This is a genomic window from Polycladomyces zharkentensis, from assembly GCF_016938855.1.
Classification (GTDB): Bacteria; Bacillota; Bacilli; order Thermoactinomycetales; family JIR-001; genus Polycladomyces; species Polycladomyces zharkentensis.
This window is the reverse complement of record NZ_JAFHAP010000007.1, coordinates 19,053-76,723: the sequence shown is the minus strand read 5'-3', so window position 1 is coordinate 76,723 and position 57,671 is coordinate 19,053. Positions and strand designations below refer to the sequence as shown.

The following is a 57,671-nucleotide window of genomic DNA, read 5'->3' as shown; positions in this document are numbered from 1 at the left end:
GACTGCGGTGTTTTCCGATTCCCTCGACCGGGCTTGGCGAATCGCTCTTCCGGGAAACGTTGCATCCTGATCCATGTACCAGACACGCCCCAGAGCGGCTCAGGTGAGAGAGGGCTTCTCGCCCTCTCACTGTTTCCGCCAACCTCGCCTTCTTGCCCCCATCTCCACAAGCGAAAGGTCCGCTCCCGGGGATGGAGGTGATCCTGCCAACGCATCCCCGGCATCACTCAGTCAACCGTGACGGCTTCCTTCGACCCTGCGCCTTCTTCGGCGCCCTGACCTTTGATGTTCAATTTCAAGGAACGATAACGGGCCATACCGGTACCCGCCGGGATCAGCTTCCCGATGATCACGTTCTCCTTCAGACCGAGCAAACGGTCCACTTTGCCCTTGATGGCCGCGTCCGTCAACACGCGGGTCGTCTCCTGGAACGAAGCCGCCGACAGGAACGATTCGGTTTCCAGCGACGCTTTCGTGATTCCCAAGAGAACCGGCCGCGCAACAGCAGGTTCACCGCCGTTCAACAAGGCTTTTTTGTTGGCTTCTTCGTATTCGTGCAGATCCACGTACGAACCCGGCAAAAGGTCGGTGTCACCGGCATCGGTGATGCGCACCTTGCGCAACATCTGCCGGATCATCACTTCCACGTGCTTGTCGTTGATCTCCACGCCCTGCATCCGGTATACCTTTTGCACCTCGGACAGCAGGTATTCCTGCACGCCCCGCACACCGCGAATCCGGAGCAGATCTTTCGGATCAACGGAGCCTTCCGTCAGCACGTCGCCCGCCTGCACGGTATCGCCAACGGCCACGGAGACACGGGAACCGTACGGCACTTGATACACTTTGGTCTCCACGTCGCCTTTGATCTCGATTTCGCGGCGATCCTTCACCTCGCGGATGTCCACGACTTCCCCGTCGATTTCGGTAATGACGGCTTGCCCTTTCGGATTGCGCGCTTCAAACAGCTCTTGAATCCGCGGCAAACCTTGGGTGATGTCGTCGCCGGCCACACCGCCGGTGTGGAAAGTCCGCATCGTCAACTGGGTACCCGGTTCCCCGATCGACTGGGCCGCGATGATCCCGACCGCTTCGCCGATCTCCACCTGCGTGCCCAGTGCCAGGTTGCGACCGTAACAACGTTTGCAGACACCATGGTTGGTGCGGCAGGTGAGTACCGAGCGGATTTCCACTTCCTTGATACCGGCCTCGACGATCTTGTTGGCGATCACTTCGTCGATCATCTGGTTGCGCTCGACGATCACTTCGCCCGTTTCCGGATGACGGATCGTTTTGAACGCCAACCGGCCGACGATCCGGTCGTACAGCTCCTCGATCACTTCGTTGCCTTCCTGAATCGTGCGCACGGTCAGGCCTTTGTCCGTACCGCAGTCCTCTTCGCGAACGATGACGTCCTGCGCCACGTCGACCAAACGGCGGGTGAGGTATCCCGAGTCCGCGGTCCGAAGCGCCGTATCCGCCAATCCTTTCCGCGCTCCGTGGGTGGAGATGAAGTACTCCAACACGGTCAAGCCTTCGCGGAAGTTGGATTTGATGGGCAACTCGATGATCCGGCCCGACGGGTTGGCCATCAGCCCCCGCATCCCGGCGAGCTGGGTAATCTGGGAGACGTTCCCCCGCGCACCCGAGTTGGCCATCATGTAGATCGGGTTGAATTTACCAAGCTTCTTCATCAGGATCTTCGTAATGTCGTCCTTGGCTTGGCTCCAGATCGAAATGACCCGGTTATAGCGCTCTTCATCCGTAATCAAACCGCGGCGGTACTGCTTCAGCACGGCCTGTACCTTTTCTTCCGCTTCTTTCAGGATATCCTGCTTCTCTTCCGGCACCACCACGTCGGACACCGCCATCGTGATCCCGGCCTTGGTCGAATAGTTGAATCCGAGTTCCTTGATGTTGTCCAGGATGATCGCGGTTTGCGTCGTGCCGAACCGGCGGAAGCACTCGGCGATGAGCGTGCCGAGGTACCCTTTCTTCACCGCACCCGGGTCCGGGAGTTGCCGGATGAACTCCGGAATGTTGACGCCTTTTTCGAAGATGAAGTACCGATCCGGCGTCCCATTCAGGTTTTCTTTGGTCGGTTCGTTGATGTACGGGAACTCTTTCGGGAAAATCTCGTTGAAAATGATCTTCCCTACCGTCGTCACCAACAAGGCGTTTTGTTGTTTTTCCGTGAAGGACGTTTTGTTCAGGCTTCGCGCCGGAATCGCGATCCGCGAATGCAGGGTGACATACCCTTGTTGATAGGCATTGATCGCTTCACCCGGCGTGGCGAAGACGCGGCCTTCGCCCTTTTCGCCTTCTTTTTCGAGCGTAAGGTAATACGACCCCAACACCATATCCTGCGACGGCGTGACAACCGGTTTTCCGTCTTTGGGGTTCAGGATGTTCTGCGCCGCCAGCATCAGGATGCGCGCCTCCGCTTGCGCTTCCGCGGACAGAGGTACGTGTACGGCCATCTGGTCCCCGTCGAAGTCAGCGTTGTACGCCGTACAGACGAGCGGATGCAGTTTGATGGCGCGCCCTTCGACCAAGACCGGCTCAAACGCCTGAATTCCCAACCGGTGCAACGTCGGCGCCCGGTTCAACAGGACGGGATGCTCCTTGATCACTTCCTCCAGAACGTCCCACACTTCCGGATGAACGCGCTCCACTTTTCGTTTCGCGCTTTTGATGTTGTGAGCCAGCCCTTTGGCCACCAACTCTTTCATCACGAACGGTTTGAACAGCTCCAGCGCCATTTCCTTCGGCAGGCCGCACTGATACATTTTCAGATTGGGGCCCACCACGATCACGGAACGGCCGGAGTAGTCCACCCGTTTTCCGAGCAGGTTTTGACGGAACCGTCCTTGTTTCCCTTTCAGCATGTGCGAAAGGGATTTGAGCGGCCGGTTACCCGGGCCGGTCACCGGACGGCCGCGGCGTCCGTTGTCGATCAGCGCATCAACGGCCTCTTGGAGCATCCGTTTCTCGTTTTGCACGATGATGTCCGGCGCACCCAGATCCAACAGCCGTTTCAGCCGGTTGTTCCGGTTGATCACGCGGCGGTACAGGTCGTTCAGATCGGACGTGGCGAAACGTCCGCCGTCCAGCTGGACCATCGGCCGCAATTCCGGCGGAATGACCGGCAACACGTCGAGAATCATCCACTCCGGCCGGTTACCGGAGTTGCGGAACGCCTCCAGCACTTCCAGCCGCTTGATCGCCCGGTTGCGGCGTTGTCCTTGCGCCGTTTGAATTTCTTCCTTCAGTGCTTCGACCTCTTTGTCCAAATCGATCTCCTGCAGGAGGCGCTTGATCGCTTCCGCCCCCATCATCGCCGTGAAGGCGTTGCCGTACTTCTCGCGATACGCACGGTACTCCTTTTCGGAAAGCAATTGCTTTTTCTCCAGCGGTGTCGGTCCCGGATCCACCACCACGTAGGAGGCGAAATAAATCACTTCCTCCAATGCGCGGGGCGACATGTCCAGCACCAACCCCATGCGGCTGGGAATCCCCTTGAAGTACCAAATGTGGGAGACGGGTGCGGCGAGCTCGATATGTCCCATCCGCTCACGCCGCACTTTGGACCGCGTCACTTCCACACCGCATCGATCACAGACGACACCTTTGTACCGGACGCGTTTGTATTTACCGCAATGACACTCCCAGTCCTTGGTCGGACCGAAGATTTTCTCGCAGAACAACCCTTCCTTCTCGGGCTTCAGCGTCCGGTAGTTGATCGTTTCCGGCTTCTTTACCTCACCACGAGACCAGGAGCGAATTTTATCCGGAGAGGCCAGGCCGATTTTCATGAATTCAAAGTTGTTGACATCGAGCACAGGGCATTCCTCCCTCAGGATCATCCCATATCACGCCGGATTTTTCCGCTCAAACCCACGGGATTCGGCGCGCTCACGACGACGAAGACTTCTTCTCGTCTTCCCCGCTGTCCAGATCGAATCCCAGCCTGTCGTTCGCTGGCTCATCTTCCTCATCGATCTCCCGAATCTCGATTTCCTGCTCGTCTCCCGACAGGATCTTGACGTCCATGCCGAGACTTTGCAGTTCCTTGATCAACACCTTGAACGATTCAGGCACACCGGGCTCCGGTACGTTCTCTCCCTTGACGATCGATTCGTAGGTTTTGACGCGGCCAACCACGTCGTCCGATTTGACCGTCAGTATCTCCTGCAACGTGTAGGCGGCACCGTAAGCTTCGAGCGCCCACACCTCCATCTCTCCGAAACGCTGACCGCCGAACTGCGCCTTCCCGCCCAGCGGTTGTTGCGTGACCAGCGAGTACGGACCGGTCGAACGCGCGTGAATCTTGTCGTCCACCATGTGGGCCAGCTTGATCATGTACATCACGCCCACGGTGACACGGTTTTCAAACGGTTCACCCGTGCGCCCGTCATACAGGATGGTTTTCCCGTCCTCGGGCAAGCCCGCTTCTTTCAGCGTTTCGAACACATCCTGCTCCGTCGCGCCATCGAATACCGGTGTTGCCATGTGCAGGCCCATCGCTTTGGCCGCCATTCCCAGGTGCACTTCCAACACCTGACCGATGTTCATCCGCGACGGCACGCCGAGCGGGTTCAAAACGACCTCCACCGGGGTGCCGTCCGGCAAGAACGGCATATCTTCCTCCGGCAGAACGCGGGCGATAACCCCTTTGTTTCCGTGACGTCCCGCCATTTTGTCCCCTTCGGAAATCTTCCGCTTCTGCGCAATGTAGACGCGCACCAATTGGTTGACCCCCGGCGGCAACTCGTCGCCGTTTTCGCGGGTGAAGACCTTGACGTCAACAACGATCCCGTCCGTGCCGTGCGGCACGCGCAGGGACGTATCCCGCACCTCACGGGCCTTTTCCCCGAAGATGGCGTGGAGCAGCCGCTCTTCCGCCGTCAGTTCGGTCACACCTTTGGGGGTTACTTTTCCGACAAGGATATCCCCCGCTTTGATTTCCGCCCCGATGCGGATGATGCCGCGCTCATCCAAATTTTTGAGCGCATCTTCCCCGACGTTGGGAATGTCGCGGGTGATTTCTTCCGGCCCCAGTTTGGTGTCACGGGCTTCACACTCGTATTCCTCAATGTGAATGGAGGTGTAGACGTCCTCCTTCACCAGTTTCTCGCTGAGCAAAATGGCGTCTTCGTAGTTGTACCCTTCCCATGTCATAAAGGCGACCAACACGTTGCGGCCCAACGCCAGTTCCCCTTGTTCGGTGGAAGGGCCGTCGGCCAGCGTGTCGCCTTTTTGCACGCGGTCGCCCACCTTGACGATCGGGCGCTGGTTGATGCAGGTCCCTTGGTTGGAACGCTGGAACTTGATCAGCTTGTATTTGTCCAGGTCGCCTTTCACCAGCTTGCCGTCCACTTCCTCTTCATGACGGACCCAGATTTCGTCCGCGGTGACCCGTTCAACGACACCCGGACGCTTCGCCAGAACCATCACACCCGAGTCGCGGGCGGCTTTGTATTCCATTCCCGTACCGATGAACGGCGCTTCCGGCTTCAACAGCGGCACGGCTTGACGCTGCATGTTGGACCCCATCAGCGCACGGTTGGAGTCGTCGTTCTCCAGGAACGGAATGCACGCCGTCGCGACGGAGACCACCTGTTTGGGCGATACGTCCATGAAATCGACCCGCTCGCGGGGAACGGTCAAAATTTCATCCTTGTAACGGACGACGATCTGATCGTTGACGAACCGACCTTCTTCATCCAATTCCGCGTTGGCCTGTGCAATGTAGTAATTGTCCTCTTCGTCGGCCGTCAGATACACGATCTCGTCGGTGACCACGTGCGTATCCGGATCCACTTTGCGGTAGGGCGTTTCGATAAACCCGTATTCGTTCACCCGTGCGTAGGTAGACAACGAGTTGATCAGCCCGATGTTGGGACCCTCCGGCGTTTCGATCGGACACATCCGGCCATAGTGCGAGTGGTGAACGTCCCGCACTTCGAAACCGGCACGCTCCCGCGTCAAACCACCCGGTCCCAGCGCGGACAGACGCCGTTTGTGCGTCAGTTCAGCCAACGGGTTGGTCTGGTCCATGAATTGCGACAACTGGCTGCTGCCGAAGAATTCCTTGATCGATGCAATCACAGGACGGATGTTGATCAAGGCCTGCGGTGTAATGGCATTGGCATCCTGAATCGACATCCGCTCGCGTACCACCCGTTCCATCCGGGACAAACCGATTCGGAACTGGTTTTGCAGCAGTTCGCCAACGGAACGCAAACGCCGGTTCCCCAGGTGGTCGATATCGTCCGTACTGCCCACGCCGTGGAGCAGGTTGATAAAGTAGTTGATTGAGGCGACGATATCGGCCGGGGTGATATGTTTCACCGAAGAATCGACGTTTCCGTTGGAGATGACCTTGATCACCTTACCGTCTTCCACGGGAGAGAAGATCTTGACCGATTGCAGTCGGATCGTCCCGTCCTCCGGCACACCGCCGCGAACGTTGTGTTCCTCCCAACCGAGACCGTCTTCTTTCTCCAGAAGCGGCAAAATTTTGTTGAGAACACGACGGTCGATCACCTGTCCGGCTTCCGCGATGATTTCACCGGTTTCGGGATCGACGATCGGCTCCGCCAACCGTTGGTTGAGGAGGCGATTTTTGATGTGCAACTTCTTGTTCATCTTGTAGCGACCCACGCTCGCCAAATCATAGCGTTTGGGGTCAAAGAAGCGGGAATACAAGAGGCTTCTGGCATTGTCCGCAGTCGGAGGTTCACCCGGACGCAAGCGTTCGTAGATTTCGATCAGCGCTTTTTCCGTTGAACCGGTGTTGTCTTTGTCCAACGTATTGCGTACATATTCGTCATCGCCCAGGAGTTCCAAAATCTCGGCGTCGGTGCTGAAACCGAGGGCACGCAAAAGCACCGTCACAGGGATCTTCCGGGTACGGTCGATCCGAACGTAAAGGATGTCTTTGGCGTCGGTTTCGTACTCCAGCCAAGCACCACGATTTGGAATCACTGTGGCGGTGTATGCAGGTTTTCCGTTTTTATCCACTTTGGTGCTGTAGTAGACACTCGGCGAACGGACCAGCTGGCTGACGATCACCCGTTCGGCCCCGTTGATAATGAACGTTCCCGTTTCCGTCATGAGCGGGAAATCGCCCATGAACACTTCCTGCTCCTTCACTTCGCCCGTCTCCTTGTTGATGAGACGCACTTTCACGCGAAGCGGAGCAGCATAAGTAACATCCCGTTCCTTGCACTCTTCGACCGAATACTTGGGCTCACCCAGACTGTAGTCAATAAACTCCAAGACCAAGTTTCCGGTGAAATCTTCGATCGGCGAGATGTCCTGGAACATTTCGCGCAGTCCCTCTTCCAAGAACCACTGGTACGACCGTTGCTGAATCTCAATCAGGTTGGGCAGTTCCAGAACCTCGTTGATCCTCGCATAACTTCTGCGCTGTCGCCGACCATATTGGACAAGTTTACCTGCCAAGCAAGTTCCCCCCTCGTACCCAGTCGATTGACGCGCGAATCAAACTGCAAAAAAAGAAAATGGGCGAGGACACCTCATTTTTCCAGCTGCTAAGCGTCTATTTACCTATGTTAACCAATTACTAGCGCCATTAAACTGCTTGAAGGAAAAATTCCCTCGTACGCCTAAAAAAAGGTATACTACGCCCGACTAGTTTATTAGCATTTTATAACGATATCATAGACAGGATATTGTGTCAATACTCTCTTCCCTGTTCAGCTCGGAGAATCCAATATCCCTTTTTCTGTTTCGCCACATCCACCGATGCGAACAACCGGTTCAACTCGTCGCGCGCGGAAGCCGCCCCCTGTTTCTTGCGGATGACGACCCACAACGTTCCGCTCGGTTTCAGATGATCCCTCGCTTCCGCAAACAGTCGGTACACCACCTGTTTGCCCGCACGAATCGGCGGATTGATCAGCACGGCGTCAAAACGGCGTTCCCCCGCCGCCTCAAACCCGTCACTGACGAGAGCCGTAACGCGGTCGGCCACACCGTTGATCTCCGCATTTTTCCGTGCCAGCGTCACTGCACGCGCATTGACATCCATCAAAACGGCCCGACTGTCCGGCACGGTCGCGACCACCGCGATCCCAATCGGTCCGTATCCGCATCCGACGTCGGCAAACACGCCTGCGTCCGGCAACGCTGCCGTCTCGATCAACAGGCGGCTGCCAAAATCAACCCCCTTTTTTGAGAAGACACCGGCATCCGTCAGAAATCGAAATGCCCGTCCGCGCAGTTGGGCGTGTATCTCCCGCACATCGTGAGCGGTATCCGGTTGTGAACTGTAGTAATGTTCGGTCATGTGACGTTCCTCCCGATGAAAAAACAACCCGCCGGCCCAGTTGCCGGCGGGTCAACCGGCGGGTGGTTACTTGAGTTCCACCTTCGCACCGGCTTCTTCCAGTTGGGATTTGATGTTTTCGGCTTCTTCTTTGGAGACGCCTTCTTTGATCGGGTTCGGCGCACCATCGACCAACGCTTTGGCTTCTTTCAGGCCGAGGCCGGTAATGCTGCGCACCACTTTGATAACGTTGATTTTGGAAGCACCCGCATCCGCCAGAATGACGTCGAATTCGGTTTTTTCGGCAGCAGCATCCGCAGCGGCACCCGGAGCGGCAACAGCCACGGGAGCAGCAGCGGTCACGCCGAATTCTTCCTCGATCGCTTTCACCAATTCATTCAGTTCGAGCACGCTCATGCCTTTGATCGCTTCAATGATTTGCTCTTTGGTCATGCGAAACAACCTCCTTGTATCAGATCAAATGGAATTCGCAAGTGAAAATGGTCCCGGCACATCACGCCGGCAAACGAACTCGGTGCATCAGGCTTCCGCCGCTTCGCCCGCTTCCCCGTTTTTGTCGGCCACCGCTTTGACGGCCAGGGCAAAGTTCCGCATCGGCGCCTGCAACACGCTGAGCAACATGGACAGGAGTCCTTCCCGGGACGGCAGTTCCGCCAGCGCCTTCACTTCATCCAGGCTGACGATGCGGCCTTCCACCACGCCGCCCTTGATTTCCAGCGCTTCGTGGTCTTTGGCGAACTTGTGCAGGATCTTCGCCGGCGCCACCACATCTTCATAGCTGAATGCAATGGCGGTCGGCCCGGTCAGGGATTCGTTCAATTCAGTCAGACCCACTTCTTCGGTCGCGCGGCGGGTCAACGTGTTTTTCAACACCTTGAACTCGACGCCGGCTTCGCGCAACTGCTTCCGCAGCTCGGTCATTTCAGCGACGGTGAGACCGCGGTAATCCGTCAAAATCGTGCTTTTGCTGGTTTTCAGCTTTTCCACGATCTCCGCCACGACTTGTTTCTTCTTTTCGATCGCTTTGGACATCGTCACACCTCCTCGCAGGGATTGCAAACAAAAAAGCCTTCGCAGACACACGAAGGCCGGGAAAATCCTCTATACAATACGAATCGGAATCCCTACCTCGGCAGGATATTAAGCCGGCGGCACCTGCTGTCTACGGTAGAAGCGGGTGTTCAATTGTCAAGCAACCAAACAAACGCTTATAGCATAACCAATGGGTCCGACATTGTCAAGAACGGAACAAGTTCTCAGCGGCCCATAAACCGTGCCGGGTTGATCGAGATGCCCGGTCCCATGGTGGAAGAAACGGTCACACTCTTCATGTATTGCCCTTTTGCCGCAGCCGGTTTGGCTTTGATCAGTGCTTCAGCCAGCGCTTGCAGGTTTTCCGCCAGTTTTTCGACATCAAAGGAAACCTTGCCGATCGGTGCATGGACGTTACCGGCTTTGTCGGCCCGGTATTCGATTTTACCGGCTTTGATTTCCTGAACCGCTTTGGCCACGTCAAAGGTGACGGTTCCCGTTTTCGGGTTGGGCATCAAGCCTTTGGGACCCAGGATGCGGCCCAATTTCCCGACCTGACCCATCATATCCGGGGTGGCCACCACCACGTCGAATTCGAACCAGCCTTGGCTCACTTTGTTGATCAGGTCTTCATCGCCCACATAGTCGGCACCGGCCTGTTCCGCTTCTTTTGCTTTCTCACCTTTGGCGAAAACCAGCACCCGTTTGGTTTTTCCGGTACCGTGCGGCAGAACCACGGCTCCGCGTACTTGTTGGTCCGCGCGTTTGGTGTCGATCCCCAGACGGAACGCCGCTTCCACCGTCTCATCAAATTTGGCCGAAGCCAGCTCTTTTACCAGTTGGAGCGCTTCGGTCGGATCGTATTGCTTTTCCCGGTCCACTTTCTTGATCGCTTCGAGATACTTTTTCCCATGCTTAGCCACGGTTGCTTCCTCCTTTCGTGGTCATAACGGATAATCCTCCCACTTGCAGCCATCACCCGTGGCGGCGACAACTGCGACAGATCCTCTATCCGATCAGTCTACGATTTCGATTCCCATGCTGCGGGCGGTACCTTCCACCATGCGCATCGCCGCTTCCACCGAAGCCGCATTCAGATCGGGCATTTTCAGCTCGGCGATTTCACGCACTTTGTCCCGCGTCACTTTGGCCACTTTCTTTTTGTTCGGCTCACCGGAACCGGACTCGATGCCGGCCGCTTTTTTGAGCAACACGGCCGCCGGCGGGGTTTTGGTGATGAAGGTGAACGAACGGTCTTCGTACACCGTGATCTCAACAGGAATGATCAGCCCCGCTTGGTCCGCGGTACGAGCGTTGAACTCTTTGCAAAATCCCATGATATTGACCCCGGCTTGACCCAGCGCAGGACCGACCGGCGGCGCCGGATTGGCTTTACCAGCGGGGATTTGCAGCTTGACCACTTTGATGACTTTTTTGGCCACGCCAACCAACCTCCTTACAAAAATGTGGTTCTTTCGGGTCGCACCCTCCCACGGAAAAAAGGTTCGCCCATCCACGGACGACCCCCGAACCCCCGAAGGGGATCAAAACATATTCACTTTAACACAAACAGGCACCCGAGGGGAAGATGTGATCGCTTCAAATTTTCTCCACTTGGGCAAAGTCCAGCTCCACCGGAGTTTCACGCCCGAACATGTTGACGAGCACCTTCAGCTTGCCCCGGCTCGCATCCACCTCTTCGATGGTTCCGACAAAGTTCGCGAACGGACCTTCCTTCACTTTCACATTGTCATGGACGGCAAAGTCCAATTTGGGACGCGCTTCTTCCATCCCCATCTGACGCAGAATCGCATGCACTTCTTCCGGCATAAGGGGAGTGGGCTTGGAACCGGCTCCGGATGATCCGACGAACCCCGTGACTCCCGGCGTGTTGCGCACGACATACCAAGAGTCGTCCGTCATGATCATCTCCACAAGGACATATCCCGGAAAAACCTTGCGCTGGACGGTTTTCTTCTTGCCGTCCTTATGCTCGATCTCTTCTTCGGTCGGAACGAGGACACGGAAAATCTTGTCCTCCATATCCATCGAGCGCACGCGTTTCTCCAGGTTGGTTTTCACTTTGTTTTCGTAGCCGGAATAAGTGTGAACCACATACCAATTCTTCTCCATGATTCAGGGCCGAATCGCACCCTGTCCCCCCTTATGGCGTAATTTCGTCGACGCCGTCTCACCTTGTGAGCAATTTCAGCAGTTGACCAATCCCAAAGTCCACGGCCGCGAAAAAGAGGGTGAGAATCGTCACCGTCACGATGACGACCGTCGTGTAGCTGATCAGCTCTTGCCGGTTGGGCCAGCGCACTTTTTTCAGCTCGGCGATCCCGCTCCGGAAAAACTGGGCGGTGCCGGATATGCTCTTGGAAATCCCGGAGCCGAGGCGACCTAGCAAACCCATGAGCGTCCCCCCAAATGTTTAAGCGATCAATCGTTATTTTGTCTCACGATGCACCTTGTGAGCGTTGCAGCGGGGGCAGTGTTTCCGGAACTCAAGACGATCCGGGTGTTTCCGCTTGTTTTTGCTGGTGGTGTAGTTACGTTCCCCGCACTCGGTGCAAGCCAATGTGATGATGACCCGCATGTGACACACCTCCTTGCTTATGCCGACGGCCAAAGCGGCCATAATGTACCGGAATATAACATACCCTATCCACTTTAGCACAAGGCCTGGCGGGTGTCAAACGGGTCCTGCTTGTTTCTCTCATTATAGACAAAATAAGTGAAAGCCAAAACCGGCGCCGGCTGCACCACACCTTCCAGTTCCATCCGATCACTTGCACCCGAACCGAAAACAGGGGCGCGGACAAAGCACGCTTTTACGGGTATGGTTCGTGATGCAATCCCTGCGATTACCGGTATCCGCATGTCGGGATCAGGTCTTCGTTCTGCAGGGGAACGTTGTCGCCCGACGGGTGGCAACCTGTATCCCTGCCCGTGATTTGCTCTAACGGCCAAAGCACCCCGGAGGGCCCCTTTTTGTTCGGCGAAGGCTTCCCCTTCATGACGCGTGGCAACCCACATCCATCCACAACGGCTTCGCCAAGCCCGGATAAAAAAAGCCCCCGTGCATGTCGACGGGGTTTTACAATTTTTTTACACAGTCAAGAGGATTTTGGGGGTTCCTGTCGAATAACTACCACATGGAATCGCACTTCCCGCAAGGGGGGGCGGGAAGTGTCGGTCCAAACATTACAGGGTCACTTCGCGCACTTCCAGGTAACGTTCCAGTTTGCGTTTGACGCGTTGCAAGGCATTGTCGATTGACTTGACGTGTCGATTCAGGTCGACCGCGATTTCCTGATACGAGCGGCCGTCCAGGTAGAGCATCAGTACCTGCCGTTCCAATTCGCTCAGGATTTGTGACATTTTATCCTCTATGTCATCGTATTCTTCTTGATTGATGTACAACTCCTCCGGATCGGACACCCGGCCGCCGGTCAGGATATCCATGAGCGTTCTGTCCGAATCCTCGTCATAAATGGGCTTGTCCAACGACACATAAGAGTTCAGCGGAATGTGTTTCTGGCGCGTTGCCGTCTTGATGGCCGTGATAATCTGCCGCGTGATGCACAGCTCCGCAAACGCCTTGAACGAGGCGAGCTTGTCCCCGCGAAAGTCGCGAATCGCTTTGTAAAGGCCAATCATTCCTTCCTGTACGATGTCCTCATGATCGGCGCCGATCAAAAAGTACGAGCGCGCCTTGGCACGGACGAAATTTTTATACTTATGGATCAAATACTCCAGCGCCCCACTGTCCCCCATCCGCACACCGTCCACCAGCTGTTCATCGGTCATCGTTTCATAGTTCGCCGCGTCCCGTACACTGGTTTGAAGGTTTGCGCTCACTCTCATCCCTCCGACCACGTTTGCTGGAAAGCCCAGGGTAAACTTATTATATCTGACTTGCAACAAAAACGTCAAATTTTCCCCTATTTTTTCCTTCTCCAACCTTCTAATTTGCGCCATATTTCCGCCTTTAGCCCCTGACCCAGCGTGGGTCTTTTGGGTGGGTGCCGTTCGTGCATTTCCCTGGTCGCCTCCCTCTTGGCACTTGTCATCTCGCGCAGCAGTTCACGTGCGCTGATTCGATACGCCCCTTGTCCGAAGATCAGGCGTTGTTCCAGGTAGTCGGACGTGGCCACATAGATTCGCCGATCTTCCCCGCTCAATTTGCGCACCAGTTTTTCGATGCATTCATCCGCCGTCTCATGTTGTTTGGTGTAATGAATGGTGATTTTCTGCTCCAACAGCTTGGCACCGGCTCCCGGAACCCGATGCGCATCAAAAACCAGGACGACTTTTCTCCCCGACAGCGCCTGATATTCGGACAACGCACGTACAAGCTTGTCCCGCGCCTCTTCCAGGGACTCACCCCATTCCACGTCGGGCTGGGCGCCGATCACATTGTAACCGTCAACTATCAGCCACTCTTCCATGTTGTTCCCCCGCTATCGGCGCCGTGTGCGAAATACCTCGTACATCATCAAACCGGCGGCGACCGACGCATTGAGAGAGGCCACCCGTCCGGCCATCGGCAACTGCACCAGGTAATCGCATTTCTCTTTCATCAGCCGGCTGATCCCTTGTCCCTCATTCCCTATAACGAGCGCGACGGGAACAGTGTAGTCAATCTCGTCGAAAGAATGCGCCGCCGAGGCGTCCGCACCCACAATCCACAAACCTGCTTCCTTCAGCTCCTCCACCGTCCGGTTCAGATTGGTGACGCGGGCCACCGGCACATACTCGATCGCACCCGCAGAGGTCTTGGCCACCACCCTCGTAAGCCCGACCGCCCGCCGTTTGGGGATGATCACCCCATGGACGCCGGCCGCATCCGCCGTGCGCAAAATGGAGCCCAGATTGTGGGGATCTTCGATGCCGTCCAACAACACGAAAAACGGGGGTTCATTGCGGGATTGCGCCCGTTCGAACAACTCGTCCACCGATGCGTAACGATAAGCGGATACCAAGGCAAGCACCCCTTGATGATGGCCGCCGTCCGCCAATTGATCCAAACGGTTACGAGGCGCATGCTGAACGGGAATTCCCCGTTCCTTCGCCATGTGGATCAGGGATTGGACACCCTTGCCTGCTCCTTCGGCGATCAACACTTTTTCCATTTCCCTGCCCGCTTTCAGTGCTTCCTGGACGGATTGCCTCCCCATGATCCATTCTGTCTTCATCGTTCTCGCCTTCTTCCGTGTTTGAAAAGAATTGACCGAGGTGAACCGTTTTCCCTCGTTCAAGAGAAAACGGTCACCGGTTCTTGGTTCGTCGAATGACTATATGAATGGCCAAATCGGGAGCTGTGTCTCTCAGGCCTTCACTTGCCTGAGACGTTGCAGCTTGATGGAATTACCAGACATGATCCAGGGCGTGTCTGGTACATCCGTGAGAGAGAAATGCTTTCCCGGGTGAGCGAAGACTTCAGCCTGACCGAGCGAAGCCACGGAAAGCGCAGGAATGACGCCAACCGTTCCGGCGCTCTCCGTCAGCAGATCCACCAGGATGTAGTCGTAGTACAGTCGAGCCGCCTGCAGGACACGCTCCACATGCTCCTCGGCGATCTGCTCCGCTATCTCCGCATCAGCCGGGCGCCCGCTTCCTGCGCTCCAAGCCGGAGTGGCCATGCCCTGCTTTCTTGCAAGGCGCAGATGGAGCAAACCGAGGAAAGCATTTGGACAGTATTCACCAGTTGTGACTAGTCGGATGAACCATCCACATCCGAACGGGGAATCTGAAACATCCGCTCCATCATCTCGGTCAACCGACCAATCTGTCCGGTGAGATACCAATAACCGACCAACGCCTCCAGTCCGGTACTCGCACGGTACTGCGATACGGACGCCCGTCTGGGCACCCGTCCGCTTTTCACATTGCGGCCCCTGCGCCATACGGCCAACTCCTCTTCGGTCAGCATCGGTTCCCAATCGCGAAACGCCGCCGCTTGTGCCCCGGCCGAAACATACCGTACTGCCGCTTGCTGCAGTTCCTGGGGCTTGACGATGCCTTCAGTCAGCAAATGATAACGGACATACAATTCATAGACAGCATCGCCCACATAAGCGAGTACCAACGGATTGAGCTGTTCGGGGGAACGGGGGAGCGGACGCCGGGTCATCCCAACCCACGGGCCGCTCATTTTCTCCGCCACCGAACACCCTGTGGTGTGTCTTCCAACAAGATTCCCATCGCGGCCAGCTTGTCACGAATCGCGTCAGCCCGCGCGAAATCGCGACGTTTTCTCGCCTGTTGGCGTTCTTCGATCAGGGCTTCGATTTCCCGATCCAGGGTGTCTTCCCCCTCCAGCTCGATCAAGCCCAAAATCTCTCCCCCGAACGTGGTCATCCAATCCGTCAATGCTTCCAATGTTCCCCTCGTCACAACCGGTTGGGCCACCGTCTCGTTCACCAGTTTGACCGCTTCAAACAGCACGCTTAGCGCGTTGGCGGTGTTCATGTCATCGTCCATGGCCGCCTCAAATTGTGCGGACAAGGCTTTCAGCTGTTTCTCCACCTTCGGATCGGCGGACCCCTCCGTTGCCGCGGTCATCCGGTGCCGCAGGTTGAACCAGGCGTTGTCGATCCGTTCCAACCCGTTTTTCAGCTGATCCATCACTTCTTCGCTGAACTGAATCGGGTTGCGGTAATGTGCCGAGATCAGGAAATAGCGGATCACCCGCGCCGGATACCGTTTCCGCAAATCATGAACGGTGACGATGTTTCCGAGCGACTTGGACATTTTTTCGCCGCCCATGTTGACAAATTCATTGTGCAGCCAATATCGGGCAAACGGTTTTCCCGTCAGTGCCTCGCTCTGCGCGATCTCGTTTTCGTGATGGGGGAAACACAAGTCCTTGCCGCCGGCGTGGATATCGAGCGTCTCACCCAAATATTTGCGGGACATGACCGAGCACTCGATATGCCATCCGGGCCGTCCTTCCCCCCATGGGCTGTCCCATTTGATCTCACCCGGTTTGGCCTTTTTCCACAGGGCAAAATCAAGCGGGTGTTCCTTGCGCTCGTTCACCTCGATCCGGGCGCCCGCTTTCAGTTCGGCGATCGCCTGATGGGACAATTTTCCGTAGTCATCCTTCTTCAGCGCACGGTAGTACACATCCCCGTCCCGTTCATAGGCCCAGCCCTTGTCGATCAATTCGCGAATGGCCTCAATCATGTCCGGGATGTGTTCTGTCGCCCGCGGATGCACATCCGCCCGGCGAACACCCAACGCATCCATATCTTCGAAATAGGCCCGGATGTAGCGTTCGGCAACCTCCGGTACGGTCGTTCCTTCTTCATTGGCCGTGCGGATCAACTTATCGTCAACATCGGTGAAGTTTTGCACGTATTTCACTTCATAACCCTTGTATTGCAGGTACCGCCGCACCACGTCGAAAAAAACAAACACCCGGGCGTTGCCGATGTGAATGTAGTTGTAAACGGTCGGTCCGCAAACGTACATGTTCACTTTGCCGGGATGGACCGTCTCCAACGATTCTTTTTTTCTAGTCAGCGTGTTGTATAGTTGCACCGACATCGCGTTGATCTCCTCCTTCAGCTTCCCGCTCCTTTTTCAAGGCGTCCACTTCTTGTCGCAGACGGCGAATTTCCTCCTGCATCGAGCGAATCATGTCCGCGACCGGATCGGGCAAATTGACGTGATCCAAATCGTTCGGAACCCGCTTGCCGTTTTGGACGACGACACGTCCGGGGACGCCAACGACGGTGGAATGGGGCGGCACTTCCCGCAACACGACTGAGCCCGCTCCGATTTTGGAGCAGCGTCCGATCCGCATGGAACCCAATACTTTGGCTCCGGATGCGATCAATACGTGATCCTCGATGGTGGGATGCCGTTTCCCCTTTTCCTTGCCGGTCCCTCCCAATGTGACCCCTTGATAGATGGTGACGTAATCGCCGATTTCGCACGTTTCCCCGATCACGACGCCCATGCCGTGATCAATGAACAATCCTTTGCCGATTTTGGCGCCGGGATGGATTTCGATGCCTGTCAGAAACCGGTTGAACTGCGAAATGATTCTTGCCAACAAAAACCATTTCCGCTTATAGAGTGCATGCGCGATCCGATGCATCCAAATCGCATGCAAACCGGAGTAGGTCAACACAACCTCCAGCGTGCTGCGCGCAGCCGGATCCCTGTCAAACACGGCTTGGATATCCGCCCGAATGACTTCCCGCATCTCTTTCCAACGTTGAATCCAAGACATCTGTTCCACCCCCCAATAAAAAAGTCCCCGCAGCCTGCGCTGCAGAGACGGTTGATTTCCGCGGTTCCACTCTGCTTGGACGAATCCCGGCCGGGACCCATCCCCCTCTCGTCCGTTAACGGTGGAAAGCCGGTCGCGCCTACTTCCCTTCAATCGGGTTTCGGGCGACAGCTCACGGGGGCATTTCCCGCGCACCGTTCGCAGGACGCTTCCAGCCTCGGCGTCCCTCTCTGGAGCGAACCGGAATCGCGGTACTCTCCCGTTCATCGCTTTTGATCATTTTCCCGGATGGAACCCTTTTCACGACCTTAGGTTGAAGGTCGGCTGTTTTGTTTTAGTTTAACACAGAGTGGTTCCAACTGACGAGTGAAAGAAGCCTGTGAAACCAAGCGTATCTGACCTAGCGCGCATCACGTTTCCTGATCGTACAGCCTGCGTCCTGCGAGCAAACAGGGCATGGCCGTTTTGAACCGGGAGCGCGGCACGGATAAAATACGCTTCGTTCAGAGAAAATGCCCGTGATTGATGCCTGCGCTTTCCCGGTTCTGCACCCGGTCGGGTTGGATCTTCACTCATTATCATATCCAATTTTCCATGAAGTGTTGCAGACGGGTGCGAACCGTTTCAGGGCCGAGCAGCGACAAGGTTTCGCGCAAATCCGGGCCGTGCACTTCTCCCGTCACCGCGGCACGAATCGGCATGAACAACTGTTTCCCTTTATAGCCCGTCTCTTTTTGCACTTGTTTCAACATCGCCTTGATGTCATCCGGCGTGAGCGTGTCCACATCCCCCAACTGTTTCAGGAACGCTTCAACCACTTCCGGAACGTGTTCCTGGGTGAGCACTTCTTTGGCCTCATCGGAATACGTCACTTCGGAGCGGAAGAACATCTCCGACAACTCCACGATTTGCGCCACGTAGTCCAATTGCTCCTGATACAATCCGACCAACCGCGTCACCCACGTCCGTTTTTCCTCGTCGATCGGCAAGGTGATGCGACCGGCTTTTTCCAGGTGCGGCAGGGCCAGTTCCGTGATGCGTTCAACCGGCGCCTGTTTGATGTAATGGTTGTTCATCCACTTCAGTTTGCCGGTGTCAAACACGGCCGGCGCCTTGGAGACACGATCCAGGGAAAAGCGATCAATCAGCTCTTCCTTGCTGAAAATCTCTTCTTCCCCTTCCGGAGCCCAACCGAGCAAAACGATAAAGTTGATCAGCGCTTCCGGCAAATAGCCCAACTCGCGATACTGGTCGATAAACTGAATGATCGACTCGTCCCGCTTGCTCATCTTTTTGCCTTCCGGATTGAGAATCAGCGACACGTGAGCGAATTTCGGAGGTGTGAAGCCCAGCGCCTCATACAGCAAAATTTGCCGCGGCGTGTTGGACAAGTGCTCCTCCCCCCGGACCACATGAGTGATCTCCATCAACGCGTCATCCACGGTCACGGCGAAGTTGTAGGTGGGCCGTCCGTCAGGGCGCACCAGGATAAAATCTCCGATCCCGTCCGATTCAAATTGCACCCGGCCGCGCACTTCATCTTCCACGGTGATCGTGCGCCCTTCGGGTACGCGGAAACGAATGCTGGGCTTGCGCCCTTCCGCTTCCAGCTTGGCTCTCTCTTCCGGCGTGAGATGACGGCACCGTCCGGAGTATTTGGGTGCGACACCGCGGGCAAGCTGGGCTTCCCGCTCCCGCTCAAGCTCCTCCGGCGTGCAGTAACAGGGATAAGCGTGCCCTTCTTCCAAAAGCTTGTCCAGATAACGTTTGTAGATGTCCAACCGTTCCATCGATCGGTACGGGCCGTAAGGGCCTCCCACATCGACGCTCTCATCCCAGTCAATGCCGAGCCATTTCAATCCCGCCAACTGTTTTTGCTCAGCGTCGGCCACGTTCCGTTCCACATCGGTGTCCTCGATGCGAACGACAAAGGAACCACCGTGTTTTTTCGCGTACAAATAACTGAACAGTGCCGTTCGCGCCCCGCCGATGTGCAAATGGCCCGTCGGGCTGGGTGCGTAGCGCGTGCGTACCGTTTTTGCCATCTCGATCCACTCCCTCCTGCTCTCCTGTCCCGTTCAACCTTGTTGCGCAATCAGACAGACAACCGCCATCGCCGCGATGCCTTCCCCCCGACCGGTGAACCCGAGCCGTTCGGTAGTGGTCGCTTTGATGTTCACCCGATCCGCGTCCGCCTCCAACAGTGTCGCCACCCGTTCGCGCATGGCCGGGATATGTGGTGCCATTTTCGGCGCTTGAGCAATGATCGTGGCATCCACGTTACCGAGTGCATATCCTCTTTCCTTGGCCAGCTTCCACACGTCGCGGAGCAGCACCGCACTGTCCGCATCCTTGAAAGCCGGGTCCGTGTCCGGGAAATGCTTGCCGATATCTCCCTCGCCGAGCGCACCCAGCACCGCATCGGTGATGGCGTGCAACAGCACGTCGGCGTCGGAATGGCCCAACAATCCCAACGGATGCGGAATCCGCACGCCTCCGATGATCAACGGACGCCCTTCGACCAATTGATGCACATCAAAACCTTGTCCGATACGAATCATCTTTCCGTACCCCTCATTTTCCAGATCGCTTCCGCAATCGCCAGATCTTCGGGCGTGGTCAACTTGATGTTCTGGTAATCCCCCATCACCACCCGGACGTCGATCCCCAATTCCTCCACCAGCATCGCATCGTCCGTTCCTGTCATCCCCTGTTCCAACGCCCGCTGATGGGCTTGTACCAACAGAGCACGACGAAAAGCTTGTGGTGTCTGCACCGCCCACAACGATTGGCGATCGGGTGTCCGTTCCACGATGCCGGCGGTGTCCACCTGTTTGATCGTATCCTTGACCGGCACGGCCAAAATGGCCGCTCCGTGCAGGCGAACCACTTTCAAGAGCTCCGTGATGTGCCCGTGAGTGACAAATGGACGCGCGGCATCGTGTACCAGCACCCATTCGGATTGCAAATGCTCCAGTCCTGATCGTACGCTATCCTGCCGTTCTTGTCCACCGATTGCAATCGCACTGATTTTTTCCAAGCCGTACTGTGCGACCATCTCCTCGACGCGCGACACTTCTTCGGCACCGGCCACCACGACGATCTCATCCACTTCCGGATGGGTTTCAAAGACCATCAACGTATGAATGAGTACGGGCTTGTCCCCCAACGGGAGGAACTGTTTGCTCTCTTTGGTCCCCATCCGCTTTCCCCGTCCGGCGGCCGGGATGATGACGCCTACACTCAAACCGAAAATCCCCCTTCAGACACAGCATCGCCCGGCGGTTGTTTCACCGCGGGCGATGCGGTCATCCTCCATTGATCCACTTTTATTATAGCGCACGTTCCAACAATTTCGGCTTGGCAAAAATCATGCGACCGGCGGACGTTTGCAGGACACTGGTCACCAGGACGTCAATCCGTTCACCGATGTACTCACGGCCGCCTTCGATGACGATCATGGTGCCGTCATCGAGATAGGCGACACCTTGTCCATGCTCTTTTCCGTCCTTGATCACTTGGACGTTGATCTCTTCTCCCGGCAAGACAACCGGTTTGACCGCATTGGCCAGATCGTTGATGTTCAACACCTTGACACCCTGCAATTCGCACACTTTATTCAGGTTGAAGTCGTTGGTAACCACTTTCCCCGACAACACTTTGGCCAACTTGACCAGTTTGCTGTCCACTTCGGACACTTCGTCAAAATCGCCCTCGTAGATCAGCACTTCCATACGAAGTTCCTTTTGGATCTTGTTCAAAATGTCCAGACCGCGGCGGCCGCGGTTCCGTTTCAACACATCCGATGAATCCGCTATATGTTGCAGTTCTTCCAGCACAAAACTGGGGATGACCAACGTTCCTTCCAGAAAGCCGGTGCGGCAGATGTCAAAGATGCGACCATCGATGATCACACTGGTATCCAAGATTTTATGTTCAATATCCCGCGGTTCTTTTTTCTTTTGTTCCTTGCCTTGGCGACCCACCGTAAAAATGGATAAAAGTTCATCGCGCTTCTTGTAACCGACTCGAAATCCCAGATAACCCAACAACCCGGATACCAAAAACGGAAGGATGGACGAAATCCCAGGAATGGGCAGTTTGGACAACGGCGGTTCGATCAAAAATGCGACGATCAGTCCGAAGATGAGACCCAAGGCACCGAACAGGATATCTGCGGCCGGTATTTTCACCAACCGTTCCTCGCTCCATTTGATCCATTGCACGACATTGGTTGAAAGCCATATCGCCGACAGATACAGGAGGAGCGCCCCCAAAACGGCTCCGATGTAATGTGGTGCGGGTACGTCGCCGAAATTCAGGGGAGATTGGCGAAGCATCGCAAACAGCGCGGGACCCAACGTGTACCCCAACGTTGCGCCGGTCAATGCAAAGGCGAGATGCACAAATCGCTTCAACATGGGGCTTCACCTCCTTCTTATTACCCATTATAGACAATCCTTCGAAATGAAAACCCGGTTTCTGGGATTTTATTGTGAATCTTTCAGCCGGAGGCATTTTCGGTTGAACAAACCAATTCGTCAAGCAAAGAGAAAGCTTGTTCTTCATTCATTCCTTTGGCCAAAACCAATTCGCTGATCAAAATCTGGCGGGCGTTGTCCAACATCTTGCGTTCACCGGTGGATAATCCCTTTTCGCGATCCCTGAGCATCAAGCTTCTGACGACGTCTGCCACTTCGTAGATGTCCCCGCTTTTCATCTTGTCCATATTGGCGCGATATCGTCGATTCCAATTGGCCGTCAATCCCTTGTCCCGATTGCGCAAGCGGGCGATGACACGCTCAACGGTCTCCTCATCCACCACTTCACGCAATCCGATACTTTGCACATTGTTCATCGGGATCATCACTTTCATGTCCCCGATCGGCATGCGCATAACATAGTACTTCTTGCGTTCACCGAGAATCTCTTTCTCCTCGATCGATTCGATGATGCCTGCGCCATGCATCGGATATACCACCTTGTCGCCGATGTTGAACAATCAACCCACCTCCAAAGGGCAATATCTGTTTCCAAGATATCACATACCTGGGGAGATGTCAACAAATTTAAAAACATTATATTATCATACCTGACAAATTAGCGTCAATAGATTTTTTGACACAAACGCCCTGTTTGAATAAATTGACACCTCGTTTCCCTGACGGCTATAATGGGCATAGACATTTTCCAAACGTTACCTGACCCCATCTGACATATGTCCAAGCTCCACGAAAGAGGTGAAAACGATGGGCGACAGCCGCCTGACCTCGTTTCAAAAGCAGGTGTCGGACCTCTTGTTGCGCCACCGCAGTTTTCTCGATGTGACCTCCAAATTCCAGGATTCCACCTCACGCGTCAACCGCGCGCTGATGAAGGCCGTAACCGAATGCGGATGCATCGAAGTCCACGCCGCACGACAACCATTGGACTATGAGGCTTCGATTTCTGAATTGAAGGACAGATTCAAAACCCATTTATCCGGCTGCTTGTGCGACCATTGTCAAGATGTGGTCAAAGCGGAGATGGGAAAACACCTGTTTTATTTCACCGCCCTGTGCAATCTGCTGGAATTGCCCCTGGACGAGATCGTGCACCAGGAGTCGGACAAGCTGTCCACGCTTGGGGTGTTTAACCTGCGATAATCAGCAGGTTTAAGAGTATCGACTTTTTTCTATTATTCAAAAATATCAAGATCCGCGTGTATTATCATCAACGCGGTTTCCTCAAAAAAGGTTGCAAAATCCCATCACAACAGATAAAAAAAAGCCGCCAAGCAATCACTCGGCGACAAGACTCCGGACAACGTTCCGTGGAAAGAAAATCTGAGCCGTTCACGATTTGGGGGTCGACCGTCTTCCTGCTCGTTCGCGGGAAAATGGTCACCCTTATTCCGATTCTCTTCGAACTTTACGCTTTTGTTATTCTTCGACCGGTTCTTCCAAATCCTCTCTTCTCCGCTTCAGAATGGATTTTTTCATCAATCCGTAAAAAGCATACAGCGCAAGCGGTACAAACACGACTTTGGGAAACTGCTCCGGATATCGAATGGCGATAATCGCGACTAAAATCAGCAACAGCGGAGCCATCCAAAAGGAACTCCGCGGAATCCCGATTTTTTTGAAGTTGGGGTACTTGATCTGGCTGATCATCAAATACGACAACAGCAACATGCCCAATACCAACATCGGACGCTGAACCAGGTCACTGTACAGGGCCATCGTCGCCAACACGCCGCCCGCGGCCGTAATCGGCAGACCAATAAAATAGCCGGGGATCCCCGGTTGCACGTTGAATCGGGCTAACCGCAACGCACCGCAAATGGGGAACACCGCGGTGATGATCCATCCCCAGATATCGTATCCCTTCAAAACCGCTACATACATGATCAAAGCGGGGGCTACTCCGAAGGAGATGACATCGGACAGCGAATCAAGCTCTTTGCCGAACTCGCTCTGCGTGTTGAGCATGCGGGCCACCCGGCCGTCCAAACCGTCCAAAAACATACCGATAATGACCATGATCGCAGCATATTGCCACTCGCCCTGAACCGCGAGAATGATCGATATAATTCCTAAAAATAAGTTCCCGATAGTAAAAAAGCTGGGCAGTGCTCTGGCAAACATAGAAGGGAACCCCCCAAATCCTTTGAAATGCCGTTTCCGCGAACGAAAATAACACGTCATCTCCCTTCATAATTGGCAGGCTTTGTTGTGGTTTCATTCTAGGTTATTTAGATATGTCTGTCAATAAAGACCTGTTCCTGAATGCGCTTCAGCCCCTCCTTGATCGCCCGGGCCCGCACGTCTCCGATTCCCTCCACTTCGTCCAGCTCTTCGATCGTTGCCATCATCACGCGCGGCAACGAACCGAATTTATCGATCAGCTTTTGGATAATGGGGGCGGGAAGACGTGGAATTTTGTTCAGAATTCTGTAGCCTCGCGGAGAGACGGCCTCTTCCTGAATATTGATATTCGACGGATATCCCAAAATGCGTACAATGTTGCCGTGTTCCAACAATTCATCAGCAGACAGTTCCTTCAGTTCCTTCAACACATCTTCCGGTGAGATTTTATGCGGGTCATAACAGTAATCCTTGATCAGCCGATACGCTTCATCTTCAACATTGGCCACCAGCTCTTCCATCTGCATACTGATCAGACGGCCTTCCGTCCCCAGCTCGTTGATATAGGTCTGGATTTCACTCTTAATGCGCAATACCATCTCGATCCGCTGGATCACCATGGCCACTTCGTTTAACGTAACCAACTCTTCAAATTCCAATGCGCTCAGATTGGTCGTTGACTGGTCCAGTACGGATTTGTACTTCTCCAGCGTCTGGATGGCTTGATTGGCTTTGGTGAGAATGACACCGATATCCTTCAGCGCATAACGGAAGTTGCCCTGGTACAGCGTGATCACATTTCGCCGCTGGGAAATGGCGATGACCAGTTTATTCGTCTGCCGTGCTGTTCGTTGGGCCGTTCGGTGACGGATCCCCGTTTCCGTCGAAGGGATGGATGAACTGGGCACCAGTTGGGTGTTGGCATACAAAATGCGTTTCCCGTCGTCACTTAAAATGATGGCGCCATCCATTTTGGCCAGCTCATACAGGTGGGCGGCCGAAAACGGACTGTCAATGTGAAATCCACCGTCCACGATCTCCCGCACACTGTCATCATAGCCCACCACGATCAACGCCCCGGTCTTGGCCCCCAACACATTGTCCAATCCTTCACGGAATTGGGTTCCCGGAGCAACCATTCGTAACACACGGCTGACAAATTGATCCCTTTCGCTTTTTTCCCTCACTGATCCGACCCTCCCAACGCGACTTCCAATGCCTCTTCAACCGTCGAAACCCCGATCACTTCCAACCCGGCCGGCGGCGTCCAGCCTTTCCGGCTTTTCTCCGGAATGATGACTCGTCGAAAGCCCATTTGATGGGCTTCCGCCACCCGCTGTTCCATTCGGGAAACGCCCCGAACCTCACCGGTCAAACCCACTTCTCCGATGACGACGTCACGCGCTCCCGTCGGACGATCGCGAAAACTGGAAGCGATGCTGACAGCCACGGCCAGATCAGCGGCCGGTTCGTCCAAGCGCACGCCCCCCACCACATTGACGTATGCATCCTGATTTTGCAGAAACATGCCCAGACGCTTTTCCAACACAGCCAAAATCATGGCCACACGATGGTGGTCCACACCGGTTGCCATCCGTTTGGGGGTCGCAAAACTGGTAGGTGCCACCAACGCTTGCAATTCGACCAAAATCGGCCGTGTTCCTTCGACGCTCGCCGTTACGGCTGAACCGGCCACACCGGACGGGCGCTGGGACAAAAACATCTCAGAAGGATTGGATACTTCTGCCAATCCTTCTGACTTCATTTCAAATACGCCGATCTCGTTGGTAGAGCCAAACCGGTTTTTCACGGCCCGGAGCACGCGGTAGGTGTGATGCCGCTCGCCTTCAAAATACAACACCGCGTCCACCATATGCTCCAACAGCCGGGGACCTGCGATCGCGCCCGCTTTGGTGACGTGACCGACGATGATGACCGTGACTCCCCGTTCCTTGGCGAGTCGCATCAACTGTCCGGTACATTCCCGCACTTGCGCGACACTCCCGGGGGCCGATCCCAAGTCGGGATGGTATATCGTCTGGATGGAGTCGATTACCAGCACTTTCGGTTGTACTTGCTCTACCAGAGACTCCACGGCAGTCAGATCCGTTTCCGATGCCACCAGCAAACGCTCGTCCAACGCCCCGAGGCGGTCCGCACGCATTCGGGTCTGCTCCGCTGATTCTTCCCCTGAGACATAGAGCACCAAGACGCCGCGAACAGCCAACTGAAATGATGCTTGTAACAGCAACGTGGATTTGCCGATGCCCGGATCGCCCCCCACCAGGATGAGCGATCCCGGAACCACACCGCCGCCCAATACACGGTTCAGTTCGCGAATACCGGTGTCTGCACGGGTTTGCCTCACCTGTTCCACCCGTGTGATCGGAACAGCTTTCTGCTGTTTTTTACGGGATACACCGCCCCATCCTCCTGCTCGTGACCCGGTTGTTTCCCGTTCTTCCACCATGGTGTTCCATCCACCGCATCCGGGGCAGCGTCCCATCCATTTGGCCGATATATACCCGCATTCCTGACAGGCGAATTTGCTTTTCGTTTTTGCCACTTGGCGACCCCATCCATCGTCGATATTCATTCTCATTATAGCACGATCATTCGGGTTCGGCACGTTGGTCAGAAAACCGGAAGGCCCCTCGCTAGAGGGGCCGTGGCAACCGTCACTGCGTAGGCGACGGACTCAGTTCCGTTTTTTCCACCGTCAACTGACCGTCCTTCACATCGATTTTCACGGTATCACCCCGTTGAATTGTGCCGCGCAACAGCTCTTCGGAAAGCCGATCTTCGATGTGTTTTTGAATGGCGCGACGCAGCGGACGAGCACCGTATTGCGGGTCAAACCCGACTTTGGCCAAGTGTTTTTTGGCCTCGTCGGTCAGCACGAAGTCAATGTCCTGTTCTTTCAGGCGTTTACGCAGTTCCTCGGACATCAAAGTGACGATTTGTTGCAAATGCTCTTCTTTCAGAGAGTGGAACACAATGACATCGTCGATCCGGTTGAGGAACTCGGGACGGAAACTGCGTTTGAGTTCCTGCATCACATTTTCTTTCATGTTCTCGTAGCCGTCATTGTCACCCGTCGTGAACCCGAGCCGGGTGCTTTTGCGGATCGTGTCCGCTCCAACGTTGGAGGTCATGATGATCACGGTGTTGCGGAAGTCGACCAAACGTCCCTTGCCGTCGGTCAAACGACCGTCCTCCAACACTTGCAACAGGATATTGAACACTTCGGGATGCGCTTTTTCGATCTCGTCGAACAACACCACCGAATACGGTTTGCGCCGCACTTTTTCGGTCAATTGGCCGCCCTCTTCATATCCCACGTATCCCGGAGGTGCTCCGACCAACCGGCTGGTGGAGTGTTTCTCCATATACTCGGACATGTCGATGCGAATCATCGCATTTTCATCTCCGAACAGCGCTTCGGCCAGCGCCCGTGCCAATTCGGTTTTCCCCACACCGGTCGGACCGAGGAAGATGAAGGAGCCGATCGGACGCTTCGGATCTTTCAATCCCGCACGTGCCCGGCGAATTGCCCGGGAGACGGCTCTGACCGCTTCTTCCTGTCCGATGACGCGCTGATGGAGGATTTCTTCCATCTTCAACAGGCGCTCCGACTCTTCCTCGGCCAATTTGCGCACCGGAATACCCGTCCAATGCGAGACGATATCCGCGATGTCTTCGGCCGTCACCTCGGAATCGGTTTTGCCTTGATCGGCTTTCCACCGATTACGCGTCTCTTCCAATTCCTCACGCAGTTTTTGTTCCCGGTCGCGCAGGGATGCGGCTTTTTCAAACTCCTGGCTTTGCACGGCCGCATCTTTTTCCTTGCGCACTTCCTCCAATTTTTGCTCCAGCTCTTTCAACTCAGGCGGCACCGTATAGGAACGCAGACGGACACGGGAAGCCGCCTCGTCGATCAGGTCGATCGCTTTGTCCGGCAGGAACCGGTCAGTGATGTAACGATCGGACAGTTTCACCGCCGCTTCGATCGCTTCATCGGTGATCTTCACGCGGTGATGCGCTTCATAGCGGTCGCGCAGACCCTGCAGGATCAGAACAGCTTCCTCCGGTGTCGGCTCGTCAACCTGGATCGGTTGGAAGCGCCGTTCCAAAGCGGCATCTTTCTCGATGTATTTACGATACTCATCCAGCGTGGTGGCACCGATGCACTGCAGATCACCACGCGCCAGTGCCGGTTTCAGGATATTGGAGGCATCGATCGCTCCTTCCGCACCACCGGCGCCGATCAGCGTGTGCAGCTCGTCGATGAAAAGGATGATGTTGCCCGCCTGCCGGATCTCGTCCATGATTTTTTTCAGCCGATCCTCAAACTCCCCGCGGTATTTGGTGCCGGCAACCACGGTGCCCATGTCAAGCGTCATCACCCGCTTGCCCCGGAGGGTTTCCGGGATTTCACCGTCGACGATCTTTTGCGCCAGTCCTTCGGCGATCGCCGTTTTCCCGACACCGGGCTCCCCGATCAGAACCGGGTTGTTTTTGGTCCGCCGGGACAACACTTGGATCACCCGTTCAATTTCTTTGCTCCGCCCGATCACCGGGTCCAGGTTGCCCTCCCGGGCCGCTGCGGTCAAATCGCGGGCGAGGCTGTCCAACGTCGGTGTGTTGGCCCCGGCTCCCCCGCTTTGGTGGGAGGTAACGGCTTCATTGCTTCCCAACAGCTGCAGCACTTGCTGCCGTGCTTTATTCAGGCTGACGCCCAAATTGTTCAGCACACGTGCAGCCACTCCTTCACCCTCACGGATGAGGCCGAGCAGGATATGCTCCGTACCCACATAGGTATGACCCAGTTTGCGCGCTTCATCCATCGAGAGTTCAATCACCTTTTTCGCCCGGGGTGTATAGGCGATGTTGGTCGGTTGGCCCTGTCCCCTGCCAATGAGGGATTCCACTTCGTTTTGGATCTTTTCCAAGCCCAAACCCAGTCCGATCAGCGCCTTGGCGGCGATGCCTTCCCCTTCACGCACCAAACCGAGCAAAATATGCTCCGTACCGATATTGCTGTGACCCAAACGAACGGCTTCCTCCTGTGCCAGCGCCAACACCTTCTGTGCGCGTTCCGTGAATCGGCCAAACATCATCGTTCATCCACCTCACTTTAATTTTCGTCGTTGTGTTCGATAGCCAAACGTTCCCGGATCAATACCGCCCGACGAATATCCCGTTCGCCCGAGTCCAGACGCTGACCAGCGTATTGTTGCAAAAATCCGGGTTGGGTCATTACCATCAATTCATTCAGCACCGTAGCCGAAACGCCTTTGATCAACCCCAGGTCGATGCCCAACCGGACATCGGACAACCGGTGCATCGCCTCCTTGGAATCCATCACCCTGGCATGAGCGAGGATGCCGTAGGACCGGTGCACACGATCTTCCAGCTGGATCGGGGAAGATTCCAGCAACCTCCGGCGGGCCGACTGCTCCTGGTCGATAATCTGGCCGACCACGCTGACCAGATTATCGATGATCTCCTCTTCTTTCTGCCCCAATGTAACCTGGTTGGATACCTGGTAAAGGTTGCCCAGCGCCTCACTCCCCTCACCGTAGATTCCGCGTACGGCCAATCCGACTTGGGCAATCGCCTGAAACAGACGGTTCAGCTGCTGGGTCATGGCCAAGGCGGGCAAATGCAACATCACCGATGCCCGGATGGCCGTCCCCACATTGGTGGGACAGCTGGTCAAAAATCCGCAGTGTTCGTCAAATGCATACGACAGATGGTGTTCCAACGTATCATCGATATGATCGGCCAACTGCCAGGCTTGCTTCAGCTGAAATCCCGGGAACAGGCACTGAATGCGCAAATGATCCTCTTCGTTGATCATGATACTGACCGCTTCGTTTCCGCTTAAAATCACTGCACCGTGACGGGACTCTTCCGCCAGATGAGGGCTGATCAAATGCTTCTCCACCAACACGCGCTTCTGCAAGTCATTCAACGTGTCCATCCGGATCAATTCCGCGTCGCGAAAATACGGCTGTTCCTTCTCTTCCTGAAATGCTTCTTCAATCCGCCGTACCACTTCTTCTGACTGGGATGCGGTCGCCAGCATCGGGAAGGGAAGGCCGGCCAAATTTCGTGCGATGCGAACGCGAGAGCTGATCACGATGTCGGATTGGGGTCCTCCGCCTCGCATCCACTCGCTCATCGCGCTTTGGATAAAGCGTTGAAGCGACAACATTCTCCCTCCCTTTCAGCCTTCCAGTTTCCTCTGCAGGGCGCGGATCCGGTCACGCAGACGAGCCGCTTCCTCGAATGCTTCCCGGGCAACGCACTGCTTGAGCTGCTCCTTGAGCTGTTCGATTTCCCGCCGAATCTTTAACCGTCCCCCCGTTCGTTCCGGCACTTTGCCGCGGTGGCTGGTACTGCCGTGAACCCGGCGAAACAGCGGAATCAGTCGCTCCCCGAATGCTTGGTAACAATCACTGCATCCCAACCGTCCGATCTTGCTGAATTGCGTGTAGGTCAGTCCACACGTGGGACAACGGAGCGAACCGGACTGCACCGACTGCTTCGCCTGTCCGCCTTCCCCATAAGGAGCATCGAAATTGAGCAGTCCGGACAACAGTTGATGAATGGAAAATCCGTTTTCCATCATGGGGATCTGTTCCCCTTTTTCCTGGGCACAAACTTCACAGAGATGAAATTCCGTTTTCTCGCCGTTGACAATTTTGGTGTAATGAAGTGTCGCCGGCCGTTTTCCGCACTCTTGACATAGCATCGGCGTCACTCTCCTTTGTCCGCCATTAGAATCGCGACCCACGCCCGCATCATATCCGCCCGTACCTGGTCCCGAATATTGACGGGTAATGTCAGCACTTCGCGGGACACCGATTTGCGCAGCAACTTGGCTTCCCGCTCCGTGATGATGCCGTCATCCCGCAGACGGTCGATCACATCTTCCGCAGCCGCCTGATGGATCGAATGACCGATCTGTTTGAGCAACACATCGAAATAGGTGCGTTTGGAAGCGTGTTTCACTTTGCGAATGCGGATAAATCCACCCCCGCCCCGTTTGCTCTCCACCACGTACCCTTTTTCCAGGGTAAAACGGGTACTGATCACATAGTTGATTTGCGAAGGCACACATTGAAACAGATGAGCCAGTTCGCTTCTTTTTATCTCAATCGTCCCCGTCGGGCTTTCATTGAGAATTTTCTTCAGATGATGTTCGATGATGTCCGTGATGCATCTCATCGGACAACCTCCTGCTGACTTTGACTAACTTTGACCTTCTGACTTTATTATAATTCATTCCCATTTTTTCGCCAAGAGGGGAACAGCCGTCCTTCTCATTTTTTCTTGATCGCCGGCATTTCATACAATCTCTCATTTACTGGATTACCCGGAAACAACAGCCTTCACACCTTCCACTTGCCTCATTTTTTCAATCAAATCGCTTTCCGGGAATTTTTCCGGCATCCGAATCGTAAACACGATATCGATCATGTTCTCCTCCGGGTCCTCCTCCTCAATGGAGACCTTGCGGATGCTGGCACCGAACTGCGACAGGATTGTCGCCAAATCCCCCAATGTACCCGGCCGGTCCTTCACTCGGATGCGCAACGTTTTCAGACGTCGGGAGACAAACAGGAGATGTTCCACCCGGTTCAACAGTTCCAAACTGATCAGCGCCAGTGCGGTAGTCAATATGGCAGGGTAATAAAATCCCGCACCCGACGCCAGCCCGATGCCGGAGACCACCCACAACGAAGCGGCAGTGGTGAGTCCCGTCACCGAAAATCCGTGACGCAAAATCGTACCCGCTCCCAGAAACCCGATTCCGCTGACGACCTGGGCCGCCAACCGTGCCGGATCGGTCCTGACGTTGGGCTCATGTACAAACTCCGAAAAGCCGTAGATGGACAACAACATGATCAGCGCTGATCCCAAACTCACCAAAATATGGGTGCGAAAACCGGCGGGATGGTTGTTGTGTTCCCGCTCCCACCCGATCAAACCACCCAAAACAACCGCCAAAAACAACCGCAATGTCGCTTCTCCGATGGAAATCGACCATACATTCTCCATCCGTTTCCCCTCCTCATCCTCCTTAAATTCCGTCATTGTTTTTCCAAGGCGTTTTGGGTGAACGAATATCACCCACATCGCTCCCCGGCTCGGTGTGTCATGGCCGCTCCGACCCGGAGTGCAGACGCGGGCAAAGTGGGCTTCACTCGGAAGGAGTTGCCCGCGATTTCATTCCAGCGCGTTCCTGGTCCTCATCAGGCCGGGCAAGGGTTTTCGATCACCTGGCAAGTCTGCTCGCTCATGAATTTGGCAGACACCCTGACGTGATACACTCACCGGCAAACGAGCTTCCCCGTTTTTACTCTTTTTCAGATGAGTACTTTACCACGTCCAACAAAGTGGGGAACGAGTCGATCACCACATGCGCCCCTTCCAGCTCCTTTTCTCCGCTGAAACTGGGAAAACCGGCGTATCGACATCCGATGACCGTCAGACCGTTGTACAGACCGGCTTCCACATCCGAACTGCGGTCACCCACCATGTAACCGCCCGTCACCCCGTGTTCCTCCATCAGTATGCGAACCAACACCTTTTTTTCACGGGTCTGGTATTCACCCGCGGTATAGATGCCGGAAAACAGCGGAAGCAGCTCAAATGCCGTCAATACACCTTTCACATAGGGTAAAATGCCGTTACTGGCGATAAACAGACGCCATCCATCCCGCGCAAGCCTGTGCAGCGTCTCGTCCACACCGGGGTACAACGCTCCCATTCCCTGCCGCAAACAGTGCAACTCTTCCTCCAACATCCAGCGATCGGCCATTTGTTTGGTCTCTTCGTCAGCTCCGGGGAGCAATCGGTTCCAGATCTCTGTATGAGTGAGACCGAATACGGATTGAATCTCTTTATCGGTCGGTAAAGGCCCTTCATACCGACCCGACTGCAGCAATCGCTCAAATGCCCGGCGAAAAGCCGGTACCGCCACTTTCTCCGTTTGAAACAACGTTCCGTCCAAATCAAAAATCATGGCATGATGCGACATCGTTCCACGTCTCCCCTTTATCCATGTATATTTTGATCAACTTGACGATACCATACCGGGCGAGCGGAAAATAGGCAAGTCTATCATACGAGGAAAAAAGAACGTGGGATGGTTGACATTTCCTGGGACGATCGATAAAATAAAATCGTTGGTCAGTCATCGTTTTTCGTTACTGAGGAGGAAAGGGAAGTCGCCGACATGAGAAGCTTCCGATTCACTGTTCCACCCTCTTTCCAATCAACGGCAAGTGGGACAATCGTATCATATATTCCCACCGGCGACCTCGACGGATGATCTGAGATTTCCTCCTTTGACCCATGGTATCTTGCACCCCCGCCACAGGGCGAGCGGCCTGTGGCTTTTTTTACGTTTGCATGCACATCGCCACAGGCCTGCCAGCTTGTGGCATTTTCTTTGGGAAAGGAGTGAACGTGCTCATGACTCAAACCGTTTCAACCCCGGAACATCCTGTCCTCCGTCAAGCCGATGAAGATGTCGCCATCCATTGTCAGCATGTCAGCAAACGGTTTGTGGAAACAGTGGAAGGCAGCCGACGCTGGTCCAACTGGTTTCGCGGGGAACGACGGATGATCAAAGCGGTGAATGACGTATCGTTCACGGTTCGGCGAGGAGAAATCTTCGGTTTATTGGGACCGAACGGATCAGGTAAATCGACACTGATCCGATTGCTGTCAACACTCCTGTTTCCCGACAGTGGTACATTGACCGTTTTCGGCAAGGATGTCGTACATCATCAGCACGAAGTGCGCCGGTGGATCAACCGGGTCTCGGTGGAGGCATCCTTTTTCAAAAAGCTGTCGGCGATGGAAAACCTGCGGTATGCCGCCCGGTTGTACGGATTGCCCGTAAAGGAAGGAGAAAAACGGGCGATGCAGATTCTTCGACGGCTGGGAATTCGGGAAAACAAGGCACACACGCCGTTGGAGAATCTCTCCCGGGGGATGCAGCAAAAAGTGGCAATCGCCCGGGCGCTGATGACCTCCCCGGTGCTGGTTCTGCTGGATGAACCCACGACGGGGCTGGACCCCAAATCGAAACGGGATGTGCAGGCATACATCAAGGAAGTGATGCAAACGCATGATGCAACCATGATTTTGACCACACATGATATGGAAGAAGCGGAATCATTGTGCGACCGGATCGCCATCATCGACCAAGGACGCATCATCGCCTTGGACACGCCCGACGGTTTAAAACGACTCGTCGGAACCGACTCGATGGAAACCGTCTTTTTTGAACTGACGGGAAAAGATTGGGAGGAGGCGTTGGCCGATGAAGACATGGATGCGTGAGTGGAACGCCGCTTATGCGTTTGTCGAGCGCAGCTTCCGTCTGATCCGGCGCTATCTGGCTTGGGAAGTCGTGTTTCTCTTCTATAATATCATCAATACCCTGACGATTGGATTGATCGGACTGACCATGCAGGGTGCGCCCAACCAAGAGGAAATGGTGCTGTATCTGGTGATCGGCGCGCTTTTCTGGGGATTCATGTCCGTACTGTTCGAAGAGGTGGCCAACTCCATCACGTGGGAACGATGGGAAGGAACCATCGAATACACGTTTATGGCACCGATCCGCCGCATCACGCACTTGGCGGGGATGTGCCTGTTCGCACTGCTGTACGGAACCATCCGATCCGTGATCGTCTTGGCCATTGTGGCTCTCTTTTTTGACCTGCCTTTGGCACAGGCGGATTTCCCTGCCGCACTGGTCGTACTGGCGGTTGCCAGCCCCGCTTTTATGGGTTTGGGCCTGATTGCGGCAGTCCTTCCCCTGTTGTCCCCCGAACGCGGAACACAGGCAACGCATATCATCCAGGGTATCATCCTGCTCGTCTCCGGTGTGTACTATCCCATCGACGTATTGCCCAAATGGCTTCACCCCCTGTCCGTCCTCTCCCCCGCAACCTATGCGCTGGATGCGGCACGGGACGCCATCCTGCACGGAACCGGTGTCATCGCACTGTTGCCGAAATTGGGTATTCTGTTGTTGATCGGCATCGTACTGGTTCCGATGGGATTGTGGATCTTCCTGCAGGCGGAACGTTATGCGATGCGCACGGGCAAGCTGAAGCGAAATGGGTGACCTGCCCCACACTGCGAAGCACCGGAGGCACTCCCTTTGGCAGTCGTGGGCTTCCCGCTTGATCCGGCGTGGCAGCCCACATCCATCCACGATCGCTTCGTCCAAGCCTACTAGTTTTTGAAACCAAGCTCACGCTTCAACTCTTCCAGGCTAGTCCAATCTTTGTCTTCTCGGTTCCGTTTCAGCTGCTCCAGCTCTTCAGGTGTCAAGTGCTCGTCGTCCTTGGGGAGTATGTCCCATAACTTGTCCCATAGCTGATTTTTAATTTCCTCATCAGAGTAGCCCATTTCCCTTAGCTTTTTAATTGCTTGTTTCATGTCGTTGGCCATGGGTATCCTCCTAAAAACCGCCGGGGAGTAATCCCCGACGGTACAATCAGTTAGTAACAAGGTTGTTTTCCAAATCAAAAACGGGTTCAGTCCCTTGCTTTTCTACGGGTTTGAAGTATGCCTTGACCCCCAGGGCTTTCATCACTCGCTCCAACTTGGAAACCGAGATGCCATGGTACTCATTCCGCTCATCCATTGATACCTGAGCGGGAGATACACCAAGCTTTTTGGCCAGATCTCTCTGAGTCATCCCCCTATAGATTCGAAATGCAATCAGCATCTTACCTAAATCGTGCTCGATTCCGCTAAAATCCCCTCTTTTGATTCGTTCATACAGCTCAACTTCCCATTTCTTCTGTTCGTGGATCGCCATACCTGCTGCCATCAGGTTCTTGATTTCGTTATCGGAAAAGCCTTTTTCCTTTAGTTTGTTGATCTGATCTTGAATGGCCGCTTTTTCGGTTTCGACCATTTGTTTTGTTCTTTTGTACTCCTGTTCCGTTTTGATCACAGAAGTCACCCCTTTATCAATTTGACAATGCCTTTGCCGGTTCCCGCTCTAGTTTGCCGGAAAAACTGGGGAAATGGCGGGTGAGGAAAGTTCAGGTGGATCTCCTCACAATGCGGGTACAATTCAATCCGGTACTTATGCCACATAAGCGGTTTTGGTGGCCCACCATGGTAGCGAACCCTTTTTGTGATATCACATAAATCATCCTCAGCTGCTTCTTTTAAAGCCTTGAATTTAGAGCCATCCGCTATAGAACGAGCATCGCATACGTAATAACCGTCTATATCTCCTGGGCGGGGTTTGTTTGTTACAAAAGATCCGTTTATATAGGATCTCTTCGATTCCCACGCGCATGGGAAGTAAACACAAACTCGATGTCTTTGTGCCGGTGATCGTTCAATTGTTCTTGGAGATATTCAAAGAGCGGTTTTCGAGCCTGATTCAACAGATCTCTGTTACGAGTGTTTTGAGGCAAAAATAAAAGGCGTAGAATGAACCACGCCAATGAAAGATGAAGGAGCATGTGCTGGAAGGGAACTTTCCCGAGTAGAGGAACTCGGGGTTTACTTATATACAATATGACACAATGGCATGAAGAGATTGGGCCGACTATGAAAATCCACATTAACAGCGTTTCACCTGTCCCCTCGGGGTTCGCTTGGTATATTTCTCTTTCGCGGAACGGATCAACCAAGAGACCGTGGAAAGTCCCCCCGTGGGAAATTCCCTTTGTGTACGCATGGGGTGTGGCCAACCGAAGTCCTTACGTACCCATACCGGATATCAACATATGCGTTACTCCCATTAACAATACCAACACCAGCATCAGACCGAAATACATCACGCCATATACGAAACGCGTCCGGCCAGAGACTTGATAATATTCCGCACTCTTGCGCAACGACGGATCTTCCTCAACGGACGGAACATATTCGGCTTCCAGCCGCAGACGGATGAGGGGTTGACCGGTATCATCCGTAACGCGGTCGGCTCCGGTCATCCGCACCTCCTCAAACCGCCCCTTCATCCCTTCAAATTGAAAGATTTCTCCCACACCCGGATAATTGACAGAACACACGTGTTCCCGATCCGCCACCCGACAATACTGCACATGGGGCAAGACCCGCTGATGAGACTCAGCCGGTATCCAGACATGCGCCTCCTCCCAGCGACTTTCCGGCACAAACGCCTCCACGGCGATCTTCCTGGGCTTATTGCGCCTGTCGGAGAGAAAGGACGACCACAATTCCCATGCAAACAGCAACCAGATCACCAACAACAACGGGCTGAACGTCACGATCACCAAGACGAGGCCGGCAACGAGTCCCACCACCCACAACCAACGGGAGATGGCACTGACGATCCGCCCGCCGTCCAAGGGATGAATCGGCAACAGGTTGAACAAATTGAGCAAAAATCCCACCTGCGCAATCGAGTAGAGCGGTTCGTATCCGGTCGCCACACCGATCGCCAAACACAACACCGCGCCGATGGTACCCACGAATGGACCGCCGTAGGCAATATAAGCCTCAGTCACGGCATCGGCGGGCATTTTCCGCATCATGATCAACGCTCCCACAAACGGGATGAATGAGGGTGCAGACACGGGCAATCCTTTCCTGCGCGCCGCCCACACATGCCCCATCTCGTGGACGAGCATCATTGCCACCAATCCGAGAGCAAACGTCCACGGATAAAACAGGGCATACGCGCCGATGGACAAAAGCATGGTCCAGACGGTTCCGCCCGCTTTTCCCAGTTTGAGAATCGGGAGCAGAAACTTGAGCTTCCCACCCAAACCGATCAAAAGCGCGATCAATCCGCCCCACCATGTTTTTTTCATGCCGCTGTTCCTGGTATCACGGTGTGCCAAGCGCTTACTCCTCCTTATCCGTCACTGCAATCGCCTCTCCCATTCCATGTTATCACAAGTTTCGACTTTTCACGCATAACAATCCGGGCCGAGCGTGCTTGACCGAAAGCCGACAATTTCCGGGTCGAACAAGTCCAACCCCCTTTTTTTAAAGTATCCCGCCTTGTCGACTCGGTCTGTCTTTCATGTTATATTTATTGACATAGGAAAAATATCTGCATTTTGCGAAAAGGAGGGGATCACCTCCCATGTTCCGTTTTTTGAAAGAAGTTGGGCGCGGGCCCAGAGGGAAACGCGATTTGACCTATAAAGAAGCATGGGATGCGGCCCGGTGTATTTTGTCGGGAGAGGCGACACCGGCCCAGATCGGCGCTTTTTTGATCGCCCTGCGTCTGAAGACGGAATCCCCTGATGAGATCGTCGCTTTTGTTCATGCGCTGAAAGAAAAAAGCCGACATCATGCCTTGCCGGAATCGCTGGATTGTGCCGGACCTTATGACGGCAGGAGCAAATCGTTTTTCGCCACACTCCCCGCCGCATTTATCGCGGCCGCCTGTGGTTTGTCGATCACATTGCACGCCAGCGCCTCCCTGCCACCGAAATATGGCATCAGTCTGTTGGATGTGATGAATGGGATGAATATCCCCTGTGAACAGCTTACTCCTGAGCATTGGATCGAAGCTGCCGATCGGGTTGGGGTCCTGTTCGTTCATACGGAACAATGGTGTCCGCCACTCGCTCGTATTCGCCCTTATCGGGAGGAGGTGGGCTTGCGGACGTTGTTCAACAATGCGGAGAAATTGCTTCGTCTTTCTGATTCGCCCTATTTGGCCCTCGGTGTTTTTCACCGGAGCGCTCTGACCAAAATGGTGCAGGTGCTCACCCGGTTGCCGCTGAAGCGGGGATTGATCGTGCAGGGGATGGAAGGTTCGGAAGATCTCCCGGTGAATCGCGATACCCGTTCACTTTTGATCGATCGGGGAAACGTGGAGGAAACGGTCCTCTCTCCCGGTGATTATGACATGTCCGCAGAGTTGCCGGATGAAACGTGGACAGCACAAAGACAGGCCGAAATCACCAAGGATGTGTTGAAAGGGGACGCCGATCCTGCATGGATTCACATGGCGGTATGGAACGCGGGCATTCGGTTGTGGCTGGCCGAAAAGTGCGATTCCCTGGGGGATGGTGTAGCCGCGGCTCGTGCGGCACTGGAAAGCGGAAGGGCAGCGCAGTCTTTCAGACAATGGATCGACATGCTCTGTGGTGTTGATGTTGCTTAAAAAAAATCTGGCAACGGTGCCAGATCTCAAATACTCATATCTAGAAACCTGCTGACAATGTGGTCGCAGTGCCAGTCTTGCGCGGATCGATGACCACGATTGTCGCTCCGTTGGCTTTGGCCTTCCGGAAATATGGCATCATTGTCGGCTGACACTCGGCAATATTGGCTCCGGCGATCAAAATGCACCGGGCGAGGGGCAAATCGGACAGCGGATTGGTCAATCCCCGGTCAATGCCGAAAGCCCGCTGAGAGGCCGCAGCTGCCGAAGACATGCGTATCGACCGTTGTAGTCGATATACCGGTACCCAAGGCGAGCCGTGCCATTTTTCCCAATAGATACGTCTCTTCATTGGTCATGGAGCCGCCGCCGAACACCCCGACGGCATCCCGTCCCCACTGTCGTTGCAAACCGCCGATGTTCCTGGCGAACCACCGAAGCGCCGTCCGCCACGTCACCGGCACCCATCTCCCGCCGCTTTTGAGCAGGGGCGTGGTCAACCGCTGGTTGTGCCACACATGGGCGGGGGCATGTATACCTTTGACACACAACTTTCCGCCGGTGACCGGGTCCTCCTTGTTGGGACTGACCGTACGGTTCACAACGGCAAAACGCCCACGATCCTCATGAAGCCACTTGGTGCACTGCATACTGCAATAGGGACACTGTGTAAGATCGGAACGCGTCGTTGACTGACTCCGGTTTTGATTGCGAAAATGATCGAGAAACCCCTTCATATCCCATCCCGCCTCACGCCGCAATGTTGCCGACCGACGATTCACCAGCCCACTCACGACGCCAACGCCGGCTGACCACCCACATCGAGATGAATGCCAATGCCACCACGCCCGCAATCGCCCACAAACCGGCAGCGTAGGTCCCGGTCATGTCCTTGAGCGCACCCAAACCAAACGGAAGATAAAATCCGCCGATGCCACCGGCCGCACCCACCATTCCGGTGATCACGCCGATCTCCTTGGCAAACCGCTGGGGCACCAACTGGAATACGGCACCATTGCCCATGCCCAGCCCCATCATCATCATGATCAAGAGTCCCATCATCCAGCCAAACGGCGGCAATTGAGCAGCATAGGCCACCAGACAGGTAATGACGGAAAAGAGAATCAGCAGCATACGAATTCCGCCGATGCGATCTGCCAGCCAACCGCCGATCGGACGGACAAAGCTGCCCGCAAACACGCAAGCCGTCACAAAACCGGACGCCTGTATCTGGTTCAGCCCGTACAGATCATGAATCAGGATCGGCAAGAAACTGGAAAAACCGACGAAACCGCCAAACGTGACGCTGTAAAAAAAGCAAAACAGCCACGCATCTTTTTCTTTCCATACAGCAAAATACGAATGGAGCGGTTGGGCCGGCGGTTGATCAGGCGCGTCCTTTGCAAAAAGAGCAAAAATGATCATGACCAGTCCGATCGGGATCATCGCCAATCCGAACACGGCATGCCAACTGCCAAACGTTTCCGCCAACCGGGGAGCAAACCACACGGCAAACACGGTACCGCTGTTGCCAGCCCCGGCAATGCCCATCGCCAACCCCCGGTATTCCGGCGGATACCAACGACTGGCCAACGGAATGGCTGCAGCAAAACTGGCACCGGCAATCCCCAGCAGGAAGCCGGCGGCAAACACCTGCGGCAAATTGGTACCCGTCAACCACAGTAAACAAAGCGGCACCATCGTGACGGCCATTCCGATCAGACCGGTGCGCTTGGCACCGATCCGGTCGGTCAAAAGACCCATGACAATCCGAAAAATGGAGCCGCCCAGGATCGGCACCGCCACCATCAGTCCTTTTTGTGTGGCATTCAAATTGAGATCCTGCGCCACCAACACACCCAAAGCCCCCAACAGTACCCACACCATGAAACTGACATCAAAATACAAAAACGCGGACAACAAACTGGGCAAATGTCCAGCTCTGAAAAATGAGCGCACTGTTTGTCCCCCCACCCCGTTGTCAGGTTACTTTCCATTTGCCCGAACCGGCTCGTATGGTACGGGTTGCGGAACCGGCAAAAACGGGTTGTCGCTTCAACGACAACACTTCATGGGCGACTTGCTGCATGGTCTTTCTCTCGTTCATCGCCGTCTGCCGCAAATAATGGTAGGCTTGCTCCTCCGTCCATCTCCGCTCGTCCATCAGCTTCCCCTTGGCCCGATCAATCACGGCCCGTTGGGCCAGACGGCGTTCCAACTGTTGGATGCGCTTTTGCCAAGCGGCTCGTTCCTTCGCTTGGTACACGCCTTGCCGAATCGCCCAAACAGCATGGCGAACGTCCATCGTCGTCGCGATCACAGCGGACGGACGGCGGTCTTCATCCCATTCATCCGCCCGTGGCAGTCCCCCTCGATCCAACATCAACACCCACGGGCATTTTTCCGAAACCGCCGTCACCCGACGTTTCCATCCTTCCGACGGATAAACCAACATGACCGCATCGGGAACACCGGTTTCCAACGCCTTTTCATCCACGGCGGTGATGGAAAGCCCCGCCCGGCGCAGACTGTCCACATAAGCACCTGCCGACATCGTAAACGGCTGCTCATGCAACACCCAGATATTCAACGGGAGGGCACACTCCTTTATGTCAGTTTTTTTACACAAAATTCGGTATGGCTTTATTGTAACGAATTACTCCCCGATTCCGCAAGTCCTATATGTAAGTTTTTTTAACATACAACTCCAATAAAACAAGCCTTCGTTCAGTTTCCATTATATTATGTCATATTTTCTGACGTAAATGCACAAAAAAAACCTCGTTGATGATTCAACGAGGTTTTTGTCTGGTGGAGCTGAGCGGGATCGAACCGCTGACCTCCTGCGTGCAAGGCAGGCGCTCTCCCAGCTGAGCTACAGCCCCATATAACAGATCAATTGACGACAGGGATTATTGTACACGGGTCCATGGAAAAAGTCAAGCATCATTTTTCAGGTGGCCGTTTTCCCGTAAACGACTTTTGAGCGTTTGCGTTACAGAAGCGAGAGGAAAAACGGCGCACCTGACATTCGCGGGTGTTGGACTGCTTTGCCGGCATGCTCACCGTTGGACCGTTGGTCCTATGGCTGGATCGGTTGCACATCTTCCAACTGGATCGGGTCCATTTCCAACGGCGGCGTTTTCACGTAGACGGCCGCAAACGACCCGGCGGCGAATGCCAAAGCAAACGCGGCGACGACCAACACGATGAAAACGCCGCGGATGAACCAACGCTTTTTCATGACGATTTTTTCCCTCCCGCAGGTTTTGATGCCGGTTTGGACTGCGGCATCTTTTGGGCTTTCTCCATCGCCCGCTTGACCAACTTGTTGGTGGGATCGATTTTGGCGGCCTTTTGAAGCCATTTGATTGCATCAACCGGTTGGTTCATCGCCATGAGCACGACGCCTTTTTGATAGTGGTACCAAGCCTGCCGTGGATCAATACGGATCGCCGATTCCGCGCTTTTGAGCGCGCGTTTGAAATTGCCGGCATAATATTGGGCAATCGATTCATAGTAGTAAGCCTGGGCGAATCGTTTTTTTAGCTCTTGGGCACGGTCGAACTGCTCGGCCGCTTTTTTGGCCAGTTCTTTCATTTCTTTTTGTTTTTCCTCCGCCGCCATCGTTTGATCCCGCGCGACCCGCTCCCGTTTTTGCAAATACAACGTCCCCAATGTGATCCGGTAACGCTCGTTCCGTTTGTTCAGACGGATCGCGTCGCGCACTTCCTCGATCGCCGGATCGATCTGTCCCATTTTCCCGAGAAACACTGCACGATCGTGATGATACAGACTGACGTCCTTGTTTTGGTAAATGGCATATTGCAACTGGGTGACTGCTTTGGCATAATCCCCCATCGCTCCGTATATCCGCCCCTGATGGTACAAAAAGCGATCGTTGGCGGTATTCATTTTGACCGCTTGATCGATTGCGCTTTTCGCCTGCGGCAAATCTCCCGCCCGATAAGCATGGACGGCCCAAGCATCGTACACGGTCGCATCGCGGAAACGCGCAGCGGCCAGGGACAGAAGCCGTTTCCCGCTGGTATAATCTTCCACAACTCCGTACAGGTTGGCCAGATGCAGGTAATATTCCTTGACATCGGGAGCCGCGGCAATGGCTTGTTTGGCCAGCCCGATCGCTTGATCATACTGCTTGCGGTCATACGCTGCCGTAGATTGATGGTAATACAGCGTCGCCTGCTTCGGATCGGGATCGATCTCCCTGCCCAACGCCTTGGCCAATGCCTGATCGTCGGGACTGTCCGACGATGAACCGAAAAGGGCAAACGCAGTGTAGCCAAGTACCGTCACGACGATCAGCGCGGCTGCCGACATCAGTGCCATACGGAACGGTCCCCGCTTCCACAATGGCATCCGCGGTGGTTCCGTATCGCTGCCGACTGCCGCCTCTTCCCGGAAAGAAGAGGACGGCTCTGTTGATAGAGGCGTCTGTGCCGGTGTCGACCAACGGCCGGTTGCCCCAGCAGTTTCCGATGAATGGGGATCAGGCGAGTTTGTCACCGTGGTCGGCTGAGGCGCCTGAGATCCGGCGACGAACTCCTCATCCTGCCGGGACAAGGCATCCCATGCTTCCATCAGGTTGGGGCGAGCCGACGGATCAGCGGACAACGCCCGCGTTACAAGATCCACCCACACCCCCGGGATGCCGGGTGTCGATTGGGTCCAACCGTTTACCGGTTCACCCTCCGTATACGGCCGTCCGGTCAACACATGAAACGACAAACACGCCCAGTCGCGCATCGCCTCACGCTCCGTCCAGCCGCCGAATCTTGGCAGGAGGTCGGCCGGACCGCCATATAACAATCTCGGTTCTCTTTGCGGCGTGATGATGATGTTCAGCGGATGAATCACTGCCATTTGCCCCGATTCCGCCATCCGACGCATCTGCATCAGCAGTTTTTTCAGCAAATCGGCGGCATCTGCAAACGGCATGCGTCCTTGCGCCAACCGATGGGCGAGCAGATCTCCTTCCACCCGCCGATATACTTGATACAATACCCCGTCTTCGATGAACACTTCCTGTACCGGGAAAAAGACGGTATCATCCCGGTCCAACAGACGCTCCACCTTGGCAAGCGGCGGAAGCAAACGGGCATTCAACCCATGAACAAACCGTGTGGATCGCCCCGGTGACGCAGGTGCTGATACGTAATACAAGACACCCTCCACAAAAGGAAACGCATGGATCACTTCATAACAACCGCGAATGGTTTCCCCTTGCCGTTTCATATCCATCATCGCTTCTTGCCCCTTCAACCGACTTTGGACATCACATCATCCATCACCATGACGTGTGATGCGGCATATTGTCCGCTTCACTCAAAAGGAAATGGTACGCGGACCCGAATTCCGCGCATTCCTGATCCATGATCAGTCGAGCTTGGCAACTACAACAGCATGCGTTCCCATCCAAATAAACCTTCCGGTTCCCCTTCGATCATGGCCGTCACCTTATGAAAAAAACGGGCCATCTCCTCGATCGTGGGGCGTTGTTCCGGATTGAAGGACAGGGTGCGCATGATCCAATCTTCCAGCTCTTCCGGCACATCTTCCCGAAACTGACGAATGGGAGCAGGGTTCAGCGAAAATGCTGTCGGACTGTTGCCTGTAAACATCGTGTATGCCAAGGCGCCGACCGTAAACGCATCATACGGATCTTCACGCCGCCGGCCATCCGCGGACGGTTGCGGATGAAGTCCTCCTTTGGGCAACAAGCCCGCAGGGCCGCCGTATATGAAACGAACCGCTCCGCCCGGGGCCAAAAGTACGTTTTGCGGATGGACCATCGTAAACTGATCGTGGTCATACAGGCGCAACAAATGACCTGTGATCCGCCTCAAAATCCACATGGCCTGTTCCAACGGCAACGGCAACGCATGGTACAAATAGTGAGCGAGCAGCGTCCCCTCCAACTTGCGATATACCTGATACAGGACACCGTCTTCGATGAACACTTCCTGCACCGGAAAAAACGCATCTTCATCCCGCATCAGCAACTTTTCCAGGTCACGTCCGCTTTCTCCGTGAAAAGCACGGGCATCCAGCGCGTGAACAAACCGCGTTCGAACCGGTTCCCCTCCGGATTCCGCCTCATTCCGGTTGCGATATGCCGTGTAATAAAGAACCCCCTGTACAAAGGGGAATGCATGGATCACTTCATACGACTCCCGTATCCACTCACCTTTCTCTTTCATCCGCATTTTGTTTCGATCACCTTTCCTGCCGGGGTCGTGTGAATGAAAGAAAAACGACTCAACGCATGCTCAAAATATATGAAGTCCAATCATCATTGGTTCTTGACCAACGCAGACATTCGCCTTTCTTATTCTATCATGAACGGGTTTTTCTGGATAGACGAAACCCTTCCTTTTCCCCGCACCTTTCTTCACATTTTTCGGTTTTTCCTTTGTTTTTTCCATACATCTCTTGCATAAATGGCTGTCAGAAAGCCCATGGCGACCATAGGAGTACGCTTGTGGCATTTGAATTGCGGGACGAAAGACAGCTTTGCCGCTATCCCCTTCACGGGGATTGTCAGGGTAAGTAAAAACGGAAGCCACCCCCTGTTGTCCGGAGGTGGCATGAATGTTCAATGTCCACAGGCACGATTTCCCGGTTCGCTCCACTGTCCCTGCAAAAACAATAACCAAAGCCGGAGCACAGGACGCGGGCAATTCGCTTGAACGAAGCATACTCGCCCTTGTTCTTCGTTTTCAGTTCCCCTACTCGGGGGCTCAGGTCGTCACTCACCAGGGAAAACATCGCCCCGGACATGCTCCAGGTCCATCACAACGTCATCCCATCATCGACCGCCGCTTGGCTCCGTTTCCTCCTTTTTTCAGGAAAAAGGCCAATGCGAGAATGGCGATGGTAATCCACATGGTCACCCAAAACACGTCATCCATCGCCTGTACCATGGCGCGGGCCTGAATCTGCCCCATCAACAGACCCATGGCAGATGCCTTGGCCTGGAACAGCGGCTGGCCCATCGAGACAAACATATTTTGGAGTTGCCGCAACGTCTCATTCGCTTGCGGCGAAAACAGCGAAAACTGTTCAGCTCCCACCGCCGCATGATACGCCTGGCGATGTGACAACAGCAGCGTTGCCCACGCGATCCCGAACGAAGCACTGACCTGGCGGAACGTATTGTTGATGGCTGTGGCCTGCCCCACTTTTTCGTCGGGCACCGCGTTCATCCCGGCCGTGGTCACGGGCATCATCAACAGGGAGACGCCGATGCCCCGAAGCACCATCCACCAGACAAGTGTCGAATGGGGCGTGTTCACATCAAGAAAATGGTTCAGATAGAGCGAATACGCCGTCAGACACAAACCGATCACTGCCAGCCAGCGCGCCCCGATCCGATCGAAAAGAAAGCCGGCGATCGGCATCATCAGCCCCGTCACCAACGCTTGGGGCAACAGCAGCAACCCGGTGTCGACCGGGGATAATCCCGAGATATTCTGCAAAAACAGGGGGATCATGAACAACGGCACAAACAGGACGATACTGCTGATGCTGACAATCGCCAGTGATACCGTAAAAGCACCGTTGCGGATCAATTTCAAATCCAGCATCGGATGATCGATGTTCCACTCAATCAGGACGAACACAACCAGCGACACGATGGCCACCGCCAAAAATCCGAGCACTTCCGGGTCGGTCCATCCTCTGTCCGGTACAATTCCCAATGCGTACAGCAAAGTGGAAAATCCCAGCGTCGAGGTGAGAAATCCCCACAAGTCGAACTTTTGCCGGGCACCGTGAGCCAACTCCTTCATCAGCAACATCGCCAGAAAAAGGTCGACGATGCCGATCGGTACGTTGATGTAGAAGATCAGCCGCCAATTGAGGTATTCCGTCAAATATCCGCTCAGTGTCGGCCCCACCGCGGGCGCGAACATGATGGCGATTCCGAAAAAGCCCATCGCCGTCCCGCGCCGTTCCGGCGGGAACATCCGGAAAATCATCGCCATCGACACCGGCATCAATGCTCCGCCGCCAAGCCCTTGAATGATGCGAAACAGGATCATCGACGGGTTGCTCCAAGCCAACCCGCAAAGAAACGACCCAACGGTAAACAGGATCAGCGCAAGCAAAAAGACGCGCTTGTATCCGAACCGATCGCTGACAAATCCGGTGACGGGCACGAGCGTCCCCACCACCAGCGTATATGCGGTGATCACCCACTGAATGTCCGACGTATCCACGCCGAATTCCGCCATCATGCTGGGCAATGCCACGTTGACGACGCTCATGTCCAATACGGCCATGAAAACGGCGATGATCAGCACCGCTGTTACTAATAGTCGGTTTTCCTCACCTCCGTTTTCACGATGTTCTGTCGGCGGGTTCGGGATGTGGTCAGCCATGGCAAACCCTCCTTTCTGTCAGGGATGGTACCGGGATCATTTCTCAATTTTGACGTCCGCGTTCAGCCCCGGGACCAATCGGGCACCAGCGTATCCATCCAACGAGATTTTGACCGGGATGCGTTGCACCACTTCCGTATAATTGCTCCCGGCGTTGATGTTGGGCATCATCGAGAAAGTGGACTCGGTTCCCAGTCCGATCTGTTCCACCTTGCCTGTAAACTTTTGATCCGGGAAGGCATCGATCGAGATTTTCACCGCATTTCCCTGTTGGACATCCTGAATTTTGGTCTCATCCACCTCAGCGACCACGTACAGATGATTCAGATCCGTGGTCATCGCAAGCGGCGTGCCCGGTGACACCAAATCACCCGTCTCGGATTTGGATTGGATCACGGTTCCGGCCTGGGGTGCAGTGACATCCACGGTTTTCGGCGCTTCGCCCGGTTGTGCCGGCGATGCCTGAATCCGGGCCACCACATCCCCCTTGTTCACATATTGACCCTCTTTCACTTTCCACTCCGTGATCTTGCCGGCAACAGGTGCGTGAATCATCGTCAGGTTCCCTTGCACTTTGGCGTCATCCACCAGGACGTAATTTTGCACTTCATTCATGTAGTACAACGCAGCGGCGCCCCCGCCGAGAACAACGACGGAAAACACAATCATAATGGCGATCATCTTTTTCATCCGAAAATCCCTCCTTGCTCACAATTGGTTGACCATTTTTTCGAGGAGGCGGAAGAACTCCCGTTCTTCCTCCCGGGTCAATGCGCTCAACATCTTCTCCCATACCTGGTGCCGCTTCTTCACCAACCGCAGGATGAGCGATCGCCCCTCCCCGGTCAACTCCACCCACACGACTCGCCGATCTTTCTCATCCCGCGAACGCAGGATGAGCCCCTCTTTCTCCAAACGGTTCAACGCGAGGGTGGTCGCACCCGAGGAGAGATTCACTTCCTGGGCCAGATCATTCACCTTGCACTTCTTCATCCGCAACAAACTGTTTAACAGCAGAAATTTCTGCGGCGTGATCTCATCCTCCAATGCGGCATCGAAGGAACGGGCCATACGCAGCAGCATTTTGCTCAACCGCTCCATACACGGTCTTTCTTTTGAATCCATTCGCCCGCATCTCCTCGTTCATATCTTTCTGTCAAAACATCTTTATTATAAAGAGATTAACGAGATCAAACAATCCCTTTTCTGTCTCCGCTTTTTCCCATTCATCCACCTTTTCGTGAACCCTTGTTTCCCACATAGTGAAGTCACCCACCGGAGAAAGCGTTCCCTCTACGGTCAACTTGCGTCGTTTCTGCCACGTTCGACGTTCCTTTCAACATAAAAAAGGCTTGGCAACCACGCGCCACAACCTGACGACGCACCATTGCCGAGCCGTTTGCTCCCATCATGGACGCTTCGGTGTTTCTTTGATGATGCCCCATCTCTGACTCATTTCTTCCCGACATTCTGAAATGCCTGATAACCGCCGGAGAGCATCCATTTCTCTTCTTCCATCCGGTACTTCTTCATCTTTGTCACCGGAGCTGTTTTTGCAATACCTTGTCCTGCTCTTTGTTTTGTTTCTCCAAAATGGCATCCTGCAATTCATTTTGATGTTTCAGAACCCGGTCCTGCAATTGGCTGCTCGTTTCCAAAATATATTCACCCAACATCACATCACGGTGCAAGATCATATCCCCCACATCCGGGATAAACCCCCGTTTGCCGTCCAGATAATTTTTTGCGTCCCACAATCGATTGATCTCCTGATCCTTCAAGTTATAAAATTCATTCGAAATCTTGCTCAACTCGTCATATTTCCGGCTCCCTTCCTTCCCCACCTTGTCGTAGTTTTCGTTGCCCCACCGGCTCCATTCGTCGTACAGCCGGTTATACTCCGCGTCAAACGCCTCTTCCAACTCCGTTTGGTTGTCCACCGTGGCGAATGTGCCGCCGCCCGCGTCCGATACCGCCTTCAACGCGCGTTGCCCCGCATCATCCACATCAAACCCGATGATGTTGACCACGGCCTGGATGTTGGATGCGTGCAATGACCGCGCCGCCGCCACGGGATCACCGCCGCAGGTTTCCACGCCGTCGCTCACCACGTAGACGATGTTGGTCGCCCCTTCACCGCCGCGGCTCGCAAAATCCCGCTGGGCATCCTGTATCGCTTTGGCGAGCGGAGTCCAACCGCCCGGTTTCAGCCCGTTCAGTGCCTGCTGCATACGCTTCTCATCATACCGGCCGGAGGAATAGAGCACCTCGCTGCTTTGGCAGGAAAGTGCCTTGTCCTTGGGCTGGTTGGTTCCTTTGTGTCCGTAGACGCGAAGCGAGACGTTTGCCCCTTCCGGGAATTTGGCGGCAAACTCCTTTACTGCCTTTTTGGCCAAATCCAATTTGACGCCGCCCGGCACCTTCCCCGCCATGCTTCCGCTGTCGTCCAAAAGGATGACCACATTCATCCGTTTTCCCTCAGGCAGGGCCGCCAGTTTCGCCTCTTTGGGCATGGGCGTCGTTTTCGTCTCGATGTAAGCTTTGAAATGATCGTATTTTTTCACATAAGGACGGTAATCATTGGCCAGGAGGACGATGAGTTTGTCATAGATCTCCTCCGGTGTCGCGTTGGCAGGGATTTTGTCCAGCTCTTTTTCCACCTTGGCCCGGTCATAACGGTCGTCACCGTATTTCCCCGGACCCACCAGCGCCATGGCGCGGGCATCCCCTCTTTTCAACAACTCGGACGGCTTCACCGACAGATCCATCATCGGCTGCGCTTTCGGCTTCGGCGTTTGTGCCTGTTTCGGCGCCGGTTTGTCCGCCCACAGCGGAAGCGAACATCCGCCGGCCAATGCCAGCACCACGATCCAGGACAACCATTTTCCCAACCGCACGTTTTCCACACTCCCTTTGTCAAGCTGCTGATCCGGGTGATTGAACCGGGCGTGTCCGGCGAATCCGTTCGTACGCTTCAATCAGAGGAAATGGCCCGCGAATGAATGTCCGCGCTTTCCGGTTCCCAGACACGCCCTCTATCCCAAACCACAACTTCCAAGGTTCGACAACATTGATTGTATACATTCCCTATTTACAAGAAAACCCACGCTTTTGGCTGAAAAACTACCTTTCCCGACAGGTTAGACCAAAAGAATTAGACAAAATCCTACAAAAATAGTTCCCGAACCATGTCGAAAGGGGTTGACGAACGGCGGAAAATATTGATAAAAATAGAACGATTGATACAGTTACCGAGGTGATGGCATCCAGTGAAACGTTTGTGGCTCGTCCTTATGATTTTTGTCATGGCGATCTTCTCCACCGGTTGCTCCACCGTTATCTCTATGGCACAACAGGCGATTGAGGCCCAACAACAAGCCAAGCAACAGCCGGCAGCCAAAAAGGAACAGGACAAGCCCAAAAAAGAGCAGGAACAACAGCAGAATGACGACGACCTGTCCGACATCGCCCAGGCGCCCAACAACCAAGACGAGGATTCCTCTCTCGACTCCGGTGATTCTTCTGATCAGGGGGAGCCGGAAGATAAAAACATCCATGTGGACGGGCGTACTTGGACACCGGTCGATGTTCACGCACAAAATGACGGCAACGTGCGGGTCCTGTACGTGCCGGAAGGGCAATCGGCGGACGACTGGACGGAAGCGATCACCATCGACATTCACAAAGGTCTCCAAAACGAGGCGACCGTCAACGATTACGCCACCGAAATGCGCAATTCGGTCAACGAACAAGTCCGCAACGGCGGCAAGGTCACTTGGCGTACGTTGTCCGAAACACAGGACGATCTGATGTACGAATTCATCATTGAAAACGACGGCTACCAGGACAATCAGCATGAAATCAGCCGTGTAGTGGCCACGGATGAGGAAATCATAGCCCTCCACTATACCAACAAACTGAGCGTGCCGTTGTCGGAGGACGAACGGCAAAAATGGATCCAGATCCTGCAGGAAGAAGATCCGAACGGAGACTCGTCCGGCGATTCCACGGACGGTTCAACCACGGATGATTCGTCCGATTCCGATAGTGGCGACACGTTGTAAGTCGTATGAAAAAACCCGTTGCCCAAGGAGGGTAACGGGTTTTTTGCCAGTGACACCGGTCCGCCGCTTGGAACCAGGGAAGCGAGACACGTGCTAAAATGACCGGACACAATTACCTCGGATCATCCCAGATGGATGAAACGATTTTTGCAATCCTTCTTTCACGACAGTGACCGGATGGTCTTCTTCCATAACTCATTGATCACATCGGTCACATGGATTCCTTTGATCCGTTCATTGATGAATTCGTTGTAATCACCAACCTCATCAAACCCATCGTCAGCTTGATAGACATGTTTTACATTGCGGACCCCCTTGACCAACAGGGATTTCCCCTTTTCCCGGTCACCTTGATTCACATAGAACAAGCCCAAGGATATATGATTCAATACATGTCCCGGATAGACCACAATCGATCTTTTCAATGCATTTTCGTATTCGTGCCACATTTCCTTCGACTCATAATACCAAGCCTTGGCATATTCCAACATCGATTGTTCCTCTGGATCATTTGTTTGGATAGAATGGAGTTCTTGAAACACATCCTCGTCTACTTCCCGATAGATGATATCCTGGATGCGGGCCAATATGAATAACGCCTCCAAACAACCCGGACCGATCCGGATTGCCCTCTTTAAACAATGGATGCTTTTATCATAATCGGCAATTGGGGGTTCAAAAACCGTGATCGCCAACCGCATCCATGCTTCGATGCATTCCGGATCAACCTCAAGATACCGTTCCAAAACCTTTTCTGTCTCCTCTTTTCCGCCATCTCCCTTGTAACATTTCCTGATTTGTTCCATCACATCAGGATTCACTGATCATCCTCCTGTTTTTCGGGTTATCCATTTCGCAAGGTTGACCAATTGACCTGGACAGGGGGTTTGATCATGATATTTACCACCGGGTACGACCCATCCGTTACAAACTTACTTTCCGGGATCGATTTTTTCATTCTCTACAACCTGTAATTGAGTACCTCACTTGTAACCCACCCTCAATAGCAATTACTGGCTCAACATATTTCGGTTTGCAGGAATCTTTCCATTGCATGTACCGCGACAAGCAACCTGATCTCTTTTGGACTCTGACACCTCATCACGGCCCATCACCATCTTGCGGTTCAGATTTGATCGGCTCCGTCTCAAAAAACCGATCGACCATACTCATTCGGTATTTCAAATGGCCCATTCTGCATCATGCATTTTTCTTCCCAAGATTTATTATTATGATAAACAAAAATATTGACATCACAAAAACATTTCTTTACACTAAAAACAAGGGTCGAAAATAAGATGAGAGGGTTATCCTTGACTCCGAAAAATTTTTGGAGCGTTCCCGGTCCCTTCGTTCATCACTCGTCCTTTTGAAACATTGAGGGCCGAAGATCAAGGGTTACCGTTATTTGTGGGCAAAGGCGAGATTACTCGTCACGTGGGTTCGAATCCCACCGGATTGATCCCTTGGTCACTCCTTGCCCTCTTTGTACATTTCCTCGAAATATTGCACGGATGAACCAGACTTCCGTATCTCATTTTGTGATGATCCTTCAACACGAGTCCTTCTCCATCCATGGACGGGTGGTCGAGTTGGTAAGACACCAGATCAGTATATCCCTTGTCCGATCACTTATCCGAAAGGGTCGAAGGATGGAGGGTTATCGTTCAATCTGGGGAACGCGGGTTCGAATCCCGCCCCGTCCAACAAAAAGAAACGGCTCAAGGGAACGTTGCTCCGATTCCCTTGAGCCGCTCCTTATCACCGCTGGACACACACGGTAGCTTTACCGTTTTATTTTTTGCCCGGAAGGGCCGGAGGTGTTCAGAATGTACAAATTTTTCACTGATTCGCTGAAGTCCACTCCGCAAACGAAACCCATCCCGGGAAAACGGATGGTTCAGGGGCGTTCCGGAGGTTATGCATTTGAAGCGGGCACCTGGGCGATGGTACGTCGCTGCCTGATCACGGGAACGGCGAGCGGGGCCTATTATGCCGATCACCACGAATTGACCGAAGACTTTGTGAACACATTGAAGCTGGCCATCGAGGAAGACCCGCGAAGAGTGGCGGAAGAGATCGTCTATGCATCCGACGGCCGGTCCGTCAACAACAGTGCGCCTCTGCTCGCACTCGTCCTGCTCTCGATGGGAAGCAAACCGGAAGCCAAACAGGCGTTTCTGGACATTTTCCCTGAAGTGGTCCGAACAGCCAGCCATTTTTATGAATGGCTCGCCTACTCCAAAGCACTGCGCGGATTCGGGAAGATCGTTCGCAAAGCGGGAAACGCGTGGTTGTCCCGAAACGACGTAAAAGGTCTCGCCTACCAACTGCTCAAATACCGGCAGCGGCACGGTTTCTCCAATCGGGATGTATTGCGACTGTTCCATGTCCATCCGCCGACAGCCGATCATCAGCGCCTGTTTGAGTGGATCGTAAAGGGATGGGACACACTGCCCGAGCAACCGCCATCCGAAGCACTCTCGCAAATCTGGTGGTATGAATGGTTGAAGCGGAATCCCGACCAAACCCACAAAGCCATCCGCGAAGGCAGGCTGACCCATGAAATGGCAGCCCCGGTCGGTATCATGGATAAAAAAGCGTGGCAACTGCTGTTTGAAGGCATGCCGATCACCGCGTTGCTTCGCAATCTCGGCTCCTTGACCGAAATCGGCGTCCTTCGTGCAGATGAAACGGCCAACCTGGACAGGGTGGAAGCCGTCCTCAACAACAAAGAATATTTGCGGAAAGGGCGCATCCACCCGATTGACGTGCTGAGGGCGCTCAAAACCTATCAATCAGGAGGGCAGATCGGCCGGAGCCAAAAAACATGGGAACCGGTACCGAGAATCGTGGAGATTCTGGACCGGGCGGTGGAGCTGTCTTTTGAAGTGCAGGAGCCGACCGGAAAGGTATTCATGCATGCGGTGGATGTTTCCGGCTCGATGAGTTACTATCAAGTTGCTTCCGTCGGACTATCCTGCAGTGAAATCGCAACGGCGATGGCACTGGTCACTGCCAAAGCGGAGAAAAACTACATGATACGCGGGTTTTCCGACGAGTTCCGTGACTTGGACATCACCGCCAAGGACAGTTTCGCTTCCGCTCTCCAAAAGACAACCAACCAAACCTTCGGTGCCACGGATGCTTCCGTCGCATACGATTGGATGATCCAAAACCGGTTCCACGCCGACGTGATCTGTTTCTGGACCGACAGCGAATCCTGGGCCGGCGACCGTCATCCCAGCCAGGCTCTGGCGGAGTATCGGCGCAGGGTAAATCCGGACATCAAGGCGATTTATGTGACGCTGACACCCTATCAAATCACGCTGGTCGACCCGGATGATCCGAACTCCTGGGATCTCGGCGGTTTTGACCCAAGCCATCCGCGATTGATTCAGATGATCGCAAACGGGGAGATCTAATGCACACAGGGGTAAAACTATCATCATTCCCGAAAAAAGCCACCGGGTTCACCGGCGGCTTTTTTTCTCAAAATCGGACAGGCAACCGCAGCAATCCTCTCATGAGGAAATCCTCACGCCATGGAAGGGATGACTCATCCAAATCAAGACGCAGGTCCGGCAAACGGTCGAGGAGGCGGGAAATGGCGATTTGCCCCTCCAACCTGGCGAGGGGAGCCCCCAGACAATAGTGGATACCCTTGCCGAAAGCGATATGGGGATTGGGATCGCGCGTGATGTCAAAGACGTCGGGATCGGAAAAACGGCGTTCATCCCGGTTGGCGGAACCGATGGCAACCAAAACCAGATCCCCGTGGCGAAACGGGTGGCCTTCAAAGGAAAAATCCTCCCCGACCCACCGGTTGGTCGACATCTCCACAGGGCTGTAGTAACGCAGGATTTCCTCCACCGCAGTCGTGATCCGTTGTGGTTCCCTTCGTAAAAGTGCCATCTGTTCCGGATGTTGCAACAAGGCGAGAACACCGTTTCCAATCAGGTTGACGGTGGTTTCATGTCCCGCGATGATGAGCAAAAACACCATGGAGTAAAGTTCCTTCTCACTGAGACGATCCCCTTGCTCTTCCGCCGCCAACAAGCCGCTGATCAGGTCTTCCCGCGGATTGCGTCGGCGTTCTTCAAAAAGCCTTCCCAGATAGTCTTGGAAGTCCTTCATCCGGGAACGGATCGCTTCGAACCTCTCCGGGCGGTTGATTGTGGAAATCACCGCATTGGACCACTCCCGAAACCGATCGCGGTCTTCCCGCGGAACACCCAGCATATCGCTGATGACGATGATGGGCAGAGGAAATGCGTAATCCCGGATCAAATCCGCCTCGCGGCCCGGTGCACCGGCAATCTTGTCCAACAGATCTTCTGCGATCTCTTCAATGCGTTCCCTGAGCTGTTCAATCATCCTGGGGGTGAAAGCCTGTTGCACCAGATTGCGGAGCCGTGTATGATCCGGCGGGTCGGATGTGAGCATATGATGTACAAATACTTCCATTTCTTTGGGACGGCGGCGTAATATTTCTTTATCCTGGAATCGTTCCACATTTTTGAGCAATCGTTTCTCTGTCAGTGCCGCTTGGGCCTCATCATAGCGGACGATGAGCCAGGCCGGTTCGTCCCAGGGCATCCGAATCCGGTGAATCGCCCCCCTTTCTCGCAGTTCCCGATAAGCCTTCCAGGCATTGGACTTGAATTCGGGCGAAAAAAAATCCACTGTCAACAAGCTTGCGTGATCGGACATTTCCATTACTCCTCTCGAAGTCGTTGCTCTTTTTGAGTTCTACGTTATTGAAAAAATTCCTTCTCTAAAGTTTTATGATGATCATGGTTTGAAAATGGTTGTTCGCAAAAGTATAGACACCCAATAATCTTCCATAAATCTCCTTGTGAATCAGCTGGAAAAACGTCCTCCGCGAGTTCCGGAGGCGATATTTTGTTTCGTAAAACGCGACATGGATTTTTTTATCAATAATCATATTTTTTGTGTAAAATCCAGTCATCTTCCAGAGTATTTTCCACGCAACGATTCGGGGTTGAAATCAAGATTTCATTCTTGAGGCATGAATCGATAAACTGTCCCAAGATGTCACCCATCTCCATTAACCAACATTGGAAATCTTCATTTTCAATTTATCATCTCCCATTGGTTTATGTCCCATATAATGCATGGTAAAGAACAGACAATGGATCAAAATCAACTCATAACGGATCTCCAACAGGCGTCTATTCAGGTGGTTATTGGATTTTTGAAATGGAATCGATCCAGACCCGGAGATCAATATCAAGAGCAGGTTGCCACAAAAAGAGCGTTATCTGCCGGGGCGTTTATTCTTTGGCGATGAACTCCACCGTCACCGGTTGATTCCTGACTTCCACAATCCTTTTCTGCTCTTGATACGAGATTTCATATTTCCGGCCAAGGGTAAGCTGACGAACCAATTCTCCTTTTTGATTCGTGTGGATGGCCATTGGAATCACGCCTACTTCTTCTTTTTGAAGCTCTTTTGGGATGATTGGCGTAATCCCAACCACTGAATGGGAAAGCGGTTGCCCCTGCGTATTCTTCACTTTGATGACAACAGGTACCGTCTTCTTTTCCTCCTGAGCACATCCCATCATCAGCATCAAGCTCATGCAAAGAATCCAAAAAACTCTCATAATTCACCCTTCCCCTTATGATAGTTTTATTTTACCCTTAATTTCGATTTATTTATAAATAAGACCAACCGATCGGATTCGGGGATTGTGCATACTTAGCAATACAATATCTAATGACAAAAAAAGAGCAGGCATCATGCCCGCTCTGTGACCACGAATCACACATAGCCCACTTATTCCCCATCCAAGAAACTTTCTATC

Annotated in this window: 56 protein-coding genes, 2 tRNA genes and 2 other annotated features; of the genes, 7 read left to right on the top strand and 51 right to left on the bottom strand. The window is 54.1% G+C overall.

The genetic code is table 11. The features are described from left to right. Positions 1-227: 227 nt before the first annotated feature. The 22 genes from rpoC to JQC72_RS06880 form a co-directional block, all read right to left on the bottom strand. On the bottom strand, positions 228-3,842 hold the full coding sequence (gene rpoC / locus JQC72_RS06985; protein ID WP_205494126.1) for a DNA-directed RNA polymerase subunit beta': 3,615 nt from the start codon (positions 3,840-3,842) through the stop codon (positions 228-230). A 73-nt stretch (positions 3,843-3,915) separates the two neighbouring features. Further along, entirely contained in the window at positions 3,916-7,470 is a 3,555-nt protein-coding gene (gene rpoB / locus JQC72_RS06980; protein WP_205494124.1) for a DNA-directed RNA polymerase subunit beta, read from the bottom strand. A gap of 235 nt (positions 7,471-7,705) precedes the next feature. Further along, positions 7,706-8,317, bottom strand: a complete 612-nt coding sequence (locus JQC72_RS06975) for a class I SAM-dependent methyltransferase (protein ID WP_205494121.1) — start codon at positions 8,315-8,317, stop codon at positions 7,706-7,708. A 66-nt stretch (positions 8,318-8,383) separates the two neighbouring features. Continuing rightward, positions 8,384-8,749, bottom strand: coding sequence for a 50S ribosomal protein L7/L12 (gene rplL / locus JQC72_RS06970; RefSeq protein WP_205494112.1), 366 nt, complete (start codon positions 8,747-8,749; stop codon positions 8,384-8,386). 87 nt (positions 8,750-8,836) lie between these two features. Next, on the bottom strand, positions 8,837-9,349 hold the full coding sequence (rplJ, locus tag JQC72_RS06965) for a 50S ribosomal protein L10 (RefSeq protein ID WP_205494110.1): 513 nt from the start codon (positions 9,347-9,349) through the stop codon (positions 8,837-8,839). A 20-nt stretch (positions 9,350-9,369) separates the two neighbouring features. Beyond that, positions 9,370-9,503: a sequence feature (ribosomal protein L10 leader region), on the bottom strand. A 70-nt stretch (positions 9,504-9,573) separates the two neighbouring features. Then, positions 9,574-10,272 carry a 50S ribosomal protein L1 gene (gene rplA, locus JQC72_RS06960; protein WP_205494108.1) on the bottom strand — a complete coding sequence of 233 codons (699 nt, stop codon included), beginning with the start codon at positions 10,270-10,272 and terminating at the stop codon, positions 9,574-9,576. Between the two features lie 93 nt (positions 10,273-10,365). Then, positions 10,366-10,791: a 50S ribosomal protein L11 gene (gene rplK / locus JQC72_RS06955; protein ID WP_205494106.1), complete on the bottom strand. Its 426-nt coding sequence runs from the start codon at positions 10,789-10,791 to the stop codon at positions 10,366-10,368. Positions 10,792-10,948: 157 nt separating this feature from the next. Continuing rightward, positions 10,949-11,482 (bottom strand): transcription termination/antitermination protein NusG, encoded by a 534-nt coding sequence (nusG, locus tag JQC72_RS06950; RefSeq protein ID WP_205494103.1) that lies wholly within the window; start codon positions 11,480-11,482, stop codon positions 10,949-10,951. Positions 11,483-11,540: 58 nt separating this feature from the next. Next, positions 11,541-11,765 (bottom strand): preprotein translocase subunit SecE, encoded by a 225-nt coding sequence (gene secE, locus JQC72_RS06945; RefSeq protein WP_205494101.1) that lies wholly within the window; start codon positions 11,763-11,765, stop codon positions 11,541-11,543. A gap of 33 nt (positions 11,766-11,798) precedes the next feature. Next, a complete protein-coding gene (gene rpmG, locus JQC72_RS06940) occupies positions 11,799-11,948 on the bottom strand; it encodes a 50S ribosomal protein L33 (protein WP_205494100.1) in 150 nt (49 codons plus the stop codon). Between the two features lie 608 nt (positions 11,949-12,556). After that, positions 12,557-13,219 carry an RNA polymerase sporulation sigma factor SigH gene (gene sigH, locus JQC72_RS06935; protein WP_205494098.1) on the bottom strand — a complete coding sequence of 221 codons (663 nt, stop codon included), beginning with the start codon at positions 13,217-13,219 and terminating at the stop codon, positions 12,557-12,559. A 77-nt stretch (positions 13,220-13,296) separates the two neighbouring features. Next, entirely contained in the window at positions 13,297-13,803 is a 507-nt protein-coding gene (locus JQC72_RS06930) for an NYN domain-containing protein (protein ID WP_205494096.1), read from the bottom strand. Between the two features lie 12 nt (positions 13,804-13,815). After that, a complete protein-coding gene (rlmB, locus tag JQC72_RS06925) occupies positions 13,816-14,550 on the bottom strand; it encodes a 23S rRNA (guanosine(2251)-2'-O)-methyltransferase RlmB (RefSeq protein ID WP_205494094.1) in 735 nt (244 codons plus the stop codon). A 132-nt stretch (positions 14,551-14,682) separates the two neighbouring features. Further along, positions 14,683-14,997: a P-loop NTPase family protein gene (locus tag JQC72_RS06920; RefSeq protein WP_205494092.1), complete on the bottom strand. Its 315-nt coding sequence runs from the start codon at positions 14,995-14,997 to the stop codon at positions 14,683-14,685. Between the two features lie 71 nt (positions 14,998-15,068). Beyond that, positions 15,069-15,509, bottom strand: a complete 441-nt coding sequence (locus JQC72_RS06915; protein ID WP_302104583.1) for a Mini-ribonuclease 3 — start codon at positions 15,507-15,509, stop codon at positions 15,069-15,071. Next, entirely contained in the window at positions 15,506-16,906 is a 1,401-nt protein-coding gene (cysS, locus tag JQC72_RS06910) for a cysteine--tRNA ligase (RefSeq protein ID WP_205494090.1), read from the bottom strand. The genes JQC72_RS06915 and cysS overlap by 4 nt, the downstream gene beginning before the upstream one ends. Beyond that, on the bottom strand, positions 16,875-17,597 hold the full coding sequence (cysE, locus tag JQC72_RS06905) for a serine O-acetyltransferase (protein WP_205494089.1): 723 nt from the start codon (positions 17,595-17,597) through the stop codon (positions 16,875-16,877). The genes cysS and cysE overlap by 32 nt, the downstream gene beginning before the upstream one ends. 40 nt (positions 17,598-17,637) lie before the next feature. Beyond that, positions 17,638-17,873 (bottom strand) — a binding site (T-box leader). A gap of 302 nt (positions 17,874-18,175) precedes the next feature. Further along, positions 18,176-19,642: a glutamate--tRNA ligase gene (gene gltX, locus JQC72_RS06900; protein WP_205494088.1), complete on the bottom strand. Its 1,467-nt coding sequence runs from the start codon at positions 19,640-19,642 to the stop codon at positions 18,176-18,178. A 33-nt stretch (positions 19,643-19,675) separates the two neighbouring features. Further along, complete coding sequence (gene ispF, locus JQC72_RS06895; protein ID WP_205494087.1) at positions 19,676-20,158, bottom strand: 2-C-methyl-D-erythritol 2,4-cyclodiphosphate synthase; 483 nt, start codon at positions 20,156-20,158, stop codon at positions 19,676-19,678. Further along, positions 20,155-20,844 carry a 2-C-methyl-D-erythritol 4-phosphate cytidylyltransferase gene (gene ispD, locus JQC72_RS06890; protein WP_302104582.1) on the bottom strand — a complete coding sequence of 230 codons (690 nt, stop codon included), beginning with the start codon at positions 20,842-20,844 and terminating at the stop codon, positions 20,155-20,157. Before ispD ends, ispF begins: the two co-directional genes overlap by 4 nt. A gap of 85 nt (positions 20,845-20,929) precedes the next feature. Further along, positions 20,930-22,018 (bottom strand): PIN/TRAM domain-containing protein, encoded by a 1,089-nt coding sequence (locus JQC72_RS06885; RefSeq protein WP_205494086.1) that lies wholly within the window; start codon positions 22,016-22,018, stop codon positions 20,930-20,932. Positions 22,019-22,101: 83 nt separating this feature from the next. Next, positions 22,102-22,599, bottom strand: coding sequence for a CarD family transcriptional regulator (locus JQC72_RS06880; protein ID WP_205494085.1), 498 nt, complete (start codon positions 22,597-22,599; stop codon positions 22,102-22,104). 247 nt (positions 22,600-22,846) lie between these two features. Between JQC72_RS06880 and JQC72_RS06875 the strand changes: the two genes are divergently transcribed. Then, positions 22,847-23,242, top strand: a complete 396-nt coding sequence (locus tag JQC72_RS06875; protein WP_205494084.1) for a DUF1573 domain-containing protein — start codon at positions 22,847-22,849, stop codon at positions 23,240-23,242. A gap of 276 nt (positions 23,243-23,518) precedes the next feature. Here the strand turns inward: JQC72_RS06875 and pssA are convergent, their stop codons facing one another. From pssA to JQC72_RS06830, 9 genes are all read right to left on the bottom strand, one after another. Next, positions 23,519-24,223: a CDP-diacylglycerol--serine O-phosphatidyltransferase gene (gene pssA, locus JQC72_RS06870; protein ID WP_205494083.1), complete on the bottom strand. Its 705-nt coding sequence runs from the start codon at positions 24,221-24,223 to the stop codon at positions 23,519-23,521. A gap of 107 nt (positions 24,224-24,330) precedes the next feature. Then, positions 24,331-25,410 (bottom strand): DNA integrity scanning diadenylate cyclase DisA, encoded by a 1,080-nt coding sequence (disA, locus tag JQC72_RS06865; protein WP_205494081.1) that lies wholly within the window; start codon positions 25,408-25,410, stop codon positions 24,331-24,333. Then, positions 25,407-26,789, bottom strand: a complete 1,383-nt coding sequence (gene radA, locus JQC72_RS06860) for a DNA repair protein RadA (RefSeq protein ID WP_205494078.1) — start codon at positions 26,787-26,789, stop codon at positions 25,407-25,409. Before radA ends, disA begins: the two co-directional genes overlap by 4 nt. 112 nt (positions 26,790-26,901) lie before the next feature. Beyond that, on the bottom strand, positions 26,902-29,343 hold the full coding sequence (locus JQC72_RS06855; RefSeq protein ID WP_205494069.1) for an ATP-dependent Clp protease ATP-binding subunit: 2,442 nt from the start codon (positions 29,341-29,343) through the stop codon (positions 26,902-26,904). A gap of 17 nt (positions 29,344-29,360) precedes the next feature. Then, on the bottom strand, positions 29,361-30,443 hold the full coding sequence (gene mcsB / locus JQC72_RS06850) for a protein-arginine kinase McsB (protein ID WP_419179847.1): 1,083 nt from the start codon (positions 30,441-30,443) through the stop codon (positions 29,361-29,363). A gap of 12 nt (positions 30,444-30,455) precedes the next feature. Further along, a complete protein-coding gene (gene mcsA, locus JQC72_RS06845; RefSeq protein ID WP_205494065.1) occupies positions 30,456-30,983 on the bottom strand; it encodes a protein-arginine kinase activator protein McsA in 528 nt (175 codons plus the stop codon). A gap of 5 nt (positions 30,984-30,988) precedes the next feature. Beyond that, the gene (locus JQC72_RS06840) at positions 30,989-31,459 is read right to left on the bottom strand and encodes a CtsR family transcriptional regulator (RefSeq protein ID WP_205494064.1); all 471 of its coding nucleotides are present in this window, start codon (positions 31,457-31,459) and stop codon (positions 30,989-30,991) included. 144 nt (positions 31,460-31,603) lie between these two features. Then, on the bottom strand, positions 31,604-32,293 hold the full coding sequence (locus JQC72_RS06835; RefSeq protein WP_205494063.1) for an MgtC/SapB family protein: 690 nt from the start codon (positions 32,291-32,293) through the stop codon (positions 31,604-31,606). A 298-nt stretch (positions 32,294-32,591) separates the two neighbouring features. Next, complete coding sequence (locus JQC72_RS06830) at positions 32,592-33,275, bottom strand: HAD family hydrolase (protein ID WP_205494062.1); 684 nt, start codon at positions 33,273-33,275, stop codon at positions 32,592-32,594. A 437-nt stretch (positions 33,276-33,712) separates the two neighbouring features. Between JQC72_RS06830 and JQC72_RS06825 the strand changes: the two genes are divergently transcribed. Then, entirely contained in the window at positions 33,713-34,588 is an 876-nt protein-coding gene (locus JQC72_RS06825) for an ABC transporter ATP-binding protein (RefSeq protein WP_205494061.1), read from the top strand. Then, on the top strand, positions 34,569-35,381 hold the full coding sequence (locus JQC72_RS06820; RefSeq protein ID WP_205494060.1) for an ABC transporter permease: 813 nt from the start codon (positions 34,569-34,571) through the stop codon (positions 35,379-35,381). The genes JQC72_RS06825 and JQC72_RS06820 overlap by 20 nt, the downstream gene beginning before the upstream one ends. Before the next feature lie 110 nt (positions 35,382-35,491). Here the strand turns inward: JQC72_RS06820 and JQC72_RS06815 are convergent, their stop codons facing one another. The 4 genes from JQC72_RS06815 to JQC72_RS06805 all read right to left on the bottom strand — a co-directional run bounded on the left by JQC72_RS06815 (position 35,492) and on the right by JQC72_RS06805 (position 38,094). Then, positions 35,492-35,710 carry a hypothetical protein gene (locus JQC72_RS06815; RefSeq protein ID WP_205494059.1) on the bottom strand — a complete coding sequence of 73 codons (219 nt, stop codon included), beginning with the start codon at positions 35,708-35,710 and terminating at the stop codon, positions 35,492-35,494. Positions 35,711-35,756: 46 nt separating this feature from the next. Next, positions 35,757-36,221 carry a helix-turn-helix domain-containing protein gene (locus tag JQC72_RS16730; protein ID WP_205494058.1) on the bottom strand — a complete coding sequence of 155 codons (465 nt, stop codon included), beginning with the start codon at positions 36,219-36,221 and terminating at the stop codon, positions 35,757-35,759. 5 nt (positions 36,222-36,226) lie between these two features. Continuing rightward, complete coding sequence (locus tag JQC72_RS16850) at positions 36,227-36,547, bottom strand: DUF6932 family protein (protein WP_419179849.1); 321 nt, start codon at positions 36,545-36,547, stop codon at positions 36,227-36,229. Between the two features lie 437 nt (positions 36,548-36,984). Beyond that, positions 36,985-38,094, bottom strand: a complete 1,110-nt coding sequence (locus JQC72_RS06805) for a site-2 protease family protein (RefSeq protein ID WP_302104581.1) — start codon at positions 38,092-38,094, stop codon at positions 36,985-36,987. A 248-nt stretch (positions 38,095-38,342) separates the two neighbouring features. Between JQC72_RS06805 and JQC72_RS06800 the strand changes: the two genes are divergently transcribed. Next, positions 38,343-39,374, top strand: coding sequence for an anthranilate phosphoribosyltransferase (locus tag JQC72_RS06800; protein WP_205494056.1), 1,032 nt, complete (start codon positions 38,343-38,345; stop codon positions 39,372-39,374). Between the two features lie 40 nt (positions 39,375-39,414). On the opposite strand, the gene JQC72_RS06795 is transcribed toward JQC72_RS06800, so the two are convergent. From JQC72_RS06795 to JQC72_RS06735, 13 genes are all read right to left on the bottom strand, one after another. Then, positions 39,415-39,648 carry a molybdopterin-dependent oxidoreductase gene (locus JQC72_RS06795; RefSeq protein WP_205494055.1) on the bottom strand — a complete coding sequence of 78 codons (234 nt, stop codon included), beginning with the start codon at positions 39,646-39,648 and terminating at the stop codon, positions 39,415-39,417. After that, entirely contained in the window at positions 39,605-40,111 is a 507-nt protein-coding gene (locus tag JQC72_RS06790) for a molybdopterin-dependent oxidoreductase (protein ID WP_205494054.1), read from the bottom strand. Before JQC72_RS06790 ends, JQC72_RS06795 begins: the two co-directional genes overlap by 44 nt. Positions 40,112-40,124: 13 nt before the next feature. Next, positions 40,125-41,333, bottom strand: a complete 1,209-nt coding sequence (locus tag JQC72_RS06785; protein WP_335342414.1) for a nitrate/nitrite transporter — start codon at positions 41,331-41,333, stop codon at positions 40,125-40,127. A 22-nt stretch (positions 41,334-41,355) separates the two neighbouring features. Continuing rightward, positions 41,356-41,964 (bottom strand): ANTAR domain-containing response regulator, encoded by a 609-nt coding sequence (locus JQC72_RS06780; protein WP_205494053.1) that lies wholly within the window; start codon positions 41,962-41,964, stop codon positions 41,356-41,358. 219 nt (positions 41,965-42,183) lie between these two features. After that, positions 42,184-42,259 (bottom strand) — tRNA-Ala (locus JQC72_RS06775). A 197-nt stretch (positions 42,260-42,456) separates the two neighbouring features. Further along, positions 42,457-42,618, bottom strand: a complete 162-nt coding sequence (locus JQC72_RS06770) for a hypothetical protein (protein ID WP_205494052.1) — start codon at positions 42,616-42,618, stop codon at positions 42,457-42,459. After that, positions 42,615-44,639, bottom strand: a complete 2,025-nt coding sequence (locus JQC72_RS06765; RefSeq protein WP_205494051.1) for a tetratricopeptide repeat protein — start codon at positions 44,637-44,639, stop codon at positions 42,615-42,617. Before JQC72_RS06765 ends, JQC72_RS06770 begins: the two co-directional genes overlap by 4 nt. 149 nt (positions 44,640-44,788) lie before the next feature. Further along, positions 44,789-45,601, bottom strand: coding sequence for a protein kinase family protein (locus JQC72_RS06760; protein ID WP_205494043.1), 813 nt, complete (start codon positions 45,599-45,601; stop codon positions 44,789-44,791). A 63-nt stretch (positions 45,602-45,664) separates the two neighbouring features. Beyond that, positions 45,665-46,093, bottom strand: coding sequence for a hypothetical protein (locus JQC72_RS06755; protein WP_205494041.1), 429 nt, complete (start codon positions 46,091-46,093; stop codon positions 45,665-45,667). A 102-nt stretch (positions 46,094-46,195) separates the two neighbouring features. Then, entirely contained in the window at positions 46,196-47,776 is a 1,581-nt protein-coding gene (locus JQC72_RS06750) for a DHA2 family efflux MFS transporter permease subunit (RefSeq protein WP_205494039.1), read from the bottom strand. Positions 47,777-47,812: 36 nt separating this feature from the next. Then, positions 47,813-48,466, bottom strand: a complete 654-nt coding sequence (locus JQC72_RS06745) for an HlyD family secretion protein (protein ID WP_205494030.1) — start codon at positions 48,464-48,466, stop codon at positions 47,813-47,815. An 18-nt stretch (positions 48,467-48,484) separates the two neighbouring features. Further along, complete coding sequence (locus JQC72_RS06740) at positions 48,485-48,901, bottom strand: MarR family winged helix-turn-helix transcriptional regulator (RefSeq protein WP_205494028.1); 417 nt, start codon at positions 48,899-48,901, stop codon at positions 48,485-48,487. A gap of 413 nt (positions 48,902-49,314) precedes the next feature. Then, the gene (locus tag JQC72_RS06735; protein ID WP_205494026.1) at positions 49,315-50,673 is read right to left on the bottom strand and encodes a vWA domain-containing protein; all 1,359 of its coding nucleotides are present in this window, start codon (positions 50,671-50,673) and stop codon (positions 49,315-49,317) included. 372 nt (positions 50,674-51,045) lie between these two features. Between JQC72_RS06735 and JQC72_RS06730 the strand changes: the two genes are divergently transcribed. After that, positions 51,046-51,840, top strand: a complete 795-nt coding sequence (locus tag JQC72_RS06730; RefSeq protein WP_205494024.1) for an HI_0983 family protein — start codon at positions 51,046-51,048, stop codon at positions 51,838-51,840. Positions 51,841-52,001: 161 nt separating this feature from the next. Here JQC72_RS06730 and JQC72_RS06725 read toward each other — a convergent pair whose 3' ends face one another. Continuing rightward, positions 52,002-52,661 (bottom strand): tetratricopeptide repeat protein, encoded by a 660-nt coding sequence (locus tag JQC72_RS06725; protein ID WP_205494022.1) that lies wholly within the window; start codon positions 52,659-52,661, stop codon positions 52,002-52,004. A 756-nt stretch (positions 52,662-53,417) separates the two neighbouring features. Here JQC72_RS06725 and JQC72_RS06720 point away from each other — a divergent pair. Continuing rightward, positions 53,418-53,546: transfer RNA gene (locus JQC72_RS06720), tRNA-OTHER, on the top strand. 123 nt (positions 53,547-53,669) lie between these two features. Further along, positions 53,670-55,265: a TROVE domain-containing protein gene (locus JQC72_RS06715; protein WP_205494020.1), complete on the top strand. Its 1,596-nt coding sequence runs from the start codon at positions 53,670-53,672 to the stop codon at positions 55,263-55,265. Between the two features lie 67 nt (positions 55,266-55,332). On the opposite strand, the gene JQC72_RS06710 is transcribed toward JQC72_RS06715, so the two are convergent. After that, positions 55,333-56,553 (bottom strand): cytochrome P450 family protein, encoded by a 1,221-nt coding sequence (locus JQC72_RS06710; protein ID WP_205494018.1) that lies wholly within the window; start codon positions 56,551-56,553, stop codon positions 55,333-55,335. A 584-nt stretch (positions 56,554-57,137) separates the two neighbouring features. Then, complete coding sequence (locus JQC72_RS06705) at positions 57,138-57,446, bottom strand: hypothetical protein (protein ID WP_205494017.1); 309 nt, start codon at positions 57,444-57,446, stop codon at positions 57,138-57,140. Positions 57,447-57,671 lie beyond the last annotated feature (225 nt).

Coding starts and splice junctions, on each gene's coding strand:
- JQC72_RS06790 (WP_205494054.1), bottom strand. CDS start 40,111: ATGAAGGGGTTTCTCGATCATTTTCGCAATCAAAACCGGAGTCAGTCA.
- JQC72_RS06770 (WP_205494052.1), bottom strand. CDS start 42,618: ATGAAAAAGCGTTGGTTCATCCGCGGCGTTTTCATCGTGTTGGTCGTC.
- JQC72_RS06840 (WP_205494064.1), bottom strand. CDS start 31,459: ATGAGATGCATCACGGACATCATCGAACATCATCTGAAGAAAATTCTC.
- sigH (WP_205494098.1), bottom strand. CDS start 13,219: ATGAGAGTGAGCGCAAACCTTCAAACCAGTGTACGGGACGCGGCGAAC.
- JQC72_RS06740 (WP_205494028.1), bottom strand. CDS start 48,901: ATGGATTCAAAAGAAAGACCGTGTATGGAGCGGTTGAGCAAAATGCTG.
- rplJ (WP_205494110.1), bottom strand. CDS start 9,349: ATGTCCAAAGCGATCGAAAAGAAGAAACAAGTCGTGGCGGAGATCGTG.
- JQC72_RS06830 (WP_205494062.1), bottom strand. CDS start 33,275: ATGTCGCATCATGCCATGATTTTTGATTTGGACGGAACGTTGTTTCAA.
- nusG (WP_205494103.1), bottom strand. CDS start 11,482: ATGGAGAAGAATTGGTATGTGGTTCACACTTATTCCGGCTACGAAAAC.
- JQC72_RS06710 (WP_205494018.1), bottom strand. CDS start 56,553: ATGTCCGATCACGCAAGCTTGTTGACAGTGGATTTTTTTTCGCCCGAA.
- pssA (WP_205494083.1), bottom strand. CDS start 24,223: ATGTTTGCCAGAGCACTGCCCAGCTTTTTTACTATCGGGAACTTATTT.
- JQC72_RS06705 (WP_205494017.1), bottom strand. CDS start 57,446: ATGAGCTTGATGCTGATGATGGGATGTGCTCAGGAGGAAAAGAAGACG.
- JQC72_RS06755 (WP_205494041.1), bottom strand. CDS start 46,093: ATGCTTCGTTCAAGCGAATTGCCCGCGTCCTGTGCTCCGGCTTTGGTT.
- cysE (WP_205494089.1), bottom strand. CDS start 17,597: ATGTCTTGGATTCAACGTTGGAAAGAGATGCGGGAAGTCATTCGGGCG.
- JQC72_RS06915 (WP_302104583.1), bottom strand. CDS start 15,509: ATGAGCGGCCCGTGGGTTGGGATGACCCGGCGTCCGCTCCCCCGTTCC.
- JQC72_RS06715 (WP_205494020.1), top strand. CDS start 53,670: ATGTACAAATTTTTCACTGATTCGCTGAAGTCCACTCCGCAAACGAAA.
- gltX (WP_205494088.1), bottom strand. CDS start 19,642: ATGGCAAAAACGGTACGCACGCGCTACGCACCCAGCCCGACGGGCCAT.
- JQC72_RS06835 (WP_205494063.1), bottom strand. CDS start 32,293: ATGGAGAATGTATGGTCGATTTCCATCGGAGAAGCGACATTGCGGTTG.
- JQC72_RS06885 (WP_205494086.1), bottom strand. CDS start 22,018: ATGTTGAAGCGATTTGTGCATCTCGCCTTTGCATTGACCGGCGCAACG.
- JQC72_RS06750 (WP_205494039.1), bottom strand. CDS start 47,776: ATGGCTGACCACATCCCGAACCCGCCGACAGAACATCGTGAAAACGGA.
- JQC72_RS06760 (WP_205494043.1), bottom strand. CDS start 45,601: ATGCGGATGAAAGAGAAAGGTGAGTGGATACGGGAGTCGTATGAAGTG.
- JQC72_RS06825 (WP_205494061.1), top strand. CDS start 33,713: ATGACTCAAACCGTTTCAACCCCGGAACATCCTGTCCTCCGTCAAGCC.
- JQC72_RS06800 (WP_205494056.1), top strand. CDS start 38,343: ATGTTCCGTTTTTTGAAAGAAGTTGGGCGCGGGCCCAGAGGGAAACGC.
- mcsB (WP_419179847.1), bottom strand. CDS start 30,443: ATGTTGTCGCTTCAACGCTTTATCCAAAGCGCGATGAGCGAGTGGATG.
- JQC72_RS06815 (WP_205494059.1), bottom strand. CDS start 35,710: ATGGCCAACGACATGAAACAAGCAATTAAAAAGCTAAGGGAAATGGGC.
- mcsA (WP_205494065.1), bottom strand. CDS start 30,983: ATGCTATGTCAAGAGTGCGGAAAACGGCCGGCGACACTTCATTACACC.
- secE (WP_205494101.1), bottom strand. CDS start 11,765: ATGGGTTTGCTAGGTCGCCTCGGCTCCGGGATTTCCAAGAGCATATCC.
- JQC72_RS06855 (WP_205494069.1), bottom strand. CDS start 29,343: ATGATGTTTGGCCGATTCACGGAACGCGCACAGAAGGTGTTGGCGCTG.
- JQC72_RS06820 (WP_205494060.1), top strand. CDS start 34,569: ATGAAGACATGGATGCGTGAGTGGAACGCCGCTTATGCGTTTGTCGAG.
- ispF (WP_205494087.1), bottom strand. CDS start 20,158: ATGATTCGTATCGGACAAGGTTTTGATGTGCATCAATTGGTCGAAGGG.
- cysS (WP_205494090.1), bottom strand. CDS start 16,906: ATGTCGGTGCAACTATACAACACGCTGACTAGAAAAAAAGAATCGTTG.
- JQC72_RS06975 (WP_205494121.1), bottom strand. CDS start 8,317: ATGACCGAACATTACTACAGTTCACAACCGGATACCGCTCACGATGTG.
- JQC72_RS06920 (WP_205494092.1), bottom strand. CDS start 14,997: ATGGCCACTCCGGCTTGGAGCGCAGGAAGCGGGCGCCCGGCTGATGCG.
- JQC72_RS06795 (WP_205494055.1), bottom strand. CDS start 39,648: ATGTCTTCGGCAGCTGCGGCCTCTCAGCGGGCTTTCGGCATTGACCGG.
- rlmB (WP_205494094.1), bottom strand. CDS start 14,550: ATGAAGACAGAATGGATCATGGGGAGGCAATCCGTCCAGGAAGCACTG.
- JQC72_RS06745 (WP_205494030.1), bottom strand. CDS start 48,466: ATGAAAAAGATGATCGCCATTATGATTGTGTTTTCCGTCGTTGTTCTC.
- rplL (WP_205494112.1), bottom strand. CDS start 8,749: ATGACCAAAGAGCAAATCATTGAAGCGATCAAAGGCATGAGCGTGCTC.
- JQC72_RS06765 (WP_205494051.1), bottom strand. CDS start 44,639: ATGATGGATATGAAACGGCAAGGGGAAACCATTCGCGGTTGTTATGAA.
- rpmG (WP_205494100.1), bottom strand. CDS start 11,948: ATGCGGGTCATCATCACATTGGCTTGCACCGAGTGCGGGGAACGTAAC.
- JQC72_RS06875 (WP_205494084.1), top strand. CDS start 22,847: ATGGGCGACAGCCGCCTGACCTCGTTTCAAAAGCAGGTGTCGGACCTC.
- JQC72_RS06930 (WP_205494096.1), bottom strand. CDS start 13,803: ATGGAAGAGTGGCTGATAGTTGACGGTTACAATGTGATCGGCGCCCAG.